This window comes from Streptomyces sp. Y309 (assembly GCF_056712025.1).
The window spans coordinates 7,565,515-7,621,272 of the sequence record NZ_CM160048.1; the positions used below are offsets into that span (position 1 = coordinate 7,565,515).

General features: G+C 72.5%; 50 protein-coding genes, 5 tRNA genes and 2 pseudogenes (2 of these 57 cut by a window edge). 39 read left to right on the forward strand and 18 right to left on the reverse strand.

Annotation, left to right across the window (positions count from 1 at the left end; translation table 11 throughout):
• Both AC0KTA_RS31445 and AC0KTA_RS31450 read left to right on the forward strand, forming a co-directional pair.
• Positions 1-421, forward strand: partial view of an NsdA family TPR-like regulatory protein gene (locus AC0KTA_RS31445; RefSeq protein ID WP_481051588.1) — the end only. It extends 929 nt beyond the left edge of the window; 421 of the gene's 1,350 nt are visible here — the last part of the coding sequence; its start codon lies off the left edge, out of view; it ends in the stop codon at positions 419-421.
• A gap of 153 nt (positions 422-574) precedes the next feature.
• Complete coding sequence (locus AC0KTA_RS31450) at positions 575-1,117, forward strand: NUDIX hydrolase (protein WP_190119489.1); 543 nt, start codon at positions 575-577, stop codon at positions 1,115-1,117.
• Positions 1,118-1,139: 22 nt separating this feature from the next.
• On the opposite strand, the gene AC0KTA_RS31455 is transcribed toward AC0KTA_RS31450, so the two are convergent.
• A complete protein-coding gene (locus AC0KTA_RS31455) occupies positions 1,140-1,397 on the reverse strand; it encodes a hypothetical protein (protein ID WP_481051589.1) in 258 nt (85 codons plus the stop codon).
• 289 nt (positions 1,398-1,686) lie between these two features.
• On the reverse strand, positions 1,687-2,547 hold the full coding sequence (locus AC0KTA_RS31460; RefSeq protein WP_481051590.1) for a 3-hydroxybutyryl-CoA dehydrogenase: 861 nt from the start codon (positions 2,545-2,547) through the stop codon (positions 1,687-1,689).
• Between the two features lie 183 nt (positions 2,548-2,730).
• Here AC0KTA_RS31460 and AC0KTA_RS31465 point away from each other — a divergent pair, with 183 nt between their 5' ends.
• Complete coding sequence (locus tag AC0KTA_RS31465) at positions 2,731-3,966, forward strand: glycoside hydrolase family 10-like protein (RefSeq protein ID WP_481051591.1); 1,236 nt, start codon at positions 2,731-2,733, stop codon at positions 3,964-3,966.
• Positions 3,967-4,022: 56 nt separating this feature from the next.
• On the opposite strand, the gene AC0KTA_RS31470 is transcribed toward AC0KTA_RS31465, so the two are convergent.
• Both AC0KTA_RS31470 and AC0KTA_RS31475 read right to left on the reverse strand, forming a co-directional pair.
• The gene (locus tag AC0KTA_RS31470) at positions 4,023-4,217 is read right to left on the reverse strand and encodes a DUF1918 domain-containing protein (protein WP_481051592.1); all 195 of its coding nucleotides are present in this window, start codon (positions 4,215-4,217) and stop codon (positions 4,023-4,025) included.
• Positions 4,218-4,295: 78 nt separating this feature from the next.
• Complete coding sequence (locus AC0KTA_RS31475) at positions 4,296-5,432, reverse strand: DMT family transporter (protein ID WP_481051593.1); 1,137 nt, start codon at positions 5,430-5,432, stop codon at positions 4,296-4,298.
• Between AC0KTA_RS31475 and AC0KTA_RS31480 the strand changes: the two genes are divergently transcribed.
• The 3 genes from AC0KTA_RS31480 (at position 5,431) to AC0KTA_RS31490 (ending at position 8,098) form a co-directional block, all read left to right on the forward strand.
• The gene (locus AC0KTA_RS31480) at positions 5,431-6,876 is read left to right on the forward strand and encodes an aminotransferase-like domain-containing protein (protein WP_481051594.1); all 1,446 of its coding nucleotides are present in this window, start codon (positions 5,431-5,433) and stop codon (positions 6,874-6,876) included. The genes AC0KTA_RS31475 and AC0KTA_RS31480 overlap by 2 nt on opposite strands.
• Before the next feature lie 94 nt (positions 6,877-6,970).
• Positions 6,971-7,432: a GNAT family N-acetyltransferase gene (locus AC0KTA_RS31485; RefSeq protein WP_481051595.1), complete on the forward strand. Its 462-nt coding sequence runs from the start codon at positions 6,971-6,973 to the stop codon at positions 7,430-7,432.
• Positions 7,433-7,522: 90 nt separating this feature from the next.
• Positions 7,523-8,098: a histidine phosphatase family protein gene (locus AC0KTA_RS31490; protein ID WP_481051596.1), complete on the forward strand. Its 576-nt coding sequence runs from the start codon at positions 7,523-7,525 to the stop codon at positions 8,096-8,098.
• Between the two features lie 52 nt (positions 8,099-8,150).
• On the opposite strand, the gene AC0KTA_RS31495 is transcribed toward AC0KTA_RS31490, so the two are convergent.
• Entirely contained in the window at positions 8,151-8,633 is a 483-nt protein-coding gene (locus AC0KTA_RS31495; RefSeq protein WP_481056634.1) for a DUF6314 family protein, read from the reverse strand.
• Between the two features lie 163 nt (positions 8,634-8,796).
• On the reverse strand, positions 8,797-9,786 hold the full coding sequence (locus tag AC0KTA_RS31500; RefSeq protein WP_481051597.1) for an aldo/keto reductase: 990 nt from the start codon (positions 9,784-9,786) through the stop codon (positions 8,797-8,799).
• Positions 9,787-10,105: 319 nt separating this feature from the next.
• Here AC0KTA_RS31500 and AC0KTA_RS31505 point away from each other — a divergent pair.
• Positions 10,106-11,674, forward strand: a pseudogene (locus AC0KTA_RS31505) (alpha/beta fold hydrolase); the annotation flags it as partial.
• Between the two features lie 65 nt (positions 11,675-11,739).
• Here the strand turns inward: AC0KTA_RS31505 and AC0KTA_RS31510 are convergent.
• Positions 11,740-12,708, reverse strand: a complete 969-nt coding sequence (locus tag AC0KTA_RS31510; RefSeq protein WP_481051598.1) for an SDR family NAD(P)-dependent oxidoreductase — start codon at positions 12,706-12,708, stop codon at positions 11,740-11,742.
• Positions 12,709-12,771: 63 nt separating this feature from the next.
• Between AC0KTA_RS31510 and AC0KTA_RS31515 the strand changes: the two genes are divergently transcribed.
• From AC0KTA_RS31515 to AC0KTA_RS31545, 7 genes are all read left to right on the forward strand, one after another.
• Positions 12,772-13,203, forward strand: a complete 432-nt coding sequence (locus tag AC0KTA_RS31515) for a MerR family transcriptional regulator (protein ID WP_481051599.1) — start codon at positions 12,772-12,774, stop codon at positions 13,201-13,203.
• A 124-nt stretch (positions 13,204-13,327) separates the two neighbouring features.
• Complete coding sequence (locus tag AC0KTA_RS31520) at positions 13,328-15,547, forward strand: NADP-dependent isocitrate dehydrogenase (RefSeq protein ID WP_481051600.1); 2,220 nt, start codon at positions 13,328-13,330, stop codon at positions 15,545-15,547.
• A gap of 251 nt (positions 15,548-15,798) precedes the next feature.
• On the forward strand, positions 15,799-16,827 hold the full coding sequence (gene argC, locus AC0KTA_RS31525) for an N-acetyl-gamma-glutamyl-phosphate reductase (RefSeq protein WP_481051601.1): 1,029 nt from the start codon (positions 15,799-15,801) through the stop codon (positions 16,825-16,827).
• Positions 16,824-17,975, forward strand: a complete 1,152-nt coding sequence (gene argJ / locus AC0KTA_RS31530; RefSeq protein ID WP_481051602.1) for a bifunctional glutamate N-acetyltransferase/amino-acid acetyltransferase ArgJ — start codon at positions 16,824-16,826, stop codon at positions 17,973-17,975. Before argC ends, argJ begins: the two co-directional genes overlap by 4 nt.
• Positions 17,976-18,040: 65 nt before the next feature.
• Positions 18,041-18,958, forward strand: coding sequence for an acetylglutamate kinase (gene argB / locus AC0KTA_RS31535; RefSeq protein WP_481051603.1), 918 nt, complete (start codon positions 18,041-18,043; stop codon positions 18,956-18,958).
• Positions 18,955-20,199 carry an acetylornithine transaminase gene (locus AC0KTA_RS31540; protein ID WP_481051604.1) on the forward strand — a complete coding sequence of 415 codons (1,245 nt, stop codon included), beginning with the start codon at positions 18,955-18,957 and terminating at the stop codon, positions 20,197-20,199. Before argB ends, AC0KTA_RS31540 begins: the two co-directional genes overlap by 4 nt.
• 7 nt (positions 20,200-20,206) lie before the next feature.
• Positions 20,207-20,752: an arginine repressor gene (locus AC0KTA_RS31545; RefSeq protein ID WP_189734789.1), complete on the forward strand. Its 546-nt coding sequence runs from the start codon at positions 20,207-20,209 to the stop codon at positions 20,750-20,752.
• A 33-nt stretch (positions 20,753-20,785) separates the two neighbouring features.
• On the opposite strand, the gene AC0KTA_RS31550 is transcribed toward AC0KTA_RS31545, so the two are convergent.
• Positions 20,786-21,772 carry a bile acid:sodium symporter family protein gene (locus AC0KTA_RS31550; RefSeq protein WP_481051605.1) on the reverse strand — a complete coding sequence of 329 codons (987 nt, stop codon included), beginning with the start codon at positions 21,770-21,772 and terminating at the stop codon, positions 20,786-20,788.
• Positions 21,773-21,862: 90 nt separating this feature from the next.
• On the reverse strand, positions 21,863-22,450 hold the full coding sequence (locus tag AC0KTA_RS31555) for a pyridoxamine 5'-phosphate oxidase family protein (RefSeq protein ID WP_481051606.1): 588 nt from the start codon (positions 22,448-22,450) through the stop codon (positions 21,863-21,865).
• A gap of 143 nt (positions 22,451-22,593) precedes the next feature.
• Here AC0KTA_RS31555 and AC0KTA_RS31560 point away from each other — a divergent pair, with 143 nt between their 5' ends.
• From AC0KTA_RS31560 to AC0KTA_RS31580, 5 genes are all read left to right on the forward strand, one after another.
• A complete protein-coding gene (locus AC0KTA_RS31560) occupies positions 22,594-23,787 on the forward strand; it encodes an argininosuccinate synthase (protein WP_481051607.1) in 1,194 nt (397 codons plus the stop codon).
• A gap of 152 nt (positions 23,788-23,939) precedes the next feature.
• Positions 23,940-25,367 (forward strand): argininosuccinate lyase, encoded by a 1,428-nt coding sequence (argH, locus tag AC0KTA_RS31565; RefSeq protein WP_481051608.1) that lies wholly within the window; start codon positions 23,940-23,942, stop codon positions 25,365-25,367.
• A gap of 219 nt (positions 25,368-25,586) precedes the next feature.
• Positions 25,587-26,558 carry an aldo/keto reductase gene (locus AC0KTA_RS31570; protein WP_481051609.1) on the forward strand — a complete coding sequence of 324 codons (972 nt, stop codon included), beginning with the start codon at positions 25,587-25,589 and terminating at the stop codon, positions 26,556-26,558.
• Positions 26,559-26,688: 130 nt separating this feature from the next.
• Positions 26,689-27,240: a TetR/AcrR family transcriptional regulator gene (locus tag AC0KTA_RS31575; protein ID WP_481051610.1), complete on the forward strand. Its 552-nt coding sequence runs from the start codon at positions 26,689-26,691 to the stop codon at positions 27,238-27,240.
• On the forward strand, positions 27,237-28,778 hold the full coding sequence (locus AC0KTA_RS31580) for an MFS transporter (RefSeq protein ID WP_481051611.1): 1,542 nt from the start codon (positions 27,237-27,239) through the stop codon (positions 28,776-28,778). The genes AC0KTA_RS31575 and AC0KTA_RS31580 overlap by 4 nt, the downstream gene beginning before the upstream one ends.
• A gap of 324 nt (positions 28,779-29,102) precedes the next feature.
• Here AC0KTA_RS31580 and AC0KTA_RS31585 read toward each other — a convergent pair whose 3' ends face one another.
• A complete protein-coding gene (locus AC0KTA_RS31585) occupies positions 29,103-29,723 on the reverse strand; it encodes a lysophospholipid acyltransferase family protein (RefSeq protein ID WP_481051612.1) in 621 nt (206 codons plus the stop codon).
• A gap of 552 nt (positions 29,724-30,275) precedes the next feature.
• On the opposite strand from AC0KTA_RS31585, the gene AC0KTA_RS31590 reads away from it, so the two are divergent.
• The 3 genes from AC0KTA_RS31590 (at position 30,276) to AC0KTA_RS31600 (ending at position 32,667) form a co-directional block, all read left to right on the forward strand.
• Positions 30,276-31,454 (forward strand): glycerophosphodiester phosphodiesterase, encoded by a 1,179-nt coding sequence (locus tag AC0KTA_RS31590; protein ID WP_481051613.1) that lies wholly within the window; start codon positions 30,276-30,278, stop codon positions 31,452-31,454.
• A 117-nt stretch (positions 31,455-31,571) separates the two neighbouring features.
• Positions 31,572-32,123 carry a sigma-70 family RNA polymerase sigma factor gene (locus tag AC0KTA_RS31595; protein WP_481051614.1) on the forward strand — a complete coding sequence of 184 codons (552 nt, stop codon included), beginning with the start codon at positions 31,572-31,574 and terminating at the stop codon, positions 32,121-32,123.
• A gap of 40 nt (positions 32,124-32,163) precedes the next feature.
• A complete protein-coding gene (locus AC0KTA_RS31600) occupies positions 32,164-32,667 on the forward strand; it encodes a GNAT family N-acetyltransferase (RefSeq protein ID WP_481051615.1) in 504 nt (167 codons plus the stop codon).
• On the opposite strand, the gene AC0KTA_RS31605 is transcribed toward AC0KTA_RS31600, so the two are convergent.
• Positions 32,664-33,164, reverse strand: coding sequence for a hypothetical protein (locus AC0KTA_RS31605; protein ID WP_481051616.1), 501 nt, complete (start codon positions 33,162-33,164; stop codon positions 32,664-32,666). The genes AC0KTA_RS31600 and AC0KTA_RS31605 overlap by 4 nt on opposite strands.
• Entirely contained in the window at positions 33,145-33,504 is a 360-nt protein-coding gene (locus AC0KTA_RS31610; RefSeq protein ID WP_481051617.1) for a hypothetical protein, read from the reverse strand. Before AC0KTA_RS31610 ends, AC0KTA_RS31605 begins: the two co-directional genes overlap by 20 nt.
• Positions 33,505-33,593: 89 nt before the next feature.
• On the opposite strand from AC0KTA_RS31610, the pseudogene AC0KTA_RS31615 reads away from it, so the two are divergent.
• From AC0KTA_RS31615 to AC0KTA_RS31660, 10 genes and pseudogenes are all read left to right on the forward strand, one after another.
• Positions 33,594-34,272 (forward strand): annotated as a pseudogene (locus AC0KTA_RS31615) (HAD-IA family hydrolase).
• 423 nt (positions 34,273-34,695) lie between these two features.
• Positions 34,696-35,769: a methionine ABC transporter ATP-binding protein gene (locus AC0KTA_RS31620; RefSeq protein ID WP_481051618.1), complete on the forward strand. Its 1,074-nt coding sequence runs from the start codon at positions 34,696-34,698 to the stop codon at positions 35,767-35,769.
• On the forward strand, positions 35,766-36,515 hold the full coding sequence (locus AC0KTA_RS31625; RefSeq protein WP_481051619.1) for a methionine ABC transporter permease: 750 nt from the start codon (positions 35,766-35,768) through the stop codon (positions 36,513-36,515). The genes AC0KTA_RS31620 and AC0KTA_RS31625 overlap by 4 nt, the downstream gene beginning before the upstream one ends.
• An 87-nt stretch (positions 36,516-36,602) precedes the next feature.
• The gene (locus tag AC0KTA_RS31630) at positions 36,603-37,436 is read left to right on the forward strand and encodes a MetQ/NlpA family ABC transporter substrate-binding protein (protein WP_481051620.1); all 834 of its coding nucleotides are present in this window, start codon (positions 36,603-36,605) and stop codon (positions 37,434-37,436) included.
• 1 nt (position 37,437) lies between these two features.
• Positions 37,438-38,268 carry a MetQ/NlpA family ABC transporter substrate-binding protein gene (locus AC0KTA_RS31635; protein WP_481051621.1) on the forward strand — a complete coding sequence of 277 codons (831 nt, stop codon included), beginning with the start codon at positions 37,438-37,440 and terminating at the stop codon, positions 38,266-38,268.
• Positions 38,269-38,475: 207 nt separating this feature from the next.
• On the forward strand, positions 38,476-39,138 hold the full coding sequence (locus AC0KTA_RS31640) for a GNAT family N-acetyltransferase (protein WP_481051622.1): 663 nt from the start codon (positions 38,476-38,478) through the stop codon (positions 39,136-39,138).
• Positions 39,139-39,428: 290 nt separating this feature from the next.
• The gene (gene cbiE / locus AC0KTA_RS31645; RefSeq protein ID WP_481051623.1) at positions 39,429-40,667 is read left to right on the forward strand and encodes a precorrin-6y C5,15-methyltransferase (decarboxylating) subunit CbiE; all 1,239 of its coding nucleotides are present in this window, start codon (positions 39,429-39,431) and stop codon (positions 40,665-40,667) included.
• 341 nt (positions 40,668-41,008) lie between these two features.
• Positions 41,009-45,712, forward strand: coding sequence for a nicotinate-nucleotide--dimethylbenzimidazole phosphoribosyltransferase (cobT, locus tag AC0KTA_RS31650; protein WP_481051624.1), 4,704 nt, complete (start codon positions 41,009-41,011; stop codon positions 45,710-45,712).
• Positions 45,713-45,969: 257 nt separating this feature from the next.
• Complete coding sequence (cobA, locus tag AC0KTA_RS31655) at positions 45,970-47,214, forward strand: uroporphyrinogen-III C-methyltransferase (protein ID WP_481051625.1); 1,245 nt, start codon at positions 45,970-45,972, stop codon at positions 47,212-47,214.
• Positions 47,215-47,345: 131 nt separating this feature from the next.
• A complete protein-coding gene (locus AC0KTA_RS31660) occupies positions 47,346-48,164 on the forward strand; it encodes a TrmH family RNA methyltransferase (RefSeq protein WP_481051626.1) in 819 nt (272 codons plus the stop codon).
• A gap of 127 nt (positions 48,165-48,291) precedes the next feature.
• Here the strand turns inward: AC0KTA_RS31660 and AC0KTA_RS31665 are convergent, their stop codons facing one another.
• A complete protein-coding gene (locus tag AC0KTA_RS31665) occupies positions 48,292-49,776 on the reverse strand; it encodes a serine/threonine-protein kinase (RefSeq protein WP_481056635.1) in 1,485 nt (494 codons plus the stop codon).
• 196 nt (positions 49,777-49,972) lie between these two features.
• Here AC0KTA_RS31665 and AC0KTA_RS31670 point away from each other — a divergent pair, with 196 nt between their 5' ends.
• From AC0KTA_RS31670 to AC0KTA_RS31685, 4 genes are all read left to right on the forward strand, one after another.
• Positions 49,973-50,239, forward strand: a complete 267-nt coding sequence (locus tag AC0KTA_RS31670) for a hypothetical protein (RefSeq protein WP_481051627.1) — start codon at positions 49,973-49,975, stop codon at positions 50,237-50,239.
• Positions 50,240-50,475: 236 nt separating this feature from the next.
• Positions 50,476-50,679, forward strand: coding sequence for a hypothetical protein (locus AC0KTA_RS31675; RefSeq protein ID WP_481051628.1), 204 nt, complete (start codon positions 50,476-50,478; stop codon positions 50,677-50,679).
• 277 nt (positions 50,680-50,956) lie between these two features.
• Positions 50,957-51,901, forward strand: a complete 945-nt coding sequence (locus AC0KTA_RS31680; RefSeq protein WP_481051629.1) for an aminoglycoside phosphotransferase family protein — start codon at positions 50,957-50,959, stop codon at positions 51,899-51,901.
• Between the two features lie 70 nt (positions 51,902-51,971).
• The gene (locus tag AC0KTA_RS31685) at positions 51,972-52,268 is read left to right on the forward strand and encodes a TFIIB-type zinc ribbon-containing protein (RefSeq protein WP_481051630.1); all 297 of its coding nucleotides are present in this window, start codon (positions 51,972-51,974) and stop codon (positions 52,266-52,268) included.
• 53 nt (positions 52,269-52,321) lie between these two features.
• Here the strand turns inward: AC0KTA_RS31685 and AC0KTA_RS31690 are convergent.
• From AC0KTA_RS31690 to AC0KTA_RS31710, 5 genes are all read right to left on the reverse strand, one after another.
• A tRNA-Val gene (locus tag AC0KTA_RS31690) sits at positions 52,322-52,396 on the reverse strand.
• A gap of 40 nt (positions 52,397-52,436) precedes the next feature.
• Positions 52,437-52,508: transfer RNA gene (locus tag AC0KTA_RS31695), tRNA-Val, on the reverse strand.
• 31 nt (positions 52,509-52,539) lie between these two features.
• Positions 52,540-52,611, reverse strand: a tRNA-Val gene (locus AC0KTA_RS31700).
• A gap of 1 nt (position 52,612) precedes the next feature.
• Positions 52,613-52,686, reverse strand: a tRNA-Cys gene (locus AC0KTA_RS31705).
• 42 nt (positions 52,687-52,728) lie between these two features.
• Positions 52,729-52,801 (reverse strand) — tRNA-Gly (locus tag AC0KTA_RS31710).
• 156 nt (positions 52,802-52,957) lie between these two features.
• On the opposite strand from AC0KTA_RS31710, the gene AC0KTA_RS31715 reads away from it, so the two are divergent.
• From AC0KTA_RS31715 to AC0KTA_RS31725, 3 genes are all read left to right on the forward strand, one after another.
• A complete protein-coding gene (locus AC0KTA_RS31715) occupies positions 52,958-53,998 on the forward strand; it encodes a chorismate-binding protein (protein ID WP_481051631.1) in 1,041 nt (346 codons plus the stop codon).
• 101 nt (positions 53,999-54,099) lie between these two features.
• Complete coding sequence (locus AC0KTA_RS31720; protein WP_481051632.1) at positions 54,100-54,921, forward strand: aminotransferase class IV; 822 nt, start codon at positions 54,100-54,102, stop codon at positions 54,919-54,921.
• 102 nt (positions 54,922-55,023) lie between these two features.
• Positions 55,024-55,758, forward strand: the 5' portion of a protein-coding gene (locus AC0KTA_RS31725; protein ID WP_481051633.1) for a GNAT family N-acetyltransferase. Its footprint extends 90 nt past the window's final position; 735 of the gene's 825 nt are visible here — the first part of the coding sequence; it begins with the start codon at positions 55,024-55,026; its stop codon lies off the right edge, out of view.

The window sequence follows — 55,758 nt, forward strand, 5'->3', positions numbered from 1 at the left end:
CGCGCTGTCGTGCATCCGGCGCGCCGAGGCCGCGGCCGACCGCATCCGCAGGGGGCGCGAACCGGACGAGACGGGCTATGTCCAGCCCGGCCTGGTGAACGTACAGGTGGCCGAGGCGCTGCTCAGCCTCGGTGATCTCGCGGGCGCGCACGAACACGCCGCGGCGGCCGTGGACACTCCGGCGCACGACCGGGGCCGGGTGCACCGGCTCGCCATGCTCAGCCAGATCGAACTGCGACAGGGGAACACCGACGAGGCGGTGGCCACGGCGGTGGAGATGGCAGAACAGGCGCGGGGGATGGAGTCACAGCGGCTGCGTGACCGGCTGCGGGCGGTGCGCGAGCACCTGGTGCGCAGCGACTGCGCGGGCACGGCCGAGGCCGCCGAACTGATCGACGGGGCGCTGCGCGTGCCGCTGTAACCGCTCGGCGCGATGCCGCGCGAGGTGCCGTGCTGCCGGGGGCGGGGGCTCCAGCACGCATGACACGTGCTACTTCGCTCTGCCGTGCGCGGAGTGCTCTGGACACCCTCCTGCTGCGATATTGCCATCTACTCGGCGGAAGGTGGCAGAACCGTGCAGTGGACGAAACAGAGCGAACAAACTGTGTATGGAAATCGATGGTTCACCGTCAATCTCGCAGATGTGGAGCTGCCGGACGGGCGACACCTCGACCACTTCCTGATACGGCTGCGGCCGGTCGCGATCGCCACGGTCGTCAACGAGGCCAACGAGGTGCTGCTCCTGTGGCGGCACCGCTTCATCACCGACAGCTGGGGCTGGGAGCTGGCCGCCGGGGTCGTCGAGGACGGCGAGGACATCGCCTACGCGGCGGCCCGCGAGATGGAGGAGGAGACCGGCTGGCGGCCGGGACCCCTGCGGCACCTGATGAGCGTGGAGCCGTCCAACGGTCTCACCGACGCCCGGCACCACATCTACTGGTCGGACGAAGGGACCTACATCGGCCACCCGGAGGACGACTTCGAGTCGGACCGCCGTGAGTGGGTCCCGCTGAAGCTCGTCCCCGACATGGTGGCGCGGGGCGAGGTCCCGGCCGCCAACATGGCGGCGGCACTCCTCCTGCTGCACCATCTGCGCCTTGGCCAGGACGCACGTTAGCCGGTCCGCGCCGGCCCCGGAACTAGTGCCCGAGGACCTGCCAGACCGCCACCGCGAGCGCCCCGATTGCCGTGAGGGCGGCGAGGGCCGGCAGTGGCCACCGGTTGTGCTCAAGGGCCGTGATCCGGAGGGACAGGTCGTCCTGGTCCTTGGTGTGCTGTGCGTCGCTCTGGGTGAGTAACGCGAGCCGTCCGTCGACGCGAGCGAGGCCCACGTCCAGGCTGCGACGTAACTCTGCGAGTTCTTCCGGGACCACGGGACGCTCGGGGTCGGTGGTCACGAGTCCGCTCCTTTCTGTAGTGGTCACATCCCCCCTGTGCGCACGGAAAGTCAACTCGCCTGGTGGTCGCGGCGGGAGCGTGTGCGCAGGGCATATGCGAGCCCCCCGCGCACACGGTGTGTGAACGGCGCGGGCCCGGCACTCAAAGAGTGCCGGGCCCGTGAACTGGCCGAAAATTGACTTGAGTTCAGGTACGGAGCGTAACCGGATCGCGGGGCGGATCGGCCCAAGCGGAACGCGCCGGGCGGTGCGCCGGGCGTCCCGGCGAGCCGGTCTCGGGGGCGGCCGGTCAGGCGTACGTGTAGAAGCCCGAGCCCGTCTTGCGGCCCAGGCGGCCCGCGTCGACCATGCGCTGGAGCAGCGGGGGAGCGGCGTACAGCGGCTCCTTGTACTCCTCGTACATGCTGTCCGCCACCGACGCCACGGTGTCCAGGCCGATCAGGTCGGACAGCTTCAGCGGACCCATCGGGTGGGCGCAGCCCATCTCCATGCCGTTGTCGATGTCCTCGCGGGACGCGATGCCCGACTCGAACATCCGGATGGCCGAGAGCAGATACGGGATGAGGAGCGCGTTCACCACGAAGCCCGAGCGGTCCTGGGCGCGGATCGCGTGCTTGCCGAGCACCTTCTCCACCAGGGACTGTGCCCGGCTGATCGTGCCCTCCGACGTGGTCAGCGCCGGGATCAGCTCGACGAGCTGCTGCACGGGGGCCGGGTTGAAGAAGTGGATGCCGATGACCTGGTCCGGGCGAGACGTCGCCACGGCCAGCTTCACCAGCGGAATGGAGGAGGTGTTGGAGGCGAGGATCGCGTCCTGGCGCGTCACCACCTGGTCGAGCACCTGGAAGATCTCGGTCTTGATCTGCTCGTTCTCGACGACCGCCTCGATGACGAGGTCCCGGTCGGCGAACTCGCCCAGGTCGGTGGTGAAGCTGAGCCGCTCGATGGTGGCGTCCCGCTCCTCGTCGGAGATCTTGCCGCGCTCGGCCGCCTTGGTCAGGGAGTTGTACAGCCGTGTGCGGCCGATCTCCAGGGCCTCGCCGGTGGTCTCCGCGACCATGACGTCCAGGCCGGAGCGGGCGCAGACCTCCGCGATACCCGCGCCCATCTGGCCACAGCCCACCACTCCGACGCGCGCAATGTCGGCCATAGAGTCGGTCACCTCGTGCCTTTCGCTGATCCATTGGTCCGGCAGGTTCCCCCGTAAGGTCCGGTCCCTGCCTCGCCGGTGAACGTTACTCCGCAACCTCCGGTCCTTTGGGGGCCGGGTCGGGCATGCTGTTGCCGCACGGTCGGCGGTTGTCGGTGGAATCCGGACTCGAGGGGCGACTTCATGAGGCGTAGGTCACGTCAGGTGTCACGTCGCGCGTTCACGATGGCGGCGGCCTCGGTGGCCGCCGGGCTCGCCATGGCGGGGGACGCGGCGGCGGTGCCGGGGGCCCGGCACCGGGGGCGCGAGCTGCGCGGCATGTGGGTGGCGACGGTCGTCAACATCGACTGGCCCTCCAAGCCGGGCCTGTCGGCGGAGACGCAGCGCGCGGAGCTGATCGCGTATCTGGACGAGGCGGTGCGCCGCCGCCTGAACGCGGTCGTCCTCCAGGTGCGCCCCACGGCGGACGCGTTCTGGCCGTCGCGGTTCGAGCCGTGGTCGGAGTACCTCACGGGCACGCAGGGCAAGGACCCCGGCTGGGACCCGCTGGGCACTGCCGTGCGCGAGGCGCACCGCAGAGGCCTGGAGCTGCACGCCTGGTTCAACCCGTTCCGCATCGCCATGCACACTGACCCCGCGCGCCTCATCCCGTCGCACCCGGCACGTCTGCACCCCGACTGGGTCGTGCCGTACGGCGGGAAGCTCTACTACAACCCGGGGTTGCCCGAGGTGCGCCGCTTCATGCAGGACTCGATGCTCGACGCGGTGCGGCGCTATCCCCTCGACGCGGTCCACTGGGACGACTACTTCTACCCGTATCCGGTCGCGGGGCAGGCCTTCGACGACGACGCCGCCTTCGCGCGGTACGGCGGCGGCTTCCCGGACCGGGCGTCGTGGCGGCGCGACAACATCGACCGGATGGTGCGGGAGATGGGGGTACGGATCAAGAAGGTGCGCCGCTGGACGCGGTTCGGGATCAGCCCCTTCGGCGTGTGGCGCAACGCCGCCACCGACCCGACCGGCTCGGACACGCGCGCGGGCGTGCAGACCTATGACGATCTGTACGCCGACACGCGGGGCTGGGTGAAGAAGGGCTGGATCGACTACATCTGCCCGCAGCTCTACTGGAACATCGGCCTGCCCGCGGCCGACTACGCCAAGCTCGTGCCCTGGTGGGACGACGTGGCGCGGGGCACGGGTGTACGGCTGTACGTGGGGGAGGCGCTGTACAAGGCGGGGGATCCGGCGCAGCCCGCCGCGTGGCAGGACCCCGCCGAGCTGTCCCGGCACCTCACGTTCGCGAAGGACTACCCGCGGGTGCGCGGGCACGTCTTCTACTCGGCGAAGCACGTCGTCGCCGACCGGATCGGCGCGATGCAGCGGGTCGTCGACGACCACTACACGTACCGCGCCGGCTGAGCGGAGGCCCGGGCCCGGGTCGGTGGACCCGGGCCCGGTGGCTCACTCGTCGTGGCTCACTCGTCGTCCACGAAGTGGCGTACGACCGTGTCGGGGCCCGGCGACATGACGGTCTCGTGCCCGTCCTCGAACCGCACGCGGTAGGGCGGGGTGCCGTCCTCGCCGAGAACCTCGATGACCTCCGCCGTCCGGTCGTGCTGGCCGACGATCCTGCCGTGGATCAGCAGCCGGTCGCCCACGGATGCTTGCATGGGGAGTGCCCTCCTCGTCCGATCACAGTGGTGGCGGTGCGTGGCCGTCAGTGTACGACCGGTGGTGGCCGTTGGCGCCTACCCGCGCGCCCGTTGGGTGACGGCGATGCACACGAGGACCGCCACGGCGGTCAGCGGCGCCGCGAGGGGCAGCTCCTCGCCGAGCAGGAACAGCGACCAGACGAGAGTGAGCAGCGGCTGGGCCAGCTGGAGCTGGCTGGCCTTCGGGATGCCGATGGCGGCCATGCCGCGGTACCAGATGAGCAGGCCGAGGAACTGGGAGCCGATCGCGGAGTACAGCAGCCCGATCGAGCTGTGCGCCGTCAGCTGGAAGGGCTCGTGCGGCAGGGCGATGGCCGCCCAGACGACGGTCAGCGGCAGGCACAGGACCAAGGCCCAGCCGATGACCTGCCAGCCCGGCATCTCGCGGGCGAGCCGGCCGCCCTCGGTGTAGCCCGCGGCGCACACCAGCAGGGAGCCGAACAGGTAGAGGTCGGCGGTCGACAGTGAGCCGCCGCTCTGCTGCGCGGTGAACGCGAGCACCGCGGCGGCGCCCGCGAGCGCCGCGGCCCAGAAGGTGCGCGAGGGGCGGGCGCCGGTGCGCAGCGAGGAGAACACGGCGGTCGTCAGCGGGAGCAGCCCGACGACCACGGCCGCGTGCGACGTGCTCGACGTCTGCAGGGCGAGCGACGTCAGGAGCGGGAAGCCGATCACGACGCCGCCGCCGACGACGGCGAGCCCGGCCCAGTGCGCGCGCGGCGGCACCGGGACGCGCAGGGCCAGCAGGCAGCCGCCCGCTATGACCGCGCTCAGGACGCACCGCAGGGCGACGAAGGACCAGGGGCCGATGCCTTCGAGGCCCCAGGCGGTGGACGGGAAGGTGAGCGAGAAGGCGATGACGCCGAGGGCGGCCTGAGCGGTGCCGGCGCGGCGGCGCCGGTCCTGGGCGGGGTGCGCGGCGTCGGGGGACGCGGAGGGCGCGGAGGGCGGGGCGGGTGTGGCGGCAGGCGGCTCGGTGGTCGCCGCGGCGCCGACGGATCCGGTGGACCCGATGGGCCCAGTGGATCTGGTGGCCCCAGAGCGCCCGGTGGTCCCGGTGGCCCCAGCTGTCCCGGAGGCGCCAGCGGCCTCGGCAGCCCCGGTGGGCCGGATGGGCCCGGTAGATGTCCGGACTGCTATCCCTCGTGAACCAGTAGCGCTATCCTGTGCTCTCATGCAAGAGCGTAGCAGTGTGGGTGAGTTGGCGCAGAAGCTGCGGGGAGAGCTGGACCGCTACTCTCCGGGTGGGAAGCTGCCGTCCAGTCGGGCCCTTGTCGAGCGGTTCCGGGTGAGCCCCGTGACCGTGTCGCGGGCCCTCGGGCAGCTCGCCGCGGAGGGTCTGGTCGTCACGCGGCCCGGCGCCGGGGCCTTCCGGGCGCGGCCGCCGGCGGCGAGCGCGGCCGCCGCGGACGTGGGGGACACCTCCTGGCAGGAGGTGACGCTCAGCGCGGACGCCGCCACGGAGGTCGTGCCGCGCTCCGTCGACGCCACCGGCGTCCTCGCCACGCTCGCGGCGACGCCGCCCGGCGTCGTCGAGTTCAACAGCGGCTATCTGCACGCCTCGCTGCAGCCCGAGCGCGCCATGGCGGCGGCGCTCGCGCGGGCCGGCCGGCGCCCCGGCGCCTGGGACCGGCCTCCGATCGAGGGCCTGCCCGAGCTGCGCGAGTGGTTCGCGCGCGGCATGGGCGGCGCGATCACGGCCGCGGAGGTCCTGGTCGCCGCGGGCGGGCAGAGCGCCCTGACGACCACGCTGCGGGCGCTCGCCCCGCCCGGCGCGCCGGTTCTGCTCGAATCGCCCACGTATCCCGGCCTGTTGGCGATCGCGCGGGCCGCCGGACTGCGGCCGGTGCCGGTGCCCGTGGACACCGACGGCGTGCGGCCGGAGCTGCTGGAGGCCGCGTTCCGGGCGACCGGCGCGCGCGTGTTCGTCTGCCAGCCGCTGTTCCAGAACCCGACCGGCGCCGTCCTCTCCGCCGAGCGCCGCCCCGAGGTGCTGCGGATCGCCCGCGAGGCGGGGGCGTTCGTCGTCGAGGACGACTTCGTACGCCGCCTCGTGCACGAGGACGCGGGACCGCTGCCGAGTCCGCTCACGACCGACGACCGGGACGGCGTCGTCGTGCACGTCTGTTCGCTCACCAAGGCGACCTCGCCGAGCTTCCGGGTGAGCGCGCTCGCCGCGCGCGGGCCCGTCCTGGAACGGCTGCGCGCCATCCAGGTCGTCGACCACTTCTTCGTGCCGAGGCCGCTCCAGGAGGCCGCGCTCGAACTTGTCGGCTCACCGGCCTGGCCGCGCCATCTGCGCACGGTGGCAGGCGAGTTGAGGGACCGCAGGGACGCACTCGCGACCGCTCTGCGGCTGCGCCTGCCCGAGCTGGCGCTGCCGCACGTCCCGGCGGGCGGCTACCACCTGTGGCTGCGGCTGCCCGACGGCACCGACGAACTCGCCCTCGCGGCGGCCGCGTTGCGCGCCGGGGTGGCGGTGGCGCCGGGGCGGCCGTACTTCGCGGCGGAGCCGCCGGCGGCGCACGTGCGGCTGAGCTTCGCGGGTCTTGCGGGGGCTGCGGAGATCGCCGAGGGGGTGCGCAGGCTGCGGGTGGCGTGCGACGAGGTGCTGGGGTGACCGGGGGCGGGCGGCGGGTGCCGGAGTGGCGGGGGGCGTGCGGGAGTGGTGAAAGGCGCTCGACGCCGGGTGCCGCCCCTGGGAGTCTCACGTCATGACCAACGAGTACGTAGCCCCTGACGGAACCGAGTACACCTTCCCCGCCGGGTACGAGATGTCCACCGACCCCGCCCGCCTCGACCCCGCCCGCATCCACGCGTGGCTCTCCGAGGACGCCTACTGGGCCCTCGGCAGATCCCGCGAGACACAGGACGCGGCCATCGCCGGATCGCTCAACTTCGGCGTGTACGAGGAGGCTTCGCGCGCACAGGTGGCGTACGCCCGCGTGGTGACCGACCACGCGACGTTCGCCTACCTCTGCGACGTGTACGTCGACCGCTCGGTGCGCGGCAAGGGGCTCGGCACCGCGCTCGCGGCCGGGGTGCGGGACCACCTCGCCCCGTACGGGCTGCGCAGGATCCTGCTCGCGACCGGGGACGCGCACGAGGTGTACGCGAAGGTGGGGTTCGCCGTGCTGGAGAACCCGGGGAACTGGATGGTGCTCGGCGCGCAGTGACTCCCTGCTGCCGGGTGCCCCTTGACCGCGGGCAGCCCTTGGCCCCGGGCACCCCTTGACCACGGGCACCACGCGCCCCACGATCACCGCATGCACGTTCGCGTGACGCTGATATCGGCCGCGCGCGGCACCGCGCTGCTCACCGAGCGGTTCGACGACGACCGGCCGCTGGACGCGGCGGGCTGGCACGAGGTGCGGCGCGCCGCCCCCGCGCTGCTGCCGCTGGGCGTGGCCGAGCTGCGCTACTGCTCGCCGACCCCGCGCAGCCGCGCCACCGGCGAAGCGCTCGGCCTCGCGCCGCTGGCCCAACCCGCCCTGAGCGACTGCGACATGGGGCGCTGGCGCGGCTACACGCTGGCCGAGGTGACCGCGGGCGAGCCCGACGGGGTGGAGGCCTGGCTGCGCGATCCGCGATCGGCCCCGCACGGCGGCGAGTCGCTGCTCGGGTTCATCTCCCGGGTCGGCGGCTGGCTCGACACCCGGCCCGTCGGGGACGGGGGCCGCGTCGTCGCCGTGGCCGAGCCGTCCGTGGTGCGGGCCGCGCTCGTGTACGCCCTGAAGGCGCCCCCGGCGACGTTCTGGAACATCGACGTGCGGCCGCTGTCGACGGTCACCCTTGCCGGGCACGGCGGCCGGTGGAACCTGCGGATCGAGGCGGCGGCGTAGGGCGTTCGGCTCGTCGGCCCGTTCCGGGCAGGGGTCAGGGCGGCCGTGCCAGTCAGGGCAGCCGGGTGTAGTCCGTCGTCAGGAGCAGGTCCTTGGCGGGGCCCGCCACCCGCCACCGGGTGCGCCAGCGCGCCTCGTCGTACACCTCGAACTCGCCCCGGTACAGATCCAGCGAGCACGGGTGGTCGGCGGTGTGGCGGCCCGAGCGCAGGTCCAGGTCGTGGAAGAAGCGGCCGTCGGCGAAGTGGACGCGTACGGTGCCGGCGGGCGTGCCCGGCAGGAAGCGGAGCGTGCGCTCGGCGGGCCGGGCGACGCCGTCCCAGGTGAACGTGCCGGACTCGTGGTGCAGCAGCCCTGTGCCGTCCAGCGCCGCGTCATCCTGCGCCGCGCCGTCCCGCGCAGCGCCGTCGATCGGCGTGAACCGTGTGGTCCCGGTGAACCACCCCGCCACCGGCCCGCCCGCCGCGTCCGCGAAGTTCCGCACCGTCCGCTCGACGTGCCAGTCCCCGGCCAGGTGGGCGAGGGCGTCCGGCACCGCGTGCACGAGGGCCCGCGCGGTGTCGGCGCGCTCATCGGGGCCATGGGGGCCATGGCTCCCATGGGAGCCATGGGAGCCATAGGGAACCGACATACCCGCAGGCTACTCGGCGGACGACTTGTCGACACGGCCGGGCTCGGGCACCTCCGGTGCCGTCGGCCTACTTGTCGACGACCGCCATGCTCCCCTCGTCGTAGCGGGTCCCGGCGACACCGCCCGCGGGCGCCGCCGCGTCGATCGCGGCCAGCTCGTCGGCGGACAGGTCGAGGGTGGCTGCGGCCAGGTTCTCCTCCAGGTACTTCTGGCGGCGGGTGCCCGGGATCGGGACCACGTCGGCGCCGCGGTGCTGCACCCAGGCGAGCGCGAGCTGGCCGGCCGTGACGCCTCGCTGCGCGGCGAGGTCGTTGAGGGCGTCGACGATGGCGAGGTTCCGCTCCAGGTTGCCGTCCGCGAACCGCGGCTGGGTGCGCCGCATGTCGCCCGCCTCCAGGGTGTCGACGGAGGTGACCCGGCCGGTCAGGAAGCCCCGGCCGAGCGGCGAGAACGGCACGATGCCGATGCCGAGCTCCCGGCAGACCGGCACGATCTCGTCCTCCAGGTCCCGCGTCCACAGCGACCACTCGCTCTGCAGCGCCGCGATCGGGTGCACGGCGTGGGCACGCCGGATCGTGCGGGCGCTCGCCTCCGAGAGGCCGAGGTGGCGCACCTTTCCGGCGGCGACGAGCTCGGCCATCGCGCCGACGGTCTCCTCGATGGGCACGTTCGGGTCGACGCGGTGCAGGTAGTAGAGGTCGATGTGGTCGACGCCGAGCCGACGCAGCGAGGCGTCGCAGGCCTGGCGTACGTACGCCGCGTCGCCGCGGATCGCCGTGGGCTCGCCGAGCCGGTTGGCGAAGCCGAACTTCGTGGCCAGGACGGCCTGTTCGCGCCGGTGGCCCGCGAGGGCGCGGCCGAGCAGCTCCTCGTTGTGCCCACCGCCGTAGTAGTCGGAGGTGTCGAGGAGGGTGACGCCGAGGTCGAGCGCGCGGTGGAGGGTGGCGGTCGACTGGGCGTCGTCCGAGGCGCCGTAGGCGTCGCTCATCCCCATGCAGCCGAGCCCCTGGGCGGAGACCGTCAGGGCGCCGAGCCTGCGTGTGGGTATGCCGGTCATGGTGGTGCCTCCTGGTGGTGCGGTGATCCTGGGCGTGACCCTAGGAGTTGAAGTGTGCTCCATGGCAAGCGCGCGGTGCCCCGGCAGGGGCGCGCGGTCCCGGCGGGAGCGGGCTGCGCGGAGACGGCGGCGCGACGGGTGCGCAACGGGGGCTGTCCCCCGTACGAAGCTGTTGCTGGCCGGATGGCCGCGCAGCGCAGCCCTTCCTAGCGTCATGACCGCACTCCGGGCACCGCCACGCCCCCGCACGACATCAAGGAGCCAGAGGCCCCCGCACGACCTCACCGCCAGCGGCCCCCGCACGACCTCAAGGAGCACGATGCGCGCCACCACCACGACCGCCGCCGGGCTCGGCCTCGCCGCTGTCCTCGCGGGCGGTCTGCCCGCGCAGGCCTTACCCGCGCAGGCCTGGTCCGAGCGGCCCGCGGCACCGGCCCGGACGGTCGGCCTCGCCAAGTACGAGCAGCAGCGCCTGACGTGGGGCCCGTGCCCGGCCGCCCAGAAGGAGTTGAACGCGGCGGGCGCGCGCTGCGCCCACGTCACCGTCCCGCTCGACTACGCGCACCCGGACGGCCGCACGATCAAGATCGCGGTCTCCCGCATCAAGGCCACCGCCCCGGCGGACGAGCGCCGCGGCGCCCTGCTGACCAACCCGGGCGGGCCCGGTGGCCTCGGCCTCGCCTACACCCTCGCCCTGCGCCCCGCCCTGAAGGACGTCGCGGGCCGCTACGACCTCATCGGCTTCGACCCGCGCTTCCTCGGCGAGAGCACGCCGATCGTCTGCGACCCGGCGCGAAAGCCCGCGCCGCCCGGACCGACGACCAGCCCCCGCGAGGACTTCGAGGCGTCGGTGCGCGCCGGACGCGAGGACGCCCGCCGCTGCCACGAGCACGGCGACAACCGCGCGCTGCTGCCGCACGCCTCGTCCCGCAACGTCGCCCGCGACATGGACGTGATCCGCGCGGCCCTGGGGCAGCGCAAGCTGTCGTACTACGGCGTCTCGTACGGCGCGGACCTGGGGGCCACGTACACGCAGCTGTTCTCGCGCCGCGTCGACCGGTTCGTCGTCGACTCCGTCACCGACCCCGCCGCCACGCAGTACGAGCAGTTCCGGCGCTCGGGCGCGCCCGCCGAGCGCGCCCTGGACGAGTGGGCCGCGTGGACGGCGCGGCACCACACGACGTACCGGCTCGGCCGCACCGCAGCCCAAGTCCGCGCCCGGGTCGAGAAGGTGATCGCGCACGCGGAGCGGCGGCCGACGGCCGTGGCCGGGCAGCGCCTGACCGCGCCGCTGCTGCGGATGGTCCTCAAGCAGCCGCTCACGCAGTGGGAGAACGACGCCCTGGTTGCCTCGCTGGTGCGCGACCTGGTCGCCGCCGACCAGGGTGAGCTGACGGAGCCGGGGCCCGAACTCGCCGCCATGCTGAAGATGTTGAACTCGCCCGAGGCCGGCGACAGCATGCTCGGCGGCACGCTCTTCATGTGCGGCGACGGCGGCTGGCCCGCCGGTGGGTGGCCCGATTCCACGGAGACGTACTGGAAGAACAGCGTGCGCAGCCGCGCCACCGAGCCCGTCTTCGGACCGTTCGTGAACGGTGTGACCGCGCCCTGCCTGTTCTTCGAGCAGTCGCCGCGCGAGCCCGCCGTGACCGTCGACAACGACGTGCCAGTCCTGATGCTCCAGGCGAAGCGCGACCACACGCGGTTCGCGGACGCGCTCGCCATGCACCGCGCGCTGCGCGGCTCCCGCCTGGTCGCCACCGACATCCGCGCCCACGGCGTGTACGGCCGCGAGGTCGACGGCCTGACGCGGGTGCCGTGCGCGGACCGGGCCGTCAACGCCTACCTCGGCGGCGGCGCGCTGCCGGAGCGGGATGTGGAGTGCCCGGCCCCGGCTCCGGCCTCAGCCCTGGCCCCGGCCCCGGCCGTCGACCGCCAGCGAGCACCCGGCGGCTACGCGAACGCGTCGAGGCCGGTGAGGTCGGCGGACAGCCGCCAGAGCCGGGCCGCCGCGGCCGGGTCCACCGCCCAGGGCTTGACGCCGCCGATCAGCATGTCGTCCGTGGTGGCGGGCTCGGCGATGTCGCAGTCCTGGCAGTAGGCGCCGCCGTGCTCCGCGAGCAGGGGCGAGGTCGCCGCCCACACGGCGGTCGCCGCGCCCTGGGCCGGGGACTTGAAGCCGGGGGCCGGCTTGCCGTCGGCGTCCATCCAGCCTTGCGCGACCTGCTCCTCGCGCGGGATGTGGCGCTGGAGCGGGGTGAGGATGCTGCCCGGGTGCACGGCGAAGGCGCGCGGGCCGCGGTCGCCCGCGAGGGTGTCGAGGTGCAGGGCGAACAGGGCGTTGGCCGTCTTGGACTGGGCGTAGGCGAGCCACCGGTCGTAGGGCTCGCGGCGGAAGTGGAGGTCGTCCCAGCGGATGCCGGAGAGGAAGTGGCCCGACGAGGCCACCGACACGACGCGGGCGCGGCCCGGCGTGAAGGTCGGGGCGAGGCGGTTGACCAGCGCGTGGTGGCCGAGGTGGTTGACCGCGAAGTGGGCCTCCCAGCCGGGGCCCACCCGGGTCTCCGGGCAGGCCATGATGCCCGCGTTGTTGATGAGCACGTCGACGGCGCGGCCGCCCGCCAGCACCGCGTCGGCGAACGCGCGGACGCTGTCGAGGTCCGCGAGGTCGAGCGCGGCGACCTCCGTGCCGGGGGTGCCGCGCAGGGCGGCCGCCGCCGTCTCCGGCCTGCGCGCCGGGACGATCACGCGGGCCCCGGCGCGGGCGAGCGCGCGGGTCGCCTCCAGACCGAGCCCGGAATAGCCACCGGTGATCACGGCGGTCCGGCCCGTCAGGTCGATGCCCTTCAGTACGTCGTCGGCGGTGCTGCGGGCGTCGTGGCCGGAGCCGAGCGGGCGCCGGTCGGGGTTCTTGGTGGTCATGGGCAGGACGCTAGAACCTAGACTGCGATCTAGATCAAGCTCGGCCCGGAAGGGGAGGTGCGCGTGGGGAACGGGGACGACGACAAGCACGCCGGACTGTCCATCGGCGAGGTCGCCGAGGCGACCGGCCTGAGCGTGCACGCGCTGCGGTTCTTCGAGCGCGAGGAACTGTTTCTGCGGCCGATCCCGCGCACCGGCGGCGGGCGGCGCGTCTACGCGCCCGCCGACGTGGAGTGGCTCGCCCTTTGCAACCGGCTGCGGGCGTCCGGGATGCCGATTGCCGAACTGAAGCGGTTTGCCGGGCTTGTCCGTTCGGGTCCGGGGAACGAGGCCGAACGGCTCGCCCTGCTCCAGGAGCACGAGCGTGCCGTCCGCGCGCGGATCGCCGAGCTGGAGGCGAGCCTGGAGATCATCCACGGCAAGGTCGCCGCGTACGAGAAGCATGTCCGCGAGGGCACGGCGGCGGGGGTGTGGGCGCCCGCACCGTCCCGGTGACCGGACGCCGGGGCCGCGCCCGCGCGCCGGGTCCAGAACCTCGGACGAGGGCCCTGTCAGTACCCCCGCCCGCACGAGATATCTTGATGTCGAGCAATGTTGCAGACGTGGAGCGGAGCACCCGGTGACTGACTCGACCATCATCTACACACACACTGACGAGGCCCCCGCCCTCGCGACGCATTCCTTCCTGCCCGTGATCCAGGCGTATGCCTCGACGGCGGGTGTGCGCGTCGAGACCCGTGACATCTCCCTGGCGGGCCGGATCATCGCGAGCTTCCCGGAGCGCCTGAAGGAGGCCCAGCGCATCGACGACGCGCTGGCCGAGCTCGGCGAGCTGGCCAGGACGCCGCAGGCGAACATCATCAAGCTGCCGAACATCTCGGCGTCCATCCCGCAGCTGAAGGCCGCGATCACCGAGCTGCAGAAGCAGGGCTACGCGCTGCCGGACTACCCGGACGACCCGAAGACCGACGAGGAGCGCGACATCCGCGCTCGCTACGACAAGGTCAAGGGCTCCGCCGTCAACCCGGTCCTGCGCGAGGGCAACTCCGACCGCCGCGCCCCCGCGTCGGTCAAGAACTACGCCCGCAAGCACCCGCACCGCATGGGCGCCTGGACGGCCGACTCCAAGACGAACGTCGCCACCATGGGCGAGAACGACTTCCGCTCCACGGAGAAGTCCGCCGTCATCGGCGGCGCGGGCTCGCTGCGCATCGAGCTGGCCGCCGCGGACGGCTCCACCACCGTCCTGCGCGAGTCGGTGCCGGTGCTCGCGGGCGAGGTCGTGGACGCCTCCGTCCTGCACGTCGCCGCGCTGCGCGAGTTCCTGACCGCGCAGATCGCCCGCGCCAAGGCCGAGGGCGTGCTGTTCTCCGTGCACCTGAAGGCCACGATGATGAAGGTCTCGGACCCGATCATCTTCGGTCACGTGCTGCGCGCCTTCTTCCCGAAGACCTTCGAGAAGCACGGCGCCGCGCTCGCCGCCGCGGGCCTGGCCCCGAACGACGGCCTGGGCGGCATCTACAAGGGCCTGGAGGCCCTGCCGAACGGCGCCGAGATCAAGGCGTCCTTCGACGCGGAGCTCGCCGAGGGCCCCGAGCTCGCCATGGTCGACTCCGACCGCGGCATCACCAACCTGCACGTACCGAGCGACGTCATCGTCGACGCCTCCATGCCGGCGATGATCCGCACCTCGGGCCACATGTGGGGCCCGGACGGCAACGAGCACGACACCCTCGCGGTGCTGCCCGACAGCTCCTACGCGGGCATCTACCAGGTCGTCATCGACGACTGCCGCGCCAACGGCGCCTACGACCCGGCCACCATGGGCTCGGTGCCGAACGTCGGCCTGATGGCGCAGAAGGCCGAGGAGTACGGCAGCCACGACAAGACCTTCGAGATCGCGGCCGAGGGCACCGTCCGCGTCGTCGACGAGGCCGGGAACGCCGTCCTGGAGCAGCAGGTCGCCGCGGGCGACATCTTCCGCATGTGCCAGACCAAGGACGCCCCGATCAAGGACTGGGTGAAGCTCGCCGTCTCGCGCGCCCGCGCCACCGGCGACCCGGCGGTCTTCTGGCTGGACGAGGGCCGCGCCCACGACGCGCAGCTCATCGCCAAGGTCGAGCAGTACCTCCCGGAGCACGACACCGAGGGCCTGCAGATCGAGATCATGGCGCCGGTCGACGCGATCCGCTTCTCCCTGGAGCGCATCCGCCGCGGCGAGAACACGATCTCCGTCACCGGCAACGTCCTGCGCGACTACCTGACGGACCTGTTCCCGATCCTGGAGCTCGGCACCAGCGCCAAGATGCTCTCGGTCGTCCCGCTGATGAACGGCGGCGGCCTGTTCGAGACCGGCGCCGGCGGCTCCGCGCCCAAGCACGTGCAGCAGCTCGTCAAGGAGGACTACCTGCGCTGGGACAGCCTGGGCGAGTTCCTCGCGCTCGCGGTCTCCTTCGAGCACCTCGCGCAGACCACGGGCAACGCGCGTGCCCAGGTCCTCGCGGACACCCTGGACCGCGCGACGGCGACCTTCCTGGAGGAGAACAAGTCGCCGAGCCGCAAGCTGGGCGGCATCGACAACCGCGGCAGCCACTTCTACCTGTCCCTGTACTGGGCGCAGGAGCTGGCCAAGCAGACCGACGACGCGCAGCTCGCCGAGGCGTTCGGCCCGCTCGCCAAGACGCTGGCCGAGCAGGAGCAGACCATCGTCGACGAGCTCCTCGCCGTCCAGGGCAAGCCGGCCGACATCGGCGGCTACTACCAGCCCGACGCGGCCAAGGCCTCTGCGGTCATGCGTCCGTCGGCCACGTTCAACCAGGCGATCGCCTCGCTCGCCTGACGCACCCGGCGCGCACGCGTCCGACGCGCACCGCGTGTCCCCGCCCCGGTCGGCAGTCGTCGGCCGGGGCGGTCGCGGTTCCGGTGCCATCATGGGCCGAGCGTCGATCACCTTGGGGGATGTGGGATGGAGCCCGGTTCGTCGGCTCCGGCGACGCCTCACCAGCAGTCGGCCGCGGCGGGCGGCCCGGATCCCCGTTGTATAAACGTGCGGCGCAATGTATATTCATGCCATTCACGCAGGAGGATTCCATGACGGTACGCGCAGCGGTCGCGGGAGCGAGCGGATACGCGGGCGGGGAGCTGCTGAGGCTCCTGGCCGTGCACCCCGAGGTCGAGATCGGCACACTCACCGCCCACTCGAACGCGGGTGAGCGCCTGGGCGCGCTCCAGCCGCACCTGGCCCCGCTCGCCGAGCGCGTGCTCGCGCCGACCACCGCCGAGAGCCTGGCCGGTCACGACGTCGTCTTCCTCGCCCTGCCGCATGGCCAGTCCGCCGCCGTCGCCGAGCAGCTCGGCCCGGACGTGCTCGTCGTCGACATGGGTGCCGACTTCCGCCTGCGGGACGCGGCGGACTGGGAGAAGTTCTACGGCAGCGCGCACGCGGGCACCTGGCCGTACGGCCTGCCCGAGCTGCCCGGCGGCCGGGCCGCGCTCGCGGGCACCAAGCGCATCGCGGTGCCCGGGTGCTACCCCACGGCGGTCTCGCTGGCGCTCTTCCCCGCGTACGCCGCCGGGCTCGTCGAGGACGAGGCGGTGATCGTCGCGGCGTCCGGCACCTCCGGCGCGGGCAAGGCGCCCAAGCCGCATCTGCTGGGCTCCGAGGTCATGGGCTCCATGTCGCCGTACGGCGTCGGCGGAGCGCACCGGCACACGCCGGAGATGATCCAGAACCTGAGCGCCGCGGCGGGCTCGCGCGTCACGGTCTCCTTCACGCCGACGCTGGCCCCCATGCCGCGCGGCATCCTCGCCACCTGCAGCGCCAAGGCGAAGCCGGGCGTGAGCGCCGAGAGCGTGCGCGCGACGTACGAGAAGGCCTTCGCCGACGAGCCGTTCGTGCGGCTGCTCCCGGAGGGCCAGTGGCCGGCCACGGCGTCGGTGTACGGCTCCAACGCCGTGCACGTCCAGGCCACCCACGACCCGGCGTCCGGCCGCGTGATCGTCATCAGCGCCATCGACAACCTCACCAAGGGCACCGCCGGCGGCGCGGTGCAGAGCATGAACATCGCCCTGGGGCTCCCGGAGGAGCTGGGCCTATCCACGATCGGAGTCGCACCGTGAGCGTCACGGCAGCCAAGGGATTCCGGGCGGCGGGCATCGCCGCCGGGATCAAGGACAGCGGGAACCCGGACCTGGCCCTCGTGGTCAACGACGGGCCCCGCCGCGCCGCCGCCGGAGTCTTCACGTCCAACCGCGTGAAGGCGGCGCCGGTCCTGTGGTCCGAGCAGGTCCTCAAGGGCGGCCAGGTCTCGGCGGTCGTCCTCAACTCCGGCGGCGCCAACGCCTGTACGGGCCCGAAGGGCTTCCAGGACACGCACGCCACCGCGGAGAAGGCGGCGGACGTCCTCGGCGTGAACGCGGCCGAGGTCGCCGTCGCGTCGACGGGCCTGATCGGCGTCACGCTCCCCATGGACAAGCTCCTGCCGGGCGTCGAGACGGCCGCCGCCGCCCTGTCCGGGCACGGCGGCGAGAAGGCCGCCATAGCGATCAAGACGACGGACAGCGTGCACAAGACGGCCGTCGCCGAGGGCGCGGGCTGGACGGTCGGCGGCATGGCCAAGGGCGCGGGCATGCTCGCGCCGGGCCTCGCCACGATGCTGGTCGTCCTGACCACCGACGCCGATCTGCCCGCCGCCGACCTGGACAAGGCGCTGCGCGAGGCGACCCGTCTCACCTTCGACCGCGTCGACTCCGACGGCTGCATGTCGACCAACGACACGGTGCTGCTGCTCGCGTCCGGCGCCGCCGAAGTGACGCCGGAGTACGCGGAGTTCGCCGACGCCGTCCGGCAGGTGTGCGACGACCTGGCCCGGCAGCTCATCGGCGACGCCGAGGGCGCGAGCAAGGACATCCGCATCGAGGTCGTCGGCGCGGCCAGCGAGGACGACGCCGTCGAGGTGGGCCGCTCCATCGCCCGCAACAACCTCCTCAAGTGCGCCATCCACGGCGAGGACCCCAACTGGGGCCGCGTGCTCTCCGCCATCGGCACCACCGCCGCCACCTTCGAGCCGGACCGCCTGAACGTCGCCATCAACGACGTCTGGGTCTGCAAGAACGGCTCGGTGGGCGAGGACCGCGACCTGGTGGACATGCGCTACCGCGAGGTGCGCATCACCGCCGATCTCGCCGCCGGCTCCGAGTCCGCCGTCATCTGGGCCAACGACCTCACCGCCGACTACGTCCACGAGAACAGCGCGTACTCCTCGTAGGGCGTACGCCGTCTCACAGGACGTACGTCACCGCGCGGTACGTCCGTCCCCACCTGGAAAGCCCCATGAGCACCCGCAAGCACACCGCACTGCCCAAGGCACAGATCCTGATCGAGGCGCTGCCCTGGCTCACCCGCCACCGCGGCAAGACCGTCGTCATCAAATTCGGCGGCAACGCCATGGTGGACAAGGAGCTGAAGGCCGCCTTCGCCCAGGACGTCGTGTTCCTGCACCACGCGGGCCTCAGGCCCGTCGTGGTGCACGGCGGCGGCCCGCAGATCAGCGCCCAGCTCGACAAGCAGGGCCTGGTCAGCGAGTTCAAGGCGGGCCTGCGCGTGACGACGCCCGAGGCCATGGACGTCGTCCGCATGGTCCTCGCCGGGCAGGTGCAGCGCGAGCTCGTGGGCCTGCTCAACGAGCACGGACCGCTCGCCGTCGGCCTCACCGGCGAGGACGCGCACACCATCACCGCGACCCGGCACCGGCCGCTGATCGACGGCGAGCTGGTCGACATCGGCCAGGTCGGCGAGGTCACCGAGATCGACACGGGCGCCATCGAGGCGCTGCTCGCGGACGGCCGCATCCCGGTCGTCTCCTCGATCGCCCGCTCCCAGGACGAAGGCGGCAAGGGGCATGTCTACAACGTCAATGCTGATACGGCGGCTGCGGCACTCGCTGCGGCGCTTGGTGCCGAGACGCTGATGGTGCTCACCGACGTCGAGGGTCTTTACGAGGACTGGCCGCACAGCGACGACGTCATCAGCCGGCTGACGGCCACCGAGCTGGAGAAGCTCATCCCGGAGCTGTCCAGCGGCATGGTGCCCAAGATGCAGGGCTGCCTGCACGCTGTGCGCAACGGCGTGCACACCGCCCGCGTCATCGACGGGCGCGTCCAGCACGCGATCCTGCTGGAGATCTTCACCGACGAAGGAATCGGCACGATGGTCGTGCCGGACGAGCTGACCGAGGGGGACCCGGCATGACGTCCAACCAGGACCTGACCCGGCGCTGGCAGGGCGCCCTGATGGACAACTACGGCACGCCCCGCATCCCGCTGGTGCGCGGCGCGGGCAGCACGCTGTGGGACGCGGACGGCAAGCGCTACACCGACTTCGTCGGCGGCATCGCCGTGAACGCGCTCGGCCACGGTCACCCGGCCGTCGTGGAGGCGGTGTCCCGGCAGATCAACGCGCTCGGCCACGTGTCCAACCTGTTCGTCGCCGAGCCACCGGTGGCCCTCGCCGAGCGGTTGCTCGACCTCTTCGGCCGCGACGGCCGCGTCTTCTTCTGCAACTCGGGCGCGGAGGCCAACGAGGGCGCCTTCAAGATCGGCCGGCTGACGGGCCGCCCGCACATGGTCGCCACCGAGGGCGGCTTCCACGGCCGCACCATGGGCGCCCTCGCCCTCACCGGCCAGCCCGGCAAGCAGGAGCCGTTCCTGCCCTTGCCCGGCGACGTCACGCACGTTCCGTACGGCGACGTGGAGGCGCTGCGCGCGGCCGTCACCGAGGACACCGCGTTCGTGATCATCGAGCCCATCCAGGGCGAGAACGGCGCGGTCGTCCCGCCGGCCGGCTATCTGAAGGCGGCCCGCGACATCACCCGCGCCACCGGCACCCTGCTCGTCCTCGACGAGGTGCAGACCGGAATCGGTCGTACCGGCCACTGGTTCGCCCACCTCGCGCAGGAGGGCGTGGAGCCGGACGTCGTCACGCTCGCCAAGGGCCTCGGCGGCGGCCTGCCGCTCGGCGCGACCGTCGCCTTCGGCGCGACGGGCGACCTGCTCAGGCCCGGTCACCACGGCACGACCTTCGGCGGCAACCCGGTGGCCTGCGCCGCCGGACTCGCCGTCGTCGACACCATCGCGGCCGAGGGGCTCCTGGACAACACCAAGCGCGCCGGCGAGAAGCTGCGCGACGGAATCGAGTCAGCCGGGCACGCCTTGGTCGACCATGTCAGGGGCGCGGGCCTGCTGCTGGGTATCGTGCTCACCGAGCCGCTGGCAGCGCAGGTGCAGCAGGTGGCTCAGGACGCCGGCTTCCTGGTGAACGCGCCCGCCCCCGATGTCGTACGGCTCATGCCGCCGTTGAACGTGCGCGACGTCGAGGTGGACGCCTTCCTCCGGGCCCTGCCCGGCGTCCTCGACCAGGCCGTCGCGGCCGACGGGGCCCATGCGGGTGATGGGGCCGACGGGGCCAACGGGGAAGGACGATCCGGGGAATGAGACGACGATGAGCCACGCGCAGGACAACGGGCCGGCCGAGCACGCGGGACCCGCCGTGCCGCAGACCCGCACCGCACGCCACCGCCGGATCGTGGACATCCTCAACCGGCAGCCCGTGCGGTCCCAGAGCCAGTTGGCGAAGCTCCTGGCCGACGACGGTCTGACCGTCACCCAGGCGACGCTCTCCCGCGACCTCGACGAGCTCAACGCCGTCAAGATCCGCAACGCCGAGGGCGACCTGATCTACGCCGTGCCCAGCGAGGGCGGTTTCCGCACGCCCCGCGCCCCCCTCGGCGAGTCGGCCAAGGAGCAGCGCATGCGGCGCCTCTCCGTGGAACTGCTCATCTCCGCGGAGGCCTCGGCCAACCTCGTCGTCCTGCGCACCCCGCCCGGCGCCGCCCAGTTCCTCGCCTCGGCCATCGACCAGGCCGAACTGCACGACATCCTCGGGACGATCGCGGGCGACGACACGGTGATGCTGATCAGCCGGGAGCCGACGGGGGGCCAGGCGCTGGCGGACCATTTGCTGCGGCTCGCCTCGAACGAGCACTGAGCGAACGTGCACTGACGCCGGCGCAGAGCTCCGTCAGCCGGTGCGCCGCGCCCGGTGCGACATCCATGCCGCCACCAGCGCCCCCGACACGTTGTGCCACACGGAGAACACCGCCGCCGGGAGCGCCGCCAGCGGGCTGAAGTGGGCGGTGGCCAGGGACGCGGCGAGGCCGGAGTTCTGCATGCCGACCTCGAAGGCCATCGCGCGGGAGGCGGGCGGGCCCAGGCGGGCCAGCTTTCCCGCGCCGTAGCCGAGCGCGAGGCCGAGGCCGTTGTGCAGCACGACGGCGACCAGCACGAGCGCGGCCGCCGACTTGATGGCCGCCGCGCTGCCGGCCACGACCACCGCGACGATGACGGCCACGGTCGCGGCCGACAGCCACGGCAGCGCGCCGAGCACACGGTCGACGTAACTCCCGAAGCACAGCCGCACGACGAGCCCGGCGGCGACGGGCAGCAGCACGGTCTTGAGGATGTCCGTGACCATCGACCCCGCGTCCACCGGCAGGAACTCGCCCGCGAGCAGCAGCGTGAGCGGCGGCGTGACGAGCGGCGCGAGGACCGTGGAGACGGTCGCGACGGACACCGAGAGGGCCACGTCGCCGCGCGCGAGGTAGGTCACGACGTTCGACGCCGTACCGCTCGGCGCGCAGCCGACGAGGATCACCCCGGCCGCCAACTGCGGTGAGAGGCCCAGGGCGTGGGCGATGAGCCATCCCAGGCCCGGCATGATGACGTAGTGCGCGACGAGGCCGAGGGCCACCACCCACGGCCGCTTCACCACGCCCTGGAAGTCCAGCGGGGTCATGGTGAGCCCCATGCAGAACATCACCACGCCCAGCAGATACGGGACGTTCGCGCCCCAGCCCTCGAAGGCGCCCGGCACGAGGAGCCCGAGCGCGCCCGCGCCCAGGACGAGGACGGGGAAGACGGTGACGGCACGACGGGCGGCCCGGTCGGCGGGGTCCGGGGGAGCGGCACCCGTCGCCGCCGGACCGGGCGTTGTCTGTTCGGTCTGCACCCGGCGATGCAACGTCCCGGCGGGGCGGCGACGCAACCCCGTCTCGGTATGTGGTCGCTACACGTGTTGTCGGGCGTACGTCATCCGGGCTCAGGCCGGGGTCGGCGGCAACGGAAGCGGCAACCCCGGCAACCCGTCGATGCTCGTCGCGATGTCCTCCTTCTTGCTGAAGTACGCGTCCAGCGACGCGTCGTCCTCGCGGGCGAAGCGCTTCGCGTGCAGATCGCGGTCCTCGTCGTACGACATGAAGGGCACCGCGTACCCGCAGGTGTCGCGGACGAGCTCGGCCGTCACGACGATGATCGCGCGCAGGCCGTGCGGGGTGGGGTCGACGTCGGGGAAGCGGGCGAGGAGTTCAGGGAAGCGCGGGTCGTCGCGGAAGACGGGCTCGCCGCGGCCGTGCACCCGGACGATGTTGGGCGGGCCCTGGAAGGCGCACCACATGAGCGTGATGCGGCCGTTCTCCCGCAGGTGGGCGATGGTCTCCGCGTTGCTGCCCGCGAAGTCCAGGTAGGCGACGGTGAGTTCGTCGAGGATGACGAAGGAACCGGTGACTCCCTTGGGGGAGAGGTTGATCGTTCCGTCGGCGGCGAGTGGCGAGGTCGCGGTGAAGAAGATCGGCTGCTCCTCGATGAACGTACGGAGCCGGCCGTCGATGCGCTCATAAGTCTTTCCCATGCCTAAGGATTATGGACGTCTTTAGTTCGCCTGTCTAATAACTTCGATGGATTGACGAATCATGCGCCGCAATGCATACTCATGCATGACAGTGAATGCACCGCGTCGCACTGGGCGAGCGACAGCACCGTGAGGAGAATCCCGTGACCGAGCGCGTCGTACTCGCCTACTCGGGCGGTCTGGACACCTCCGTCGCCATCGGCTGGATCGCCGAGGAGACGGGCGCCGAGGTCGTCGCCGTCGCCGTGGACGTCGGCCAGGGCGGCGAGGACCTGGACGTGATCCGCAAGCGGGCGCTCGCCTGCGGCGCGGTCGAGGCGGAGGTCGCGGACGCCAAGGACGAGTTCGCCGAGGGCTACTGCCTCCCGGCGATCAAGGCCAACGCCCTCTACATGGACCGGTATCCGCTGGTGTCGGCCCTCTCCCGGCCCGCCATCGTCAAGCACCTCGTGGCCGCCGCCCAGAAGCACGGCGCGGACACCGTCGCCCACGGCTGCACCGGCAAGGGCAACGACCAGGTGCGGTTCGAGGCCGGCATCCAGGCGCTCGGCCCGGACCTGAAGTGCATCGCCCCCGTCCGGGACTACGCGATGACGCGGGACAAGGCCATCGCCTTCTGCGAGGACAAGGGCCTGCCGATCGCGACCACCAAGAAGTCGCCGTACTCCATCGACCAGAACGTCTTCGGGCGGGCCGTCGAGACCGGCTTCCTGGAGGACATCTGGAACGCGCCCATCGAGGACGTCTACGAGTACACCTCCAACCCCGCGACCCCGCGCGAGGCCGACGAGGTCGTCATCACCTTCAAGGAGGGTGCCCCGGTCGCCATCGACGGCAGGCCGGTCACGGTTCTCCAGGCGATCCAGCAGCTCAACGAGCGGGCGGGCGCCCAGGGCATCGGCCGGATCGACATGGTCGAGGACCGGCTCGTGGGCATCAAGTCCCGTGAGGTGTACGAGGCTCCGGGCGCGATCGCCCTGATCGCCGCCCATCAGGAGCTGGAGAACGTCACGGTCGAGCGCGAACTGGCCCGGTACAAGCGGCAGGTCGAGCAGCGCTGGGGCGAACTGGTCTACGACGGCCTGTGGTTCTCGCCGCTCAAGCGCGCCCTCGACGGCTTCATCAACGAGGCCAACCAGCACGTCAGCGGCGAGATCCGGATGACCCTGCACGGCGGCCGCGCCGTCGTCACCGGCCGGAGGTCCGAGCAGTCCCTGTACGACTTCAACCTCGCGACGTACGACACCGGCGACACCTTCGACCAGTCGAAGGCCCAGGGCTTCATCGACATCTTCGCCCTGTCGTCGAAGATCGCCGCACGGCGGGACCTGGCGTAACAGATTCAGCCCCTCGAGGGGGTCCCTCCCTGCTCTTTAAGAGCTTGGGGGAGTTTGAGGAGCGGGGGTCCGGGGGCGGAGCCCCCGGTTTCGGGAAGGGGCGGGGTGGGGGAGAGATCCTCGTCCCGCCACCGGCACACCAAGGAGCAATCGTGAGCAGCAACACCGGCGAAGTCCGCCTCTGGGGCGGACGCTTCGCCGACGGCCCCGCAGAAGCGCTGGCGCAACTGTCCGCATCGGTCCACTTCGACTGGCGACTCGCCCCGTACGACATCGCCGGCTCCCGCGCCCACGCACGCGTGCTCCACAAGGCCGGGCTGCTCACCGAGGACGAGCTGACGCGCATGCTGGCCGGGCTCGACCGGCTCGAAGCCGATGTCGCCGACGGCTCGTTCGTCGGCACCATCGCCGACGAGGACGTGCACACGGCCCTGGAGCGCGGCCTGCTCGAGCGGCTCGGCCCGGACCTCGGCGGTAAGCTGCGCGCCGGACGGTCCCGCAACGACCAGGTGGCGACGCTCTTCAAGATGTACCTGCGCGACCACGCCCGGATCATCGGCGGCCTGATCGCTGAGCTCCAGGAGGCCCTGATCGGCCTCGCGGAAGCCCATCCGGACGTCGCCATGCCGGGCCGCACGCACCTCCAGCACGCCCAGCCGGTGCTCTTCGCGCACCATGTGCTCGCCCACGCCCAGTCCCTGTCGCGCGACGCCGAGCGGCTGCGGCAGTGGGACGAGCGGACGGCCGTCTCGCCCTACGGCTCGGGCGCCCTTGCCGGATCCTCCCTCGGGCTCGACCCGGAGGCAGTGGCCAAGGACCTCGGGTTCGAGCACGGCTCCGCCGCCAACTCCATCGACGGCACGGCCTCGCGGGACTTCGTCGCCGAGTTCGCCTTCATCACGGCGATGATCGGCGTGAACCTGTCCCGGATCGCCGAAGAGGTCATCATCTGGAACACGAAGGAGTTCTCCTTCGTCACGCTCCACGACGCGTTCTCGACCGGCTCGTCGATCATGCCGCAGAAGAAGAACCCGGACATCGCGGAGCTGGCGCGCGGCAAGTCGGGCCGCCTCATCGGCAACCTGACGGGCCTCATGGCCACACTGAAGGCCCTCCCGCTCGCGTACAACCGCGACCTCCAGGAGGACAAGGAGCCCGTCTTCGACTCCTGCGACCAGCTGGAGGTCCTGCTGCCCGCCTTCACCGGCATGATGGCGACGCTCACGGTCCACCGCGAGCGCATGGAAGAGCTGGCCCCGGCGGGCTTCTCGCTCGCCACGGACATCGCCGAGTGGCTCGTCAAGCAGGGCGTGCCGTTCCGGGTCGCGCACGAGGTCGCCGGCGAGTGCGTGAAGGAGTGCGAGACGCACGGGATCGAGCTCGACCAGCTCACCGACGAACAGTTCGCGAAGATCTCCCCGCACCTGACCCCCGAGGTCCGCACGGTCCTGAACGTCCCGGGCGCCCTGGCGTCCCGAGACGGCAGGGGAGGCACCGCGCCGTCGGCGGTGGCCACTCAGCTGGCCGAGATCAAGAGGGATGTGGCCACCCAGCGCGAGTGGTCGACGGCGAACGGCTGAAGGATTTCAGCCCGTCCGGCGTTTGAGGACGAGGCGCGAAGCGCCGACAGCGGGGGTCCAGGGGGCGGCAGCCCCCTGGTACGGGAAGGGGCGGGCCTGGGGCGCCCCGCGAGGGCTACGCGCCCGGGCCACGGCGCCCATCGAGGGTTACGTTGAGGGGGGTACGCGACCCGCGTACCCCCCCCTCGGCGTCCCTCCCAAAAAAAGCGTGGAGCCCCAATGCCCTTCGCCCGACTCACCGCCGCGACCACGCCGACCGCGCACATCGGCATCGGCCTCGCCGCCGTCGGCAGGCCCGGCTACATCACGCTCGACCGCGAGGCCGACCTGCCGCCGTCGCGCAGCGTCGAGGCCCTGCGCGAACGCACGCTCGAACTCCTCGACGCCGCCTACGCGCTCGGGGTGCGGTACGTCGACGTGGCCCGCTCCTACGGCCGTTCGGAGGAGTTCCTCGCCGAGTGGCTGCACGCGCGCCCCGACATCCGCGACGTCGTCATCGGCAGCAAGTGGGGCTACACGTACACGGCGGACTGGCGCACCGACGCCGACGCGCACGAGGTCAAGGACCACAGCGTCACCGCGTACGACCGGCAGCGCGCCGAGACCGCCGAACTCCTCGGCGACCGGCTGGACCTCTACCAGATCCACTCGGTGACCCCCGACAGCCCGGCCCTCACCGACAAGGAGCTGCACGCCCGCCTCGCCGACCTGGCCGACAGCGGCGTGACCGTCGGCCTCTCCGTGAGCGGCCCCGAGCAGGCCGCCGCGATCCGCGCCGCCCTCGACGTCACCGTGCGCGGCGAGCGGCTGTTCCGCACGGTCCAGGCGACCTACAACGCCCTGGAGACCTCGGCCGGGCCCGCGCTCGCCGAGGCGCACGACGCGGGCCTGACCGTCCTGGTCAAGGAGGCCATGGCCAACGGCCGCCTCGCCGGGCCGCACGCGCCCGCCGAGGTCCGCGCCGCCGCCGAGTCGGCCGGCCTCGGCTGCGACGCGGTGGCCCTCGCCCTGGTCCTGCGGCAGCCCTGGGCGGGCGTCGTCCTCTCCGGCGCCGTCACCTCCGTACAGCTCGTGTCGAATCTGCACGCGACGGCCGTCGACCTGGACGCGGACCGGCTCGACCGCCTCACCGAGCTGGCGGAGGAGCCCGCCGCGTACTGGAGCACGAGGGCGGCGCTGCCCTGGCACTAGGACCCTCTCCGGCACACGTCTCCACAACCTCCCTCTACCTCCTCTGCCTCCCACCTCCTCGATCTGCCTCTGGTGAGACTGCGATACCGCTCATGAGACAAATATGTCTCATGTGGGCTATGGTTGTCTCATGTCAGTCGATCGTGATCAGGTGCTGCGCAGCGCCGCCGCCCAGCTCACCCGCAAGGGCTCCTCGACCATGGACGAGGTCGCCAAGGCGTCCGGCATCAGCCGCGCCACCCTGCACCGCCACTTCGCCGGGCGGGACGCGCTGGTCCGCGCGCTCGAAGAGCTCGGCCTCCAGGAGTGCGAGGCGGCGCTGAACGCCGCCCGGCTCGACGAGGGCAGCGCGGGGGACGCGCTGCGGCGCCTGATCAAGGAGATCGAGCCGGCCGCGGGCCTGCTCGCGTTCCTCGTCACGGAGAACCAGCTCTTCGAGGGCGACGCGCAGCACGAGGGCTGGAGCCGGCTCGACGTCCGTGTCGCCGCCCTCTTCAAGCGCGGCCAGGAGAGCGGCGAATTCCGGATCGACCTCACCCCGGCCTGGCTCACGGAGGCGCTGTACGGCCTCATCTCCTCCGCCGCCTGGGCCGTACTGGACGGCCGCGTGGCCGGCAAGGACTTCTCGTACATGATCGCCGAACTGCTGATCGGCGGCGCACAACGGAGAGTGGAATCATGACAAGCACCGAACAGCGCATACGGCAGGCGGAGGTGGAGCGGCACCCAGGTCGCTGGCTCGCCCTCGCGGTGCTCGCGCTGGCCGTGCTGCTCGTCGCGGTGGACGCGACCGTCCTCGGCCTCGCGACGCCGTACATCAGCGAGGATCTGAAGCCCTCCGGCACCCAGCTGCTGTGGATCGGCGACGTCTACTCGTTCGTGATCGCGGGTCTGCTGGTGTCCATGGGCAGCCTCGGCGACCGCATCGGCCGCAAGAAGCTGCTGCTCACGGGTGCCGTCGCGTTCGGTGCGGTGTCCGTGCTCAACTCCTATGCGACGACGCCCGAGTTGATGATCCTGGCGCGCGCCCTGCTCGGTGTCGCGGGCGCGACCCTGATGCCGTCCACGCTCGCGCTGATCCGGAACATCTTCCACGACCCGCGCGAGCGCAGCATCGCCGTCGGCGTGTGGGGCGCGATGGCGTCGGCGGGCGCGGCGGTCGGCCCGGTCGTCGGCGGCTTCCTGCTCGAACACTTCTGGTGGGGCTCGGTCTTCCTGATCAACCTGCCCGTGATGGCGGTCCTCGTCCTCGTCGGCATCAAGATGCTGCCCGAGTCGAAGAATCCGGCGCCTGGGCCCTGGGACCTGATCAGCGTCGCCCTGTCGCTCATCGGCATGATCGGCATCGTGTACGCGATCAAGGAGGCGGCGGCGCACGGCTTCCGCTGGGACGTCGCGGCGTCCGGCGCCATCGGTGCGGCGGCGCTCGTCTGGTTCGTACGTCGTCAGCTCACGCTGCCCGCACCGCTGTTGGACATGCGGCTGTTCCGCAACCGCGGGTTCTCGGCGGCCGTCCTCGCCGACCTGCTGACCATCCTCGGCCTGTCGGGCCTGGTCTTCTTCCTCTCCCAGTTCCTCCAACTGGTGCAGGGCAGGCAGCCGTTCGAGGCAGGTCTCGCGGAATTGCCCGCGGCCGTGGGCGCGGTGACGGCGGGTCTGATCGCGGGCACGGTGGCGCGCCGGTACTCGGTGCGCGCGGTGGTCGCGGGCGGGCTCGCGGCGGTGGGTCTCGCGCTCGCCTCGCTGACCGTGCTGAGCCAGCAGACCGGCTATCCGCTGCTCGGCGCGGCGCTGCTCGTCGTCGGCGTCGGCGCGGGTTTTGCCTTCACGGTGACCGCCGACGTGATCCTCTCCAGCGTCCCGAAGGAACAGGCGGGCGCCGCGTCCGCGGTCTCGGAGACGGCGTACGAACTGGGCGCGGCCCTCGGCATCGCCCTGCTCGGCTCCATCGTGACCGGTGTGTACCGGGACTTCACGGCCCCGCCGGGCACCCCGGCCGACGCCGCGTCGGCGGCACACGACTCGCTGGGCGGCGCGGTCGAGGCGGGCGCGGGCCTTCCGGCCCACACGGCCGAGCCACTGCTCGCCGCGGCCCAGGACGCCTTCGTGGACGGCCTGCGCCTGGCCGCGGGCGTGGGCGCGGCGGTGCTGCTCGCCACGGCGGTGGCGGCATGGTTCCTCTTGAAGGGCCAGAAGCTAGAGGACGGCGTCGAGCACTGAGCGCTTCGCCGGCGGTGCTTTCCCTGCGGGCCGGTGGGGGCTGGTCGCGCCCCGCGGCGGAGCCGCATGTCGACACAGTCCCGCGCCCCTTACGGGGCGCTCCGTACCGCAGCGGACTTCTTCGCTGCACTACCGCTGTGGGGCAATCGCGCCGCAGGGGCGGGACGGGACTGCGACCGCTCACCGCTGTGGGCAATCGTGCCGCAGGGCGGCACGGGTGGGCACAGCCCCACGTGCCGGGTGCGGAAACGGCAACGCCCGCTCCGGTGCCGGGGGTAAAACCCCAGCCCCGGTGCGGGCGCACCGTAAACAACCGAGCCCGGGCTACGCCGCCTTGGCTTTAGTGGCGTAAATGTCCACGTACTCCTGCCCGGACAGCAGCATGACCTCCGTCATCACGGAGTCCGTCACCGCGCGCAGCACATAGCGGTCCCGGTCCATACCGTCGTACCGAGAGAACTCCATCGCTTCCCCGAAGCGGACAGTCACCTTGCCGGGCCGCGGCAGCCCCTTGCCGCCGGGCTGCAGCTTGTCCGTGCCGATCATCGCGAAGGGGACGACGGGCGCGCCGGTCATCAGGGTCAGCCGTGCGATACCGGTGCGGCCGCGGTAGAGACGGCCGTCGGGGGAGCGGGTGCCCTCGGGGTAGATGCCGAAGACCTTGCCGTCGTCGAGGATGCGGCGGCCGGTCATCAGCGCGGCCACACCACCGCGGCCGCCGTCGCGGTCCACGGGGATCATGCCGACGCCGGTGAAGAACCACGCCATGAGGCGGCCCTTGAGGCCCTTGCCGGTGACGTACTCGTCCTTGCCGATGAAAAAGACGGGCCGGTGGCACACCAGAGGCAAAATCATCGAGTCGATGAACGTCAGATGGTTTCCGGCCAGAATGACGGGACCGCTACCGGGGATGTTCTCGGCGCCTTCGACCCGCGGGCGGAACATCAGGCGCAAGATGGGTCCAAGCACTGCCTTGATGAGCGCTAGACGGGACAACAGGTCCTCCGGTGTCAACGGGTCGACGACGAGTCTGTGCAGGTGAGGACCATACTCGCGGGCCCCCGTCGATTGCACATCGGGTTCATGCGACCGATACGCAGAGTTGACCTGGTTTTGCCCGCTGTTGCCCCCGCGAGGACCCCACAGTGACGACGGTATCGCTGTGCGAACTGCGTGGCTTGTCCGAGTGGTGCTTCTCACGCGGGACGCGTCCCGCGGCCGGAAGTCCTCTGGCGCCCGCGAGCCGGGGCGCGCACGCCGATCGCACCCGGCCGCCCCCTTCGGGCCCCCGCGCGCCGCACCCACCAGGCGGAGTCGTCCGCACCCGCCCCGCGGAGTCACCCGTACCCGCCCGGCGGAACCATCCGCACTGGACACACCGCGTCACCCGCCCGTTCGGCCCCAGGTCTCCCACCCGCCACCTGCGGCCCTCTACGATCGGTGCCGCTTTGTCAGGTGCAAGGCGGCACACGGCGGTACACACAGAGGGAGCGCTCAATGGCGACGCAGGAATCGGGTCGGCGGCGGACGGGAACGAGCCCGGGGCGGCGCGCGGTGCTCGGGGCCGCGGTGCTCGGGGCGGGCACGGCCGTCGTCGGGGCGCCGGGCACGGCGGCAGCAGACGAGAAGCACGGGCACGGGCACGGGGGCGGCAGCCATCACGACCTGCCCGTGCCGACCGTCGTCGGGCACCGCGGGGCGAGCGGCTACCGGCCCGAGCACACGCTCGGCTCGTACCAACTCGCCCTGGACATGGGCGCGCACGTCATCGAGCAGGACGTGGTGCCGACGAAGGACGGCCATCTCGTATGCCGTCACGAGAACGACATCACCGGCACGACGGACGTCGCCGCGCACCCCGAGTTCGCGGGCCGCAAGACGACCAAGACCGTCGACGGCACCAAGCTGACCGGCTGGTTCACCGAGGACTTCACGCTCGCCGAGCTGAAGACGCTGCGCGCCAAGGAGCGCATCCCCGGCACCCGTCAGCGCAACACCCTCTACGACGGCCGCTGGGAGGTCCCCACCCTCGAAGAGGTCTTCCGCTGGGCGGAGAAGGAAGGGCGCAAGCGCGGCCGCCGCGTCTGGCTGCACATCGAGACCAAGCACCCCACGTACTTCCGCAAGCTGGGCCTCGGTCTGGAGGAGCCGCTCGCCAAGCTGCTGCGCCGCTACGGCCGGCACAAGAAGAACGGGCACACCTTCCTGCAGTCCTTCGAGCCGAGCAGCCTCCAGCGCCTGGACAAGCTCGTCGGCAACCCGCTCGTGCTGCTGCTCGACGGTCCGGGCACCCGCCCGTGGGACTTCGTCGAGGCGGGCGACCCGCGCACCGTCGACGACCTGGTCAAGCCCGAGGGCCTGAAGTGGATCGCGTCGTTCGCGCAGGGCATCGGCCCCTGGCTGGACCTGATCATCCCCAAGGGCCCCGACGGCAAGCTGGGCACGCCCACCACCCTGGTCCGTGACGCGCACGCCGAGGGCCTGATCCTGCACCCGTACACGATGCGCAACGAGAACACCTTCCTGCCCGCCGACTTCAAGAAGGGCACGGACCCCAGCGCGTACGGCGACGCCTTCGGCGCGTTCAAGGTGTACTTCGCCACCGGCATCGACGGGATCTTCTCCGACAACCCGGACACCGCGCTGCTGGCCGCCGCGGACTTCGCCGACAACTGAGTCGCCCGCCGCATCGCTGCTGACCCGCATCGTCAACGGGTCCGCCGGAAGCCCCAGTTGGGGTGAGGCGCGGCCGTTCCGGAAACCCACCACCGGAACGGCCGCGTCCACATCGGCATGACCCCACCGCCACCGCCGCTCCGCACGCGGCCGTCGTCACTCTCGTACGACCTGGTCACCACCCTCCGCCCGCTGCTCGCCGCCGAGGCATCCGCCGAGGCGCATGGCTGCGGTGCCGACCCCGGCGACCTGGAGCAGGCCGTCTGGCTGCGCCTGCTCGAACACCTGGACGTCGGGGGCCCGCCCGCCGACCCCGCCGCCTGGCTGCGCGCCGCCGTCCGTGACGAGGCGCACCGCACCCGCAGCGCGATCCGCCGGGAGCGGCCCTACGCGACGGAGCCCGCCGACCCGCGCGGCGGCCCCGAACAGCGGGCGCTGCGGGCCGACCGGCACCGCACGCTGTACGCCGCCGTCCGGAAACTGCCGGGCCGCTGTCCGCGTCTTGTGGCTGCGCTTCTGTCGCCCAAAGACCTCACCTACCGGGAAATCGCAGGGGAGTTGGGAATGTCACAAGGATCTTTGGGGCCGGAACGTTCCCGATGCCTGGGATGCCTGCGCAGAATGCTCGCGCAAGAGGTTGCGACTCCGGACCCATGGGGAAAGGAGTGAGGGACAACCGGCGGAGCAGGTGAGCGGGAGGCATGCACACATGGGCATGAGCGTGACCATCTCGGAGGCGGCCGACACGGACGCCGAGCAGATCCTCAAACTGCAGTACCTCTGCTACCAGAGCGAGGCCGAGCTGTACGGCGACTACTCGATCGAGCCGCTGACGCAGACCCTCGACTCCATCAAGGCCGAGCTGGCCGCGGGCAGCGTCCTGGTGGCGCGCCTCGGCGAGGAGGTCGTGGCGTCCGTGCGGGGCACGGTCGACACGTCGGGCACGGCCCGCATCGGCAAGCTCATCGTGCACCCGCGGATGCAGCGGCACGGCCTGGGCGGCCGGCTCCTCGACGCCATCGAGCGCCGTCTCGGCGAGAGCGGCACCGCCCAGCGCTTCGAGCTGTTCACCGGCCACCGCAGCGAGAGCAACCTCCAGCTCTACCGCAAGCACGGATACGCGCCCGTGAGTACCCGGCGCGTGGACGACCGCCTGACGGTGGTGACCCTCTCCAAGGACGCCGAGGCGGGGGCGTACGTAACGAGCGCCTAGGCCTCGTCGGGGCTGCCGGTTCCGGCGGCCCCGATGTGCTCGCGGGACTTGCGTAGCCAGAACACCGCGGTCACCGGCAGCAGTACGGGAATGAACAGATAGCCCATGCCGAAGTCCGACCAGACCGTGGCGTCCGGGAAGGCGGAGGGCTCCGCGAGGGTCCAGGCCCCGACGGCGAGCACCCCGGCCAACTCGGCGGCGCAGCACACCAGCGCCGCCTTGCGGGCCGTCTCCCCGCCGCGTACGAGCGAGTACGTGATGAAGCCGTAGACGACGCCCGCGATCGCGGACAGCGTGTACGCGAGCGGGGCCTTGCCGAAGTCGGTGGAGATCTGGACGGCGGAGCGCGACACGGCGCCCACGACCATCACGCCGTACAGCCACACCAGCAGGATGCCGGGGCCGGTGATCAGCTTCTGCCGCGGCGGCTTCTGCTGCTTCTGCTCCGTGCGGGGCTCGTCGTCGGTCACCGTCACCTCAGCCTCCCCAGATGTCATAGAGCCGCACTTCGAGGACGGCGAGGACGACGCCGCCCGCGGCGACGGTCAGCGAGCCCCAGCGGGTGCGCTCGGCCAGCGACATGAAGCCCGCCGCGGGCACGCACGCGAACGAGCCGATCAGATACGCCACGAAGATCGTCGTGCCCTGCTCGGGATCCTCGCCCCGCGCCAGCTGCACGATGCCGACGATCAGCTGGACCAGCGCGAGCAGGGTGACCACACCCATGCCGATGAAGTGCCAGTCCTTCGTCGGCTGGTCCCGGTACGCGGCGTGACCGCACCAGGCCGCGAGCGCGAGCGCGGCCACGGAGGTCGTGACGGTCAGGGCAACAAGCATGCCGAGACCCTATTACGGGCCAAAAGGCCCGGTGTGCTCGGCCCCGGGGCCCAGGATCGGCAGGCGGGTGCCCCCGTATCGTCGAGGCCATGAAGATCCAGGCTGAAGCGCTCCTGTTCGACAACGACGGCACCCTCGTCTCCTCCCTCGAGTCCGTCCACCGCTGCTGGACCCTCCCCCACGCCTGAAGGGCGCGGGGGGACCCCCTCGGCGGGGGAGTACGGGATCACCGCCGAGGAGTTCCAGAAGGTCGAGCTGCACGGTCGTCCCGCCGTCGAGATCGTCGCCGACCTGCTGCCCGCCGAACGCGTCGACGAAGCCGTGGCCCGGATCGACGAACTGGAGGTCTCCGACGTCGCGGGCGGCGTGGTCGCGCTGCCCGGCACCCTCGACCTGCTCGCGTCGCTGCCGCCCGAGCGCTGGGCCGTCGTCACCTCCGCGACCCGCCGCCTTGCCGAGGCCCGCCTCGCCGAGGTCGGGATCCGCCCGAAGACGCTGATAGCCGCCGACGACATCACCCGCGGCAAGCCCGACCCCGAGCCCTTCCTGCTCGCGGCCCGCACGCTCGGCGTGGACCCCGCGCGCTGCGTCGTCTTCGAGGACGCCCCCGCGGGTCTCACCGCCGGCCGGGCCGCCGGGATGACCACCGTGGCGTTGACCACAACGCACACCGCGCCCGAGCTGTCCGCGGACGTCGTCGTGCGGGACCTCTCGGCGGTGTCCGCGCAGGCCACGGCGGGTGGCGTGGAGATCGTCACCGGCGCCTGAGCGCCGTACAAGGAGTGACGTGCGGCGTCCGCCGCCGTCCCACGGGCGTCCGCTATTCGGACAGCGGTGGCGGGACGCGGCCGCACGCGTGTTTTACTGTTCCGCATGACCACGACGAGCAGCCGCACCCTTGCGACCGAGGCGATCACGACGCCCGGTGCTCGTTGTATGTGTCGAATGTGCGCCTTCTGAGGGCCCCCGCACCACTGAGAGCCTCGCGCCCCGAAGCGAAGCCGCTGTGCCGCGCCCCTACGCCACGTACGCACCCGCAGGAGTCACGTACGGATCCGTAGGAAGCGAGCCTGCCCCGCGCACACGTCCTCCGGTTCTTCTCCGACATCGCGAGAACCGTGCCGCGTTCCGAACGAATGCCCCGTGCCCCGGCGCCACCGCGCCGTGCACTCGACAGTGACGGAAACCCCAGTGATCACCACTTCCGGCCTGACCAAGGTCTACCGCTCACGCGGTCGTGAAGTAACCGCCATCGACGGAGTCGATCTCCATGTGCGGGAAGGCGAGGTGTACGGCGTCATCGGCCAGTCCGGCGCCGGCAAATCCTCGCTGATCCGCTGCGTCAACCTCCTTGAGCGCCCCACCTCCGGCACGGTGACGGTGGCCGGCCAGGACCTCACCGCGCTCGCCGGGCGCGGCCCGCGGGCGGGCAGGGAACTGCGCGCGGCCCGCAGCCGCATCGGCATGGTCTTCCAGCACTTCAACCTGCTGTCCTCGCGCACGGTCCAGGACAACATCGAGCTGCCGCTGGAGATCCTCGGCCTGTCCGGCAAGGAACGCTCCCGCAAGGCGCTCGAACTCCTGGACCTGGTCGGCCTCTCCGACAAGGCGAAGGTCTACCCCGCACAGCTCTCCGGCGGCCAGAAGCAGCGCGTCGGCATCGCCCGCGCGCTGGCCGGCGAGCCGAAGGTGCTGCTCTCCGACGAGGCGACCAGCGCCCTCGACCCGGAGACCACCCGCTCCATCCTGGAGCTCCTGCGCGACCTCAACCGCCAGCTCGGCCTGACCGTCCTGCTGATCACGCACGAGATGGAGGTCGTCAAGACGGTCTGCGACTCGGCCGCGCTCATGGAGCGGGGCCGGATCGTGGAGTCCGGCACCGTCAGCGAACTGCTCGCCACCCCCGGCTCGCAGCTCGCCTCCGCGCTCTTCCCGGTCAGCGGCGAGGCCACCGGCGCCGACCGCACCGTCGTCGACGTGACCTTCCACGGCGAGGCCGCGACCCAGCCGGTCATCTCCCAGCTGTCGCGCACGTACAACATCGACATCTCGATCCTCGGCGCCGCCATGGACACCGTCGGCGGCAAGCAGGTCGGCCGGATGCGCATCGAGCTGCCGGGCCGCTTCGAGGAGAACGTCGTCCCGATCGGCTTCCTGCGCGAGCAGGGCCTGCAGGTCGACGTGGCCGGTGACGGGCCCGCCGGGATCCCCGCGCAGGACGCGCCCGCGACCGCCGCCGCGCTGGTGAAGGAAGGTGCCAAGTGACCTGGTCGGAGATGCAGCCCCTGCTGGAGCAGGCCTGTTGGGACACGCTCTACATGGTCGGCTGGTCGACGCTCATCGCTGTCGTCGGCGGTCTGCCGCTCGGCATCCTGCTGGTCCTCACCGACCGCGGCGGGCTGCTGCAGAACAGGCTCGTGAACAAGGTCATCGGGCAGGTCGTGAACATCGCCCGCTCGATGCCGTTCATCATCCTCATCGTGGCCCTGATGGACTTCACGCGCTGGGTCGTCGGCACCACCATCAACCGCGAGGCGGCCATCGTGCCGCTCGCGATCGGCGCCATCCCCTTCTTCGCCCGGCTCGTCGAGACGGCCGTGCGCGAGGTCGACCACGGCCTGGTCGAGGCCGTGCAGTCGATGGGCGGCAACACCTGGACCGTCGTACGCAAGGTCCTCGTGCCCGAGTCGCTGCCGTCGCTGATCTCCAGCGTCACCACGACGATCGTCGTGCTCATCGGCTACTCGGCGATGGCGGGCACCGTCGGCGCCGGCGGACTCGGCGACCTCGCCATCCGCTACGGCTACCAGCGGTTCGAGAACGAACTGATGTGGATCACCGTGGGCATCCTCGCCGTGGTCATCTCCGTCATCCAGTTCGCCGGCGACTACGCGGCGCGCGGCATGCACCGCCGCGGCGGCGGCTCCGGCGCCGCGCCCCGGCTGAGGCTGCTGCGCGGCAAGAAGGCGCCGGCCGGCGCGGCCGAGCCGGAGCCCGTCAAGGCTTCCTGAGTTCCCCAAAGGCTTCCTGAGTTCCCCCCAGCACCACCCCGCACCACCACCGCGGGGGTGTACCACCCATGGAGAAAGGCACTTTTCGTGCGTAACACCATCAAGATCACCGCTGCCGTCCTGGCCACCGGAGCCCTCACCCTCGGGCTCACCGCATGCGGCTCCGACAAGGGCTCCGCCGCCGACAAGGACGGACCGCTCATCGTCGCCGCGACCCCGACGCCGCAGGGCGAGATCCTCGACTACGTCCAGAAGAACCTGGCGAAGAAGGCGGGCCTCGACCTGGAGGTGAAGGAGTTCACCGACTACGTCACGCCGAACACCGCCGTGCAGCAGGGCGAGGTCTCCGCGAACTACTTCCAGCACAAGCCGTACCTGGACGACTTCAACAAGAAGAACAAGACGGACATCGTTCCGGTCCCGGGCGCGACGGTGCACCTGGAGCCGCTGGGCGTCTACTCGAAGAAGATCAAGAAGCTCGACGAGCTGAAGAAGGGCTCGACGGTCGCCGTCCCGAACGACACGACCAACGAGGCCCGCGCCCTCAAGCTGCTCGCCGACAACGGCATCCTCAAGCTCAAGGAGGGCGTCGGCTTCGCCGCCACCCCCAAGGACGTCGTCTCCAACCCGCTCGGCCTGAAGTTCAAGGAGCTCGAGGCCGCCCAGCTGCCGCGCTCCATCAACGACGTCGACGCCGCGGTGATCAACGGCAACTACGCGCTGGAGGCCGACCTCAGCCCCGCCAAGAACGCCCTCGTGGCGGAGAAGGCCAAGGGCAACCCGTACGGCAACTTCCTCGCCGTGAAGAAGGGCGAGGAGAACGACCCGCGCGTGCAGAAGCTCGCCAAGCTCCTCACCTCGCCCGAGGTCAAGAAGTTCATCGACGACAAGTACGACGGCGCCGTCGTCGCGGCCTTCTGACATGGGCAGGGCCGTCATCGCCGCCGCGGCCGGGGCCCTCGCCCTGTCGCTCGGCCTGACCGCCTGCGGTGCGGGCTCCGGCTCCGACGGCGACCGGCTCGTCGTCGGGGCCACCCCCACCCCGGCCGGTGAGGTCCTCGCGTACATCCAGCAGAACCTGGCCGAGAAGGAGGGCCTGGACCTCCAGGTGCGGGAGTTCACGGACTACGTGACGCCCAACACCGCGCTCCAGGAGGGCTCCCTCGACGCCAACCTCTACCAGCACACCCCGTACCTCGACGACTTCAACAAGTCCAAGAAGACGGACCTGGTGCCGGTGACCGAGGTCTATCTGCCGCCGATGGGCGTGTACGTGGACGGCGGCCGCGGGGCACTCAAGGACGTGACCGGCCTGCGCCCCGGTGCGACCGTCGCCGTCCCCAACGACACCACCAACGAGGGCAGGGCGCTCCAACTGCTCGCCTCCAAGGGCGTGATCGAGCTCAAGAAGGGTGCGGGTGCCGAGGCCACCCCCGAGGACATCGCCGCCAACCCGAAGAAGCTCACCATCAAGCCCCTGGAGCCCGCGCAGCTGCCGCGCTCCCTCAAGGACGTCGACGCGGCCGTCATCAACAACAACTACGCGCTCGACGCGGGCCTGAGCCCCAAGAAGGACGCCGTCCTGCTCGAATCCGCGAAGGACAACCCGTACAACAACGTCCTCGCGGTCAAGAAGGGCGACGAGGACGACCCGAAGGTCAAGAAGCTGGCCAAGCTGCTGACTTCGCCCGAGGTGAAGAAGTTCATCGAGGACAAGTACAAGGGGTCTGTGCTGCCGGTCACGGCCGGCTGACGCACCTCCTGTCCCGTCCTGACGCACCCCCTGGCCCGCCGCTGTCCCGTCCCCCGCACACGGGGTCCGCTCCACACGCCGGAGTGGACCCCGTGGTGCGTCTGCGCGCCCCCATGCTGCATGCTTGGCACTTCAGCAGGCCTGGAGGTCCTTGAGGACGTTGACGATTCACGGAGCGACAGGCCCATGAAGGTTACGGAGCGGCGCATGACCACAGCCTCCTCGGGCTCCTCCGGGTTTCCCGACATCTCCATCAGCACGGAGCGGTTGGTGCTGCGCCCGTTCGAGGAAGCGGACATCACGGCGTACGCGGAGATGATGAACGACGAGCTCGTCACCGCCTGGACCGCCGCGCCCCAGCCCTACACCGAGGCCGACGCCCGCGCCTGGATCACCGAACTCGCCCCCGCCGAGCGGGCCGAGGGCCGCGGGATCGTGCTCGCCGTGACCGAGTTCCTCACCCAGCGCCTGGTCGGCTCCGTGCGGCTGCGCCGCACCGACTGGCGCGTGCGCGCCAGCGAGCTCAGCTATGTGACGGCGCCATGGGCCCGCGGCGAGGGCTACGCCTCCGAGGCCGCGCTCGCCACCGCCCAGTGGCTCTTCCACGACCAGAAGTTCGAGCGCATCGAGCTGCGTACGGCCGCCGACAACACCGCCGCGCAGCAGGTGGCCCAGAAGATCGGGTGCATCAGCGAGGGGGTCCTGCGCGGCGCCTGGATAGCACGCGTCAGAAACGGCGGCGACCCGCTCGGCGGCTGGATCGACCAGCGCACCGACCTCATCGTGTGGAGCCTGCTGCCCGAGGACCTGGAGGGGGTCTCGGAGCAGCTCGCGGAGAGCGGCTACACCGCATTCTCCGACTGGAACTGACCTGCCTATGGGGCTGCGCCCCTTTCCCCGCTCATCGCCGCTCCGCGGCTCGTCCTCAAACGCCGGACGGGCTCTTCCCCCACCCACCCGCCCGCCCTTCATCTTTTAGCCCGTCCGGCGATTGAGGACGAGGCCGTTCAGGCCGATCGGGGGTCTGGGGGCGGAGCCCCCAGTTTCGGGAAGGGGCGGGGTTGGGGAGGCCCCCGGCGGGGCACCAGGTACGCTCCCCCTGGCCGCCCGCGGCGCGGCCCCCGCACCGTACGACCCGAGACCCCAGGAGACAGACGACCATGGCCGACCGGGTCACGGTGATCGGCTGGGACGGCTCGCCGCTGACCGCCGCGGCACGCTCGGCACTGAGCGCCGCCACCCTGGTCGCGGGCGCGGCCCACCACCTCGCCCTGCCCGAGATCCCGCCGACCGCGGAACGCATCCGCCTCGGCAGCGTCGCCCTCGCGGCCCGCCGCATCGCCGCCCACCGCGGCACGGCGGTCGTCCTCGCGGACGGCGACCCCGGCTTCTTCGGCGTCGTACGCACCCTCCGGGCCCCCGAGTTCGGCCTGGAGGTCGAGGTCGTACCGGCGGTCTCCTCCGTCGCCCAGGCCTTCGCCCGCGCCGGCATGCCCTGGGACGACGCCCAGATCGTGGTGGCCCACCGCCGCACCCTGCGCCGCGCGGTGAACGTCTGCCGCGCGCACAGCAAGGTCGCCGTGTTCACCTCGCCCGGCGCGGGCCCCGCCGAACTCGGCCTGCTGCTCGAAGGCGTCCACCGCACCTTCGTGATCTGCGAGGAACTCGGCACCGAACGCGAACAGGTCACCGTCGTCACCTCCGACAAGGCCGCCGACCACGCCTGGCGCGACCCGAACGTCGTCATCGTCATCGGCGGCACCGGCGCCATCGGCGGCACGGGCGGCCCCGCCGCCCACGACACCGGCTGGATCGCCGGCCGCGATCCCGGCACCGGCCCGCGCGGCTGGGCCCTGCCCGCGGCCGCCTACGGCGGCGAGCAGGAGCTCGGCGAGGGCGAGACCGACCGCATCCGCGCCGCCCAACTCGCCCGCCTGGGCCCGCGCGTGGGTGACCTCGTCTGGGACATCGGCTGCGGCACCGGCGCCTTCACCGCCGAGGCCGCCCGCTTCGGCGCCGCCGTCATCGCCGTCGACCGGGACCCGGACGCCTGCGCCCGCACGACCGCCGCGGCCCGCCGCTTCGGCGTGCACGCCCAGATCGTGCACGGCACCGCGCCGCACATCCTGGAGGACCTGCCCGAACCCGACGTCGTACGCGTCGGCGGCGGGGGAGCGGCGGTGGTCTCCGCCGTCGCCGACCGCCGCCCCGAGCGCATCGTCACGCACGCCGCGAACCGCGACGACGCCGAACTCCTCGGCCGGGACCTGACGGAGCACGGCTACGCGGTGGAGTGCGCCCTCCTCCAGTCCGTCGAACTCGACACCCGCGCCTGGACGGAGCGGAAGCGGACCGTCGTCTTCCTGGTCTCGGCGCTGCTCCTCGACCGGACGGCGTGACCCTGGCGACCCTGCCGCCGCGCCGTGCGCGGTAGGCTGGCCGATCGTTGTACCGCACCTGGGCACCCGGCGATTCGTTGGTCTGTGTCAGTCAAAGTCCGGAAAGCTCGCCCGTTTTGGGGGGTGCGTGTGGTACGGCGGACCGCGGGACGCGCGACGTGGCGCAGTCCACAGCGGACCGTGGCCGATCAAGCTGCCACGGCAGCGGTGCTACCGCGAGAATGCCTGTGGTCCGTACGCGGTGAGCTGTGGTCCGTACGCGGTGCGTGCCGCGCGGCACGTGCGCTCGTTGTTGATGACGGGCGGTCAAAGAAGGACTAACCGATGGGCGAGGGGTACGCATGACCGACACCGGCCAGGTCCCGGGCGAGGGACTGCCGGAGAACGCAGGCAGGGTGGAGCAGCCGGGCGTCCCCGCGCCGGCCGCGTACACCTTCCTGGACCCCTCCGAGAACCCCGCCGAGGACGACGACCTGCTGCTGATGCCGGGTGCCCAGGGCGCGTGGAGCGAGGCGCAGACCGCGCAGCCGGGCACCGGGCAGCCTGCGCCGGGCGGCCAGGCGGCCGCCGGATCGATGCCGGGCGGACCGATGCCGGGCGGGGGGCCCGTCGGGACGCCTGCCGGGACGCCCGCCGTTCAGGACGGTGCGGGACAGCCGGGCCTGGCACAGGGAGCGCAGAGACAGACTCAGGTGCAGCCCGGGGCCGAGGCGGCGCAGTTCGCGCAGCCGCCGGTCGGGCAGGTGCCGTTCGGCCAGGACGTCGCGGGCCAGGACGCGCCGGTTCAGGATGCCCGGGCAGCGCAGGACGCCCCGGCGGCGCAGCACGCGCCGGATCAGGGAGCCGTCGGCCGGCCCGTGGCTGCGGAGGCGCAGGCGCAGGCCGGCCCGGCCCAGGCCGGGCAGCCGGTGTTCGCCCAGGCTCAGTCGGGTCCGGAGCAGGCATCGGTCGGCCAGGGGCAGGCGTCGGCCGCCCAGGAGCACGCGTCGCTCGGTCAGGAGAGGGTCGCCCACCAGCCCGGACCGCACGAGACGTCCGGCAGGGACAGCGGTTCCGTCGACCTCACCGGCGTCCCCCTGCACGCGAGCCACGGCACCCCCACCTCGCACCACAGCCCCAACCGCCGCCCCCTGCACCGCGGCCCGGCCGCCCCCGCCGTGCCCGACGGCGCCGCGAGCCCCGTCCGCTCGCTGGCCGACCGGGGCCCCGCGGGAGGTACGCCGCACCCGATGCCCGTCCGGCAAGCGGGTCCGCCGACGAGCGGCCCCGAGTACCTCGACATCCCGCGCGACGCCGCCGCCGCGCTGCCCGGCCCGCAGCTCGGCGAGATCCCGCCGCAGGGCGCGGCCCCCTGGACCCCGCAGCCGCAGAACCCCCAGAGGACATCCGCGGAACCTCAGGGCGCACCTGCAGAAACGGTCGTCCCAGAGGGCGCGGCTGTCCCTGAGGCCACAGAAAGCACACCCGCGCCGCACGGCTCGGGGCTCGCTCCGGACCCGTCCGGCGCTGAACTCCCGTCCGGTGCGGCGGTCCCGTCCGGCGCTCAGCCCCCGTCCGACTCCTCAGCCCAGTCCGGCCCTTCGACCCCGGCGGACGGCTCCGCCCCGGTCGACGGCGCCGTCGCTTCCGTCGCTCCGGCCGCGTCCGACGCTCCGGTCCCGGCCGACGCATCGGGCCCTTCGGACGCCTCCGCACCCACGTCCGCGCCGAGCGCCCCTGGCGTGATGGAGGCATCGGGTGCACTCGACGCCGCGGACGCTCCGCACGCGCCTGCGGATGCGCCGGAGTCCACCGAGGCGCACGCGGGGCCGCCGGCGCACGCGCCGGGCACTACGCCCGCTCCGGGCATTCCTGGGGGTACGGAGGCCTCGGCGCCGAGTGCGGCGGACGCACCGGAGGCGCCGGTCGCCGACCAGGCGTCCGCGGCCAAGCACGCGGCAGCCGCAGATGCGGGCGCCGGTGCCGGTGCGGGTTCCAGCGCGGGTGCGCACGCCGCCCCCGCCCTCGGCACCCCCACCCCCGAAAGCACAGCCCCCGCAGGCGCGGGTGACGCCACCGACGCCTCCGCCACCCAACTGCCCCCGGCAGCCACCCAGCCACCCCCGGCCGACCCGGCCACCCCCGTCGAGCGACCCCCGAGAACGGACCGGCCCGGCTCGGCCGACGCCGCTCCGGACGCCGTGGCGCCCCCCTCCGCCCCGGAGTCCCTGACGGCACCCGGCCCCGAGCTCCCGACCGAGCCCGCCCAGGAAGCCGCGCCGCAGACCGCACCCGCGGCAGCCACCGCCGAGCCCGGCACCGCCCCCGCGGCCGAAGCCCTCGGCGCGCCCGCCACCGGCACGCCCTTCCCCGCCGCGCCCGCCGACGGCCAGGCCACCCACGCCCGGCACCCCGCGGTGGCGCACCCCGCGGTGGCGCACGCCGCCGGGCAGCCCATGGCCGCCGTGGCCCCGCAGGCCCCCGACGCCGCCCAGCCGTGGCCCGAGGCGCACGCCGTGCAGGGACCACACCTCGCGGGTGCCACGCTCCTCCAGGACGCCGCAGGGTCCGGGCAGCCGTTCGCGGGCGCCCAAGTGCCCGCGCCCATCGGCCAGTTCGTGCCGGTCGAGGGCTCGGTGCCCACCACGCCGCACCTCGCACCGACTCCGCCGCGCCCCCTCTCCGTACCGCCGGAGTACTTCGCGCCGGAACAGCCGCAGCAACTGCAGCAGCCCCAGCAACTGGAGCAGTCGCAGCAGCCGGAGCAGCCGCAACAGCGCCCCGAACAGCCGGAAGAGACCACGGCCCCCGACGCCCCCGCGCCCCGGTCCGCCGAGCCCACCCCGGACCCCGCTGCCGTACCAGCCGTATCAGCCGTACCGGCACAGGGACTTCCGGAGCAGGCCGACACGGCGCCCGGCGCCACGCCGGAGGCGGACCCCGCGCCCGGTACGCTCCAAGACGCCGGGCAGCCGGCAGCCACCGTGCCCGCACCCCGCGACGGAGGGCGGCCCACGGCCGCGCCCGCCGGGGCGGCACCCGCACCCGTCGACGCGGCGGAGGACGGCACCCCGTTCCCGTCCGCCCCGGAGACGACCGACCCCGACGAGCCGATGCACGTACCTCACCCGGCCGGACCGACCGACCCCGCAAGCCAGTCCGAGCAGCCCCCGGCGGCCGCCCTCATCGAGGCCGACGGGCCCGAGGACCTGTCCACGCCCGCCGAGCCGGCGGACGCGGACGGCCTGCCCAGGCCCATACTGCTCGACGACGACCCGGACGCCGGTCCTGACCTCGCCGAGCCCTTCTCCGCGGCGGCCGACGCCCCGATGGAACCCCCCGCTCCGGGCTACGCCGACGCCGAGCGCGAAGCCGTCCTGCGCGTCATGCGCGAGCGCCGCGACATCCGCAACGGCTTCCGCAGCGACCCCATCCCGCACGAGGTGCTGCTCCGCGTCCTGGAGGCGGCCCACACGGCTCCGTCCGTCGGCCACTCCCAGCCCTGGGACTTCGTCGTCATCAAGTCCGCCGAGACCCGGCGCACGATGCACGAACTGGCCCAGCGCCAGCGCGAGGCGTACGCGAAGTCGCTGCCCAAGGGCCGCGCCAAGCAGTTCAAGGAACTGAAGATCGAGGCCATCCTCGACACTCCGGTGAACATCGTCGTCACCGCCGACCCCACCCGCGGCGGCCGCCACACCCTGGGCCGCCACACCCAGCCGCAGATGGCCCCGTACTCCTCGGCGCTCGCCGTCGAGAACCTGTGGCTCGCCGCGCGCGCGGAGGGCCTGGGCGTGGGCTGGGTCAGCTTCTTCGACGAGCGCGAGATGGTCCGCGCGCTCGGTCTGCCCGAACACCTGGAGGTCGTGGCCTACCTCTGTGTGGGGTACGTGGACGAGTTCCCGGACGAGCCGGAGCTGATGCAGGCGGGCTGGTCCAAGCGGCGCCCGCTGTCCTGGGTCGTACACGAGGAGACGTACGGCCGTCGCGCGCTGCCCGGCGAGGACCCGCACGACCTGCTGGCCGAGACCGTGGGCAACATCCGCCCGCTGGACGCGAAGGCGCTCGGCGAGGCGTGGGAACGCCAGAAGCGCATGACGAAGCCCGCGGGCGCGCTGGGCATGCTGGAGATCATCTCCGCGCAGCTCAGCGGCCTCTCCCGGATGTGCCCGCCGCCGATCCCGGAGCCCGCCGCGGTCGCGATCTTCGCGGGCGACCACGGCGTGCACGCCCAGGGCGTCACGTCCTGGCCGCAGGAGGTGACCGGCCAGATGGTCGCCAACTTCCTCGGCGGCGGCGCCGTCTGCAACGCCTTCGCCAACCAGGTCGGCGCCGAGGTCTGCGTCATCGACGTGGGCGTAGCGAGCGAACTGCCCGCCACGCCGGGCCTGCTGCCCCGCAAGGTGCGCGCCGGAACGGCCGACATGACGACCGGCCCCGCGCTCACCCGCGACGAGGTCAAGGCCGCCATCGAGGTCGGCATCGAGACCGCCCGCGACCTGGTCGCGGCGGGCAACAAGGCGCTGCTCACCGGTGAGATGGGCATCGCCAACACCACGGCGTCCGCGGCCCTCATCTCCGTCTACACCGACACGGACGCCGCCGAGGTCACCGGCCGCGGCACGGGCATCAACGACGAGATGCACGCCCGCAAGGTCGAGGTGGTCCGCCGCGCCCTGGACCTGCACCAGCCGGACCCGGCCGACCCCGTCGGCGTCCTCGCGGCCATCGGCGGCCTCGAACACGCCGCGATGGTGGGCCTCCTCCTCGGCGGCGCCTCGCTGCGCACCCCCGTCATCCTGGACGGCGTGAGCGCGGGCGCGGCGGCCCTGGTCGCCCGCGCCATCGCCCCCGAGGTCCTCGCCGCCTGCATCGCCGGCCACCGCAGCGCCGAACCGGGCCACGTGGCCGCCCTCAACAAACTGGGCCTGCGCCCCCTGGTCGACCTGGACCTGCGCCTGGGCGAGGGCACCGGCGCCCTCCTGGCCCTGCCCGTGGTCCAGAGCGCGGCAAGGGCGATGCACGAGGTGGCGACGTTCGACTCGGCGGGCGTAACGGAGAAGTAGCGACTCCGGCAGCACCCAGTCAGCCCGCCCCGGCAAGTATTAAGCCCGTCGGGCGTTCGAGGACGAGGCCGAAGGCCGGTGAATCTCAGCCCGTCCGGCGTTTGAGGACGAGGCCGTCCAAGCCGAAAAGCGGGGGCCCGGGGGGCAGAGCCCCCGGTTTCGGGAAGGGGTGGGACTGGGGAGCCCCCGGCAGGGCCGCCACCCCCCACCGCCCCCGCCCCCCGCCCCACCCCAGGAAAGGCGCACAAGGAGCCCCCATGGCCGCAGAACACCCCGCCTACCCCGTAGGCCTCCGCCTCACCGGCCGCCGCACGGTCGTCCTCGGCGGCGGCCAGGTGGCCCAGCGCCGTCTCCCGGCCCTGATCGCCGCAGGCGCCGACATCCACCTCGTGTCGCCCTCCGCGACCGCCTCGGTGGAGGCGATGGCGGACGCGGGCGAAATCACCTGGCACCGCCGCCCGTACGCGGAGGGCGACCTCGCCGAAGCCTGGTACGCCCTGATCGCCACCAGCGACCCCACCGCCAACGCCGCAGCCTCCGCCGAGGCCGAGCGCCACCGCGTGTGGTGCGTCCGCTCGGACGACGCCGACGCGGCGACGGCCTGGACCCCGGCCACCGGCCACAGCGAGGGCGTCACCGTGGCCGTCCTCACCACCGAGGCCAAGGGCCGCGACCCGCGCCGCACGGCCGCCATCCGCGACGCGGTGGTGGAGGGCCTGCGCGACGGCACCCTGGTCGCCCCGCACCACCGCACCCGCACCCCCGGCGTCGCCCTCGTCGGCGGCGGCCCGGGCGACCCGGACCTGATCACGGTCCGCGGCCGCCGCCTGCTCGCCGAGGCCGACGTGGTCATCGCCGACCGGCTCGGCCCGCGCGACCTGCTGAGCGAACTCCCGCCGCACGTCGAGGTGATCGACGCGGCGAAGATCCCGTACGGCCGCTTCATGGCCCAGGAGGCCATCAACAACGCCCTGATCGAGCACGCGAAGCAGGGCAAGTCGGTCGTGCGCCTCAAGGGCGGCGACCCCTTCGTCTACGGCCGCGGCATGGAGGAGGTCGAGGCGCTGGCCGAGGCGGGCATCCCCTGCACGGTGGTGCCCGGCATCTCCAGCTCGATCTCGGTGCCGGGGGCGGCGGGCATCCCGGTGACGCACCGGGGCGTGGCCCATGAGTTCACGGTGGTCAGCGGCCATGTCGCGCCGGACGACGAGCGGTCCCTGGTCGACTGGCCGGCGCTCGCCCGGCTGCGCGGCACCCTGGTGGTCCTGATGGGCGTGGACAAGATCGGCCGCATCGCCGAGACCCTGACCGCCCACGGCAAGCCGGCGGACACCCCGGTGGCGCTGATCCAGGAAGGCACGACGGCCGCCCAGCGCCGCGTCGACGCGACCCTCGCGACGGTCGCGGAGGCCGTGCGCACCCACGAGGTGAAGCCCCCGGCGGTCATCGTGATCGGCGCGGTGGCCGGGATGAACCCCGTGCACCCTGTGCACAAGGACTGACCGCCCCGCGGCCCGCCCGCCGACACCCGGGGCGGGCCCGCGACCACCCGGCACCTCACCAACGTAACCACCGGTAACGGAACTGGTTCCCAGCCGTTGGCACCTCATCCCGGACAAGGCAGTATCACCCTGTGGCCGATCTCCTCACCATCGAAGATCCCGACGACCCGCGCCTGCGCGACTACACGGGCCTGACCGACGTCGAGCTGCGCCGCAAGCGCGAGCCCGCCGAGGGCCTGTTCATCGCGGAGGGCGAGAAGGTGATTCGGCGCGCCAGGCTCGCGGGCTACGAGATGCGCTCGATGCTGCTCTCCGCGAAGTGGGTCGACGTCATGCGCGACGTCATCGACGAGGTCCCGGCGCCCGTCTACGCGGTCAGCCCCGACCTCGCCGAGCGGGTCACCGGCTACCACGTACACCGCGGCGCCCTCGCGTCGATGCAGCGCAAGCCGCTGCCCACGGCCGAGGAACTCCTCCAGTCGCACCGCCGCGTCGTGGTGATGGAGGCGGTCAACGACCACACGAACATCGGCGCGATCTTCCGCTCCGCCGCCGCCCTCGGCATGGACGCCGTGCTGCTCTCACCGGACTGCGCGGACCCGCTCTACCGCCGCTCGGTGAAGGTCTCCATGGGCGCGGTCTTCTCCGTGCCGTACGCACGCCTCGACTCCTGGCCGAAGGGCCTCGAAGGCGTCCGCGAGGCGGGCTTCAACCTGCTGGCCCTCACCCCCGACGAGAAGGCGAAGACCCTCGACGAGGCGGCGCCGCACCGCATGGACCGCGTCGCGCTGATGCTCGGCGCGGAGGGCGACGGCCTGTCCACCCAGGCCCTGGTCGCGGCCGACGAATGGGTCCGCATCCCGATGGCGCACGGCGTCGACTCGCTCAACGTGGGCGCGGCGGCCGCGGTCGCGTTCTACGCGGTGGCGACGGGCCGCCCGCACTCCTGAGTCCGACAGAACCGGCCTTCGCCGTCCCGGGGTTCGGCCCTCCGGTCCCGGGATCCGGCCGCCCGGCCGAGGGGGGACTGCACCCGGCTCAGGGGGCACGCCGCCCGGCCCAGGGCACACGCCCGCGTCAGCCCTGAGCCCCGCCCGCGGCCTCGGCCCCGACCTCCGGCCCCTCGGGCTGCGCCAGTACGACCCGTACGGGCTCTGGCACGACCCGCACCGCACGGTGCCCGTCGCGTACGTCGCCGAGTCCCCGCGCAGGCCCCTGGCACCCCTGCGCCGCGGCGATCCCCAGCGCGACCAGCAGCGTCACGACGACGAACACGAACAGCCGCTGCCGCAGCAGCCGCGGATTGGCGGGCCGCCGTCCCGTGCCCGTCGTGCGCGGGCCCTGCCGCCCGGCCCCGCTGCGAGGCGCGGGCCTGCTGCCCGAACGCGAGCCGTCGCGCGGCGCCGAAGGCCGCGAGCCGGACTGCGACCCACCCGTACGGGACCCACCAGTACGTGAGCCACCGGTGCGGGAGTCACCGGTGCGCGAGTCGCCGGTCCGTGAGCCACCGGTGCGGGAGTCCCTGGCCCGTGAGTCGCCCGTGCGCTGGCCGCCGGTACGCGGGGCCCCGGGGCGGGACGAGCCGCCGGTCCGGGGCAGGGGAGTGCCCGGCGCGGTGCGGCGCTGCGTGCGCTCGTCCGCGTACGTGTCGGGTCCTTCGTACGTGTCGGCGAGCCGGCCCGTCGCCCGGTCCTGGTCCTGGCGCGGCGCGGGCGGCCGCACCTCGCTGAGGCCCTGCGCCTCGCGGGCCGCGATCTCCTTGAGCCGGAGCGACAGTTGGAGCGTGCTGGGACGTTCCTCCGGGTCCTTGGCGAGACAGGCCCGCAGCAGCGGGGCGAGCGCGTCGGGCACACCCTGGAGCTGGGCCTCCTCGTGCACGACGCGGTACAGCATCACTTCCGAACTGCCGTGCCCGAAGGGCGAGTCGGCCATGGACGCGTACGCGAGCGTGGCGCCGAGCGCGAACACGTCGGTCGCGGGCGTGACGGCGGCGCCGCGCACCTGCTCGGGCGCGAGGAAGCCCGGCGAGCCGACGGCCGTGCCGACATGGGTCAGGGTCGAGGCCCCCGTCGCCCAGGCGATGCCGAAGTCGATGATCCGGGGGCCCTTCGGGGACAGCAGGATGTTCGACGGCTTGAGGTCCCGGTGCACGACCCCGGCCTCGTGCACCGCGACGAGCCCTTCCGACAGCGCGGCGCCGACGACGGCCACCTCGGCCGCGGACAGCGGGCCCTCGGCGGCGACCTTGTCGTGCAGCGAGGGGCCGGGCACGTACTGCGTGGCGAACCAGGGCCGGTCGGCCTCCAGATCGGCCGCGACGAGCCGGGCCGTGCAGCCGCCGCGGATGCGCCGGGCGGCCGACACCTCGCGGGCGAAGCGCGAGCGGAACTCCTGGTCCTCCGCCAGATCCGGCCGGATCACCTTCAGGGCGACGCGCTGGCCACGGCGGTCGGAGCCCAGATAGACCACGCCCATCCCGCCGGCGCCCAGCCGCCTGTGCAGCCTGAACGAGCCGACGACACGCGGGTCCTCGCGCCTCAGGCGCATCATCGCCATGTTCATCCCCGCTGCCCGGTCCGTCTGACGAGCCACAGCTTACGTTTCCGTGGCCGGGCACGTGCAGAGGCCGCGCCCTCGCGGGCCGATCGATTGTCAGTGCCGGGTGGGAAACTTGAAAAGTGGTCAGGCACCGCGGGACACGGGGCATTTCCCGCCGCCCGACCGCTCAACCACCTGTCGCTGAAGGGGGATTGATCGCGTGAAGGGTGACCGCGTGGAGATAGTCGTGGACGCCGGCGACACGACGCGTACGTACGAAGTGGTGGCGAGCCGGGCAGGCCGCCGCGTGGAGACGGCCGTCCGCAGGGGAGTGGTGGAAGTGAGCGAAGTCACCCGCAGCGGCTCCGTGGTGCGCACCGCGCGCTTCATGGCGACGCGAGTCCTCGCCCTCGTGGAGCAGCCCGTCCCGAGGGAGGACAGCTCCGAACGGCCCGGACGTCCCCTCCGGGAAGACCCTGAGTCCTAGGTCCCCGTCTCCACCCACGGGAGTACTTGTGTGACGGCCGCTCATCCTCCGGGAGGCCCGCCAATCGGTACGAGGGCATGACGCCCGAAGTCCCCGGCGGACCTAGATTTGAGGTCAAGCGGCGGGTGCAGCACTCGTCCCCCGAGGTCAGACACCCGCCGCTGCCAGCTTCACCAGCAGAACCGACAACACCAGAGCCAACAGAAGAAGCAACAAAGTCAGGAAGGGAGAGAACCATGGCGGACACCGCGCCGCGGACAGTGATCCGCACACAGGGACGGAAGCTCTCCACCCTGGGCGTCCGGCCGTCCGGAACGCGCCACCCCCTGGTGGCCACGCTCATGGTCCTCCCTCTGGCAGCCCTGCTCACGGTCGCCTTCGGCGGCTGGGAGGCAGTGGTCACACAAGCGTCGTCCGTGGGCGTGATGCTGGGGCGCTGAGCGGCGCCCCAGGCCCGGAAGAGCGGTCCGGGCGGGGACATCCGGCCATGAAACCCCGTGGGGACGGGGGTGCGGCGGACGGCACGACAGCCCGCGCAGCTGGGGAGCTGCGCGGGCTGTTTCTTTTTCGGTGGGCTCGGAGGAGTTCGCGTACGAGGCTGAGGGCCGGTTCCTTGTGGGCCGAAGGCCGGATTCTTCACGGGGCCCAGGGCCGGTCGACGGCGCCGGGCCGTCCCGTACGCTCACGCGAGACCCACAGCCACATCCCGGGGGACCCGTGACCGCCCTGCTGCCCGCCCTGACCGCCCAGGCCAAGCTCAGGGCACACCGCACCCCCGACTGCGCCTGCAGCCCCCCGCCCGGCGTCCTCGCCGACCGCCCGGACGCCCTGGTGGTCCGGCACGCCGAGGTCGTGGCGAAGGCCCACGCCCCCGGCACCCCCGAGCCCGCCCTGACCGCCCGCCTCGCGGTCGCCGCCCACCCCGGCCTGGCCGACACCCTCCTCGCCCCGCTGTCCGGGCGCCCGACCCTCCTGCACGACCGCCTCGTCACCTTCTGGCCGCACGGCGCCCCGGTGGACCGCGACGACCCGGACGCGGCCCCCTGGGAGGCGGCGGCCACCCTCCTGGCCCGCCTGCACCGCACCCCGCAGGACCGGTTCCCGCACCAGCTCCCGCCGATGCGCGGCCCGGAGAAGGCCGCCCGCGCCGTGGCCCGGCTGCGGGCGGCGGCCCCGCACCCCGCCGCGTCCCCGGTGGAGCGGGCGTGGGCGGTCCTGCCGGCCTGGGCCCGCGACGAGGCCCCGTACCCGGGCCGGCCGCACCTGTGCCACGGCGACCTGCACCTGGGCCAGCTCGTGCGCACCCCCGCGGACCAGTGGCTGCTCATCGACGTCGACGACCTGGGCACCGGCGACCCGGCCTGGGACCTGGCCCGGCCCGCGGCCTGGTACGCCTGCGGGCTCCTCCTGCCCGAGGAGTGGACGCGTTTCCTGAACGCCTACCGCGCGGCGGGCGGTCCGGCCGTCCCCGCCGACGGGGCGGATCCCTGGCCGGTTCTCGACGTACCCGCCCGCGCCCTGACCGTGCAGACGGCGGCCCTCGCGATCACCAAGGCGGTGGCGGCGGAACGCGCCTTGGACGAGGTCGAGGAGACATTCGTGGACGCCTGCCGCCGCATGGCCGCCGTCCCGCCGGACTTGGCACCGACCGGTACGAAGTAGGGTGCACTGCACCGAAGCCGGGGCAGAGATCCGGCCAAGCAGTCACGACCGGCGAGGAGTTGAGCCGACCATGCAGTGCCCCAAGTGCCACGCACCGATGCACACGTACAACCGCAATGGCGTCCAGATCGAGCAGTGCAGCGGCTGCCGCGGGATATTCCTCGACTACGGCGAGCTCGAGGCGCTGACCCGTCTGGAGGGGCAGTGGAACGGTCACCAGGCCCCGCAGGCACCACCGGCGGCCCCGGCCTACCCGGCGGCGCCCGCGCCCGCCTGGGGCGCCCCGCACGGCGGTCACGGCGGTCACCATGGTCACCACGGCCACAAGAGGCACAAGAGCTTCGGGCACATGCTCTTCTCTTCCTGAGCGGCACACGACGAAGCCCCCGGCCGTGGAGACGGCCGGGGGCTTCGTGGAGCTGGTGCGCGATACTGGGATTGAACCAGTGACCTCTTCCGTGTCAGGGAAGCGCTCTCCCGCTGAGCTAATCGCGCAGGTCAACCTGCAAGTGCAGCACCTGATGGGGCCGCCGCGTGCGCGATACTGGGATTGAACCAGTGACCTCTTCCGTGTCAGGGAAGCGCTCTCCCGCTGAGCTAATCGCGCGGGGAAACCTCTGATCGATCAGAGATTCCAGTGGACGATACTGGGATTGAACCAGTGACCTCTTCCGTGTCAGGGAAGCGCTCTCCCGCTGAGCTAATCGTCCTTGGAGGTGGAGACGGGATTTGAACCCGTGTAGACGGCTTTGCAGGCCGTTGCCTCGCCTCTCGGCCACTCCACCAGGAGTTACGGGGGTTCGGGAAGATCCCCCGCGGTTCCTGCGAGCGGACGACCAGGTTCGAACTGGCGACCTCAACCTTGGCAAGGTTGCGCTCTACCAACTGAGCTACGTCCGCGTGTCTTTTCCGGCCCGCTTCCGCGTCCCGGCGACGTGTTGAACTCTAGCGGATTCCCGGGCCAGTACAAAAACGCGTTTGCGCAGCGTGCTGCGCTGTCGCCTCCTCACCAGAGGCCCGGGGCACGCTCGGGACGCCGGTCATAGACTCGCTGGCGTGCACGACCTGTCTCCCATGGCACGCTTCGGCGGCCTCGTCGCGACCGACCTCCGGGACGTGACCAGCGACCCTTCCGCCCTGGACTCCGCCGGCTTCTGGGCCGTGTCCGCGGACTTCGAGGGCCGGCTGGTGTGTGCCCGCTTCGCCGCCGTGCGCGAAGAAGCCGTGCCCGCGCCGGTGCCAGGGGCCTGGCGCGGACCGGCGGCCGGTGACTGGACGTCGTCGCTCGACCGCGCCGCGTACACGGACGGCGTGCGGCGGATACGTGAACACATCGCCGCGGGCGACGTGTACCAGGCCAACCTCTGCCGGGTGCTGTCGGCGCCGGTCGCCGCCGACTCCGACGTGGACGCCCTGACGGCACTCCTCGCGCGCGGGAACCCCGCCCCGTACGCCGGAACGATCCGCCTGCCCGGACACGGCGTCGAGATAGCCACGGCGTCGCCCGAGCTGTTCCTGCGCCGGACGGGCGGCGTCGTCGAGTCGGGGCCCATCAAGGGCACCGGGCGCACCGAGGCGGACCTCCTGGAGAAGGACTACGCCGAGAACGTCATGATCGTGGACCTGGTCCGCAACGACCTGGGGCGGGTCTGCGCGACCGGCACGGTGACCGTCCCGGATCTGTGCGTCGTCGAGAAGCACCCGGGCCTCGTCCACCTCGTCTCCACCGTCCGCGGCGAACTGCGCGCCGACGCCGGCTGGCCCGGCCTGCTCGCCGCCACCTTCCCGCCCGGCTCCGTCACCGGCGCCCCCAAGTCCAGCGCGCTGCGCATCATCGATGCCTTGGAGACGGCGCCCCGCGGCCCGTACTGCGGCGGCATCGGCTGGGTCGACGCGGACCGGGGCACCGGCGAGCTGGCCGTGGGGATCCGCACGTTCTGGATCGACCGGACCGACCGGGGTGACGCCGTGCTGCGGTTCGGTACGGGGGCGGGCATCACCTGGGGCTCGGACCCCGAGGGCGAGTGGCGCGAGACGGAGCTGAAGGCCGGGCGGCTGCTGGCGGTAGCCTCGGGAACGTACGCACCAGGCGAATGATCTCGCTCGTGCTGTGCTTTTCCGGCGGACAACCCGCGGACCCCCGGCCGGGCAGACGGGCGGGACGGGGGCCGCGGACCGACATCGCAAGGTGAGACTCAGTGAAGATATGGCTCAACGGCGGCCTGCATGACCTCGATTCCGCTCGCGTCTCCGTGTTCGACCACGGACTGACCGTCGGCGACGGCATCTTCGAGACCGTGAAGGCAGTCGCAGGGCGGCCGTTCGCGCTGACCCGCCACCTGGACCGCCTGGCCCGCTCGGCCCGCGGTCTCGGCCTGCCCGAGCCGGATCTCGACGAGGTGCGCCGCGCCTGCGCCGCCGTGATCGACGCCAACCCGATGGAGCTGGGGCGGCTGCGCATCACGTACACCGGGGGCCTCTCGCCGCTCGGTTCCGACCGCGGCGATCAGGGCCCCACCCTCGTCGTCGCCCTCGGCGAGACCACGCGACGGCCCGACTCCACCGCCGTGATCACCGTCCCCTGGACCCGCAACGAGCGCGGCGCGCTGACCGGCCTGAAGACCACCTCGTACGCCGAAAACGTCGTCGCCCTTGCGCGCGCCACCGAACAGGGCGCTACGGAGGCGCTGTTCGCCAATACGGTGGGGCAGCTCTGCGAGGGCACCGGATCGAACGTCTTCGTGGTCCTCGACGGCGAGATCCACACGCCGCCGGTCTCCTCCGGCTGCCTGGCGGGCATCACGCGCGCGCTGGCCGTCGAGTGGACCGGCGCGCACGAGACCGACCTGCCCCTGGACGTGCTCGACCGCGCCGACGACGTCTTCCTCACCTCGACGCTGCGCGACGTGCAGGCCGTGCACCGCGTCGACGACCGCCGGCTTCCGGGCGCCCCGGGCCCCGTGACGGCCAAGGCGATGCGGGTCTTCGAAGAGCGCGCGGGGGACGACCTCGATCCTTAGGGATCGGCCGAAAGGCCAGGGCGGGCTCCCGGACGGTTCGGGGAGCGCGGGGAGTGCAAAAGCGGATGACGCGGGGGGCGCCCAGTGGGTACAACTCCCGTGATGACCACGACCCTGCGGCCTTCCGGGCCGCTCCACGAGAGCACCGAGGGCGCCAAGTCGCGCGACTACGACGTCTGCGTGAACAGCCGCCCCGTGGGCCGGATCAAGCTGGCCACCCATGCCGTCTTCGGCCCCCGCGTCGCCGAGATCCTGGACCTGCGCATCGACGCCCCCGACCGTCGTCGGGGCCGCGCGACCGTGGCCGCGCTGGCCGCCGAGGAGGTGGCGCGCGGCTGGGGCTGCACCCGGATCGAGGCGGCCGTGCCCGCGGCCGCCCCCGGGGTGCTGCCCCTGGCCACGGCGCTCGGCTACGTGGAGCGCAACCGCCGGATGTCCAAGCCGCTTCCGCTGCGCCCGCCCGAGCTGCCGGGGGACGTGCGGGCGCGGGCGATGACGGACGAGGAGTACGCGGAGTGGGCCGCCCGCTCCAGGGACGTCTACGCCCAGGACTGGATCGACCGCGGCGTGCCGGCGGCGGAGGCATACGCCAAGGTCGATGCGGATCAGCGCAATTCGCTGGCCGACGGCCTGGCGACGCCCGGCGCCCGATTCAGCGTGCTGGTCCAGGACGCCGAGGTCGTCGGCATCCTGTGGGTCGCGGAACGTCGCGGCGAGTGCTTCGTGTACGACATCGAGGTCCGTGAGGAGCACCGCGGCAGGGGACACGGCCGCAGCCTGATGCTCCACGCCGAGGGCCAGTGCCTCGAGGCCGGCAAGGACCGCATCGGCCTGAAC

Bases quoted from the DNA above. Each gene is read 5' to 3' on its own strand.
- AC0KTA_RS31475 (WP_481051593.1), bottom strand. From the start codon at position 5,432: ATGAGAGCACAGGATAGCGCTACTGGTTCACGAGGGATAGCAGTCCGG.
- AC0KTA_RS31590 (WP_481051613.1), top strand. From the start codon at position 30,276: ATGGCGACGCAGGAATCGGGTCGGCGGCGGACGGGAACGAGCCCGGGG.
- AC0KTA_RS31685 (WP_481051630.1), top strand. From the start codon at position 51,972: ATGCAGTGCCCCAAGTGCCACGCACCGATGCACACGTACAACCGCAAT.
- AC0KTA_RS31600 (WP_481051615.1), top strand. From the start codon at position 32,164: ATGGGCATGAGCGTGACCATCTCGGAGGCGGCCGACACGGACGCCGAG.
- cobA (WP_481051625.1), top strand. From the start codon at position 45,970: ATGGCCGCAGAACACCCCGCCTACCCCGTAGGCCTCCGCCTCACCGGC.
- AC0KTA_RS31545 (WP_189734789.1), top strand. From the start codon at position 20,207: ATGAGCCACGCGCAGGACAACGGGCCGGCCGAGCACGCGGGACCCGCC.
- AC0KTA_RS31635 (WP_481051621.1), top strand. From the start codon at position 37,438: ATGGGCAGGGCCGTCATCGCCGCCGCGGCCGGGGCCCTCGCCCTGTCG.
- AC0KTA_RS31485 (WP_481051595.1), top strand. From the start codon at position 6,971: ATGACCAACGAGTACGTAGCCCCTGACGGAACCGAGTACACCTTCCCC.
- AC0KTA_RS31555 (WP_481051606.1), bottom strand. From the start codon at position 22,450: ATGGGAAAGACTTATGAGCGCATCGACGGCCGGCTCCGTACGTTCATC.
- AC0KTA_RS31585 (WP_481051612.1), bottom strand. From the start codon at position 29,723: ATGTTCCGCCCGCGGGTCGAAGGCGCCGAGAACATCCCCGGTAGCGGT.
- AC0KTA_RS31610 (WP_481051617.1), bottom strand. From the start codon at position 33,504: ATGCTTGTTGCCCTGACCGTCACGACCTCCGTGGCCGCGCTCGCGCTC.
- AC0KTA_RS31665 (WP_481056635.1), bottom strand. From the start codon at position 49,776: ATGAACATGGCGATGATGCGCCTGAGGCGCGAGGACCCGCGTGTCGTC.
- AC0KTA_RS31580 (WP_481051611.1), top strand. From the start codon at position 27,237: ATGACAAGCACCGAACAGCGCATACGGCAGGCGGAGGTGGAGCGGCAC.
- AC0KTA_RS31575 (WP_481051610.1), top strand. From the start codon at position 26,689: ATGTCAGTCGATCGTGATCAGGTGCTGCGCAGCGCCGCCGCCCAGCTC.
- AC0KTA_RS31460 (WP_481051590.1), bottom strand. From the start codon at position 2,547: ATGGCCGACATTGCGCGCGTCGGAGTGGTGGGCTGTGGCCAGATGGGC.
- AC0KTA_RS31510 (WP_481051598.1), bottom strand. From the start codon at position 12,708: ATGACCACCAAGAACCCCGACCGGCGCCCGCTCGGCTCCGGCCACGAC.
- AC0KTA_RS31640 (WP_481051622.1), top strand. From the start codon at position 38,476: ATGACCACAGCCTCCTCGGGCTCCTCCGGGTTTCCCGACATCTCCATC.
- AC0KTA_RS31500 (WP_481051597.1), bottom strand. From the start codon at position 9,786: ATGACCGGCATACCCACACGCAGGCTCGGCGCCCTGACGGTCTCCGCC.
- AC0KTA_RS31540 (WP_481051604.1), top strand. From the start codon at position 18,955: ATGACGTCCAACCAGGACCTGACCCGGCGCTGGCAGGGCGCCCTGATG.
- AC0KTA_RS31465 (WP_481051591.1), top strand. From the start codon at position 2,731: ATGAGGCGTAGGTCACGTCAGGTGTCACGTCGCGCGTTCACGATGGCG.
- cobT (WP_481051624.1), top strand. From the start codon at position 41,009: ATGACCGACACCGGCCAGGTCCCGGGCGAGGGACTGCCGGAGAACGCA.
- argB (WP_481051603.1), top strand. From the start codon at position 18,041: ATGAGCACCCGCAAGCACACCGCACTGCCCAAGGCACAGATCCTGATC.
- argC (WP_481051601.1), top strand. From the start codon at position 15,799: ATGACGGTACGCGCAGCGGTCGCGGGAGCGAGCGGATACGCGGGCGGG.
- cbiE (WP_481051623.1), top strand. From the start codon at position 39,429: ATGGCCGACCGGGTCACGGTGATCGGCTGGGACGGCTCGCCGCTGACC.
- AC0KTA_RS31605 (WP_481051616.1), bottom strand. From the start codon at position 33,164: ATGACATCTGGGGAGGCTGAGGTGACGGTGACCGACGACGAGCCCCGC.
- AC0KTA_RS31570 (WP_481051609.1), top strand. From the start codon at position 25,587: ATGCCCTTCGCCCGACTCACCGCCGCGACCACGCCGACCGCGCACATC.
- AC0KTA_RS31480 (WP_481051594.1), top strand. From the start codon at position 5,431: ATGCAAGAGCGTAGCAGTGTGGGTGAGTTGGCGCAGAAGCTGCGGGGA.
- AC0KTA_RS31595 (WP_481051614.1), top strand. From the start codon at position 31,572: ATGACCCCACCGCCACCGCCGCTCCGCACGCGGCCGTCGTCACTCTCG.
- AC0KTA_RS31675 (WP_481051628.1), top strand. From the start codon at position 50,476: ATGGCGGACACCGCGCCGCGGACAGTGATCCGCACACAGGGACGGAAG.
- AC0KTA_RS31470 (WP_481051592.1), bottom strand. From the start codon at position 4,217: ATGCAAGCATCCGTGGGCGACCGGCTGCTGATCCACGGCAGGATCGTC.
- AC0KTA_RS31490 (WP_481051596.1), top strand. From the start codon at position 7,523: ATGCACGTTCGCGTGACGCTGATATCGGCCGCGCGCGGCACCGCGCTG.